Origin of the sequence: Flavobacterium luteolum, assembly GCF_027111275.1 — a bacterium.
Lineage (GTDB): Bacteria > Bacteroidota > Bacteroidia > Flavobacteriales > Flavobacteriaceae > Flavobacterium > Flavobacterium luteolum.
The window spans coordinates 4,887,299-4,944,783 of the sequence record NZ_CP114286.1; the positions used below are offsets into that span (position 1 = coordinate 4,887,299).

Annotated in this window: 59 protein-coding genes (1 of these 59 cut by a window edge); 41 read left to right on the forward strand and 18 right to left on the reverse strand. The window is 32.7% G+C overall.

Annotated features, from left to right (window positions below; genetic code table 11):
• From hisC to hisIE, 6 genes are all read left to right on the forward strand, one after another.
• Positions 1–713: the 3' portion of a histidinol-phosphate transaminase gene (hisC, locus tag OZP10_RS20770; RefSeq protein ID WP_281632576.1), read on the forward strand. The gene continues 334 nt to the left of window position 1, outside the view; 713 of the gene's 1,047 nt are visible here — the last part of the coding sequence; its start codon lies beyond the left edge, outside the window; the stop codon is at positions 711–713.
• 170 nt (positions 714–883) lie between these two features.
• Positions 884–2,020, forward strand: coding sequence for a bifunctional histidinol-phosphatase/imidazoleglycerol-phosphate dehydratase HisB (hisB, locus tag OZP10_RS20775; RefSeq protein ID WP_281632577.1), 1,137 nt, complete (start codon positions 884–886; stop codon positions 2,018–2,020).
• Between the two features lie 102 nt (positions 2,021–2,122).
• Positions 2,123–2,710 carry an imidazole glycerol phosphate synthase subunit HisH gene (gene hisH / locus OZP10_RS20780; RefSeq protein WP_281632578.1) on the forward strand — a complete coding sequence of 196 codons (588 nt, stop codon included), beginning with the start codon at positions 2,123–2,125 and terminating at the stop codon, positions 2,708–2,710.
• Positions 2,711–2,803: 93 nt separating this feature from the next.
• On the forward strand, positions 2,804–3,529 hold the full coding sequence (hisA, locus tag OZP10_RS20785; RefSeq protein WP_281632579.1) for a 1-(5-phosphoribosyl)-5-[(5-phosphoribosylamino)methylideneamino]imidazole-4-carboxamide isomerase: 726 nt from the start codon (positions 2,804–2,806) through the stop codon (positions 3,527–3,529).
• Between the two features lie 82 nt (positions 3,530–3,611).
• On the forward strand, positions 3,612–4,367 hold the full coding sequence (gene hisF / locus OZP10_RS20790; protein ID WP_281632580.1) for an imidazole glycerol phosphate synthase subunit HisF: 756 nt from the start codon (positions 3,612–3,614) through the stop codon (positions 4,365–4,367).
• 44 nt (positions 4,368–4,411) lie between these two features.
• Positions 4,412–5,008 carry a bifunctional phosphoribosyl-AMP cyclohydrolase/phosphoribosyl-ATP diphosphatase HisIE gene (hisIE, locus tag OZP10_RS20795; RefSeq protein ID WP_281632581.1) on the forward strand — a complete coding sequence of 199 codons (597 nt, stop codon included), beginning with the start codon at positions 4,412–4,414 and terminating at the stop codon, positions 5,006–5,008.
• A gap of 68 nt (positions 5,009–5,076) precedes the next feature.
• On the opposite strand, the gene OZP10_RS20800 is transcribed toward hisIE, so the two are convergent.
• Entirely contained in the window at positions 5,077–5,775 is a 699-nt protein-coding gene (locus tag OZP10_RS20800; RefSeq protein ID WP_281632582.1) for a carbohydrate-binding family 9-like protein, read from the reverse strand.
• A gap of 168 nt (positions 5,776–5,943) precedes the next feature.
• Here OZP10_RS20800 and OZP10_RS20805 point away from each other — a divergent pair, with 168 nt between their 5' ends.
• Positions 5,944–7,599: a M1 family metallopeptidase gene (locus OZP10_RS20805; RefSeq protein WP_281632583.1), complete on the forward strand. Its 1,656-nt coding sequence runs from the start codon at positions 5,944–5,946 to the stop codon at positions 7,597–7,599.
• A 287-nt stretch (positions 7,600–7,886) separates the two neighbouring features.
• Here OZP10_RS20805 and OZP10_RS20810 read toward each other — a convergent pair whose 3' ends face one another.
• On the reverse strand, positions 7,887–9,431 hold the full coding sequence (locus tag OZP10_RS20810) for a hypothetical protein (protein WP_281632584.1): 1,545 nt from the start codon (positions 9,429–9,431) through the stop codon (positions 7,887–7,889).
• Positions 9,432–9,586: 155 nt separating this feature from the next.
• Here OZP10_RS20810 and OZP10_RS20815 point away from each other — a divergent pair, with 155 nt between their 5' ends.
• The 9 genes from OZP10_RS20815 to acs all read left to right on the forward strand — a co-directional run bounded on the left by OZP10_RS20815 (position 9,587) and on the right by acs (position 23,003).
• Positions 9,587–10,753 carry a 2-isopropylmalate synthase gene (locus OZP10_RS20815; protein ID WP_111378209.1) on the forward strand — a complete coding sequence of 389 codons (1,167 nt, stop codon included), beginning with the start codon at positions 9,587–9,589 and terminating at the stop codon, positions 10,751–10,753.
• A gap of 50 nt (positions 10,754–10,803) precedes the next feature.
• Entirely contained in the window at positions 10,804–11,922 is a 1,119-nt protein-coding gene (gene leuB, locus OZP10_RS20820; protein ID WP_281632585.1) for a 3-isopropylmalate dehydrogenase, read from the forward strand.
• Positions 11,923–12,192: 270 nt separating this feature from the next.
• Positions 12,193–13,866 (forward strand): dihydroxy-acid dehydratase, encoded by a 1,674-nt coding sequence (gene ilvD / locus OZP10_RS20825; protein ID WP_281632586.1) that lies wholly within the window; start codon positions 12,193–12,195, stop codon positions 13,864–13,866.
• A 70-nt stretch (positions 13,867–13,936) separates the two neighbouring features.
• Positions 13,937–15,637, forward strand: coding sequence for a hypothetical protein (locus tag OZP10_RS20830; protein WP_281632587.1), 1,701 nt, complete (start codon positions 13,937–13,939; stop codon positions 15,635–15,637).
• Between the two features lie 5 nt (positions 15,638–15,642).
• Complete coding sequence (locus tag OZP10_RS20835) at positions 15,643–16,710, forward strand: hypothetical protein (protein WP_281632588.1); 1,068 nt, start codon at positions 15,643–15,645, stop codon at positions 16,708–16,710.
• A 54-nt stretch (positions 16,711–16,764) separates the two neighbouring features.
• Positions 16,765–18,453 carry a biosynthetic-type acetolactate synthase large subunit gene (gene ilvB, locus OZP10_RS20840; protein ID WP_281632589.1) on the forward strand — a complete coding sequence of 563 codons (1,689 nt, stop codon included), beginning with the start codon at positions 16,765–16,767 and terminating at the stop codon, positions 18,451–18,453.
• 94 nt (positions 18,454–18,547) lie between these two features.
• Positions 18,548–19,069: an acetolactate synthase small subunit gene (ilvN, locus tag OZP10_RS20845; RefSeq protein WP_008464099.1), complete on the forward strand. Its 522-nt coding sequence runs from the start codon at positions 18,548–18,550 to the stop codon at positions 19,067–19,069.
• Positions 19,070–19,129: 60 nt separating this feature from the next.
• Positions 19,130–20,599: a ketol-acid reductoisomerase gene (ilvC, locus tag OZP10_RS20850; protein WP_281632590.1), complete on the forward strand. Its 1,470-nt coding sequence runs from the start codon at positions 19,130–19,132 to the stop codon at positions 20,597–20,599.
• 493 nt (positions 20,600–21,092) lie between these two features.
• A complete protein-coding gene (acs, locus tag OZP10_RS20855) occupies positions 21,093–23,003 on the forward strand; it encodes an acetate--CoA ligase (RefSeq protein WP_281632591.1) in 1,911 nt (636 codons plus the stop codon).
• A 99-nt stretch (positions 23,004–23,102) separates the two neighbouring features.
• Here acs and OZP10_RS20860 read toward each other — a convergent pair whose 3' ends face one another.
• From OZP10_RS20860 to OZP10_RS20875, 4 genes are all read right to left on the reverse strand, one after another.
• Positions 23,103–23,495 (reverse strand): hypothetical protein, encoded by a 393-nt coding sequence (locus OZP10_RS20860; protein WP_281632592.1) that lies wholly within the window; start codon positions 23,493–23,495, stop codon positions 23,103–23,105.
• 159 nt (positions 23,496–23,654) lie between these two features.
• Positions 23,655–24,251, reverse strand: a complete 597-nt coding sequence (locus OZP10_RS20865) for a 3'-5' exonuclease (RefSeq protein ID WP_281632593.1) — start codon at positions 24,249–24,251, stop codon at positions 23,655–23,657.
• Between the two features lie 3 nt (positions 24,252–24,254).
• On the reverse strand, positions 24,255–26,171 hold the full coding sequence (locus tag OZP10_RS20870; RefSeq protein ID WP_281632594.1) for a DUF294 nucleotidyltransferase-like domain-containing protein: 1,917 nt from the start codon (positions 26,169–26,171) through the stop codon (positions 24,255–24,257).
• A 1,036-nt stretch (positions 26,172–27,207) separates the two neighbouring features.
• Positions 27,208–27,519 (reverse strand): hypothetical protein, encoded by a 312-nt coding sequence (locus OZP10_RS20875; protein WP_281632595.1) that lies wholly within the window; start codon positions 27,517–27,519, stop codon positions 27,208–27,210.
• A gap of 232 nt (positions 27,520–27,751) precedes the next feature.
• Between OZP10_RS20875 and OZP10_RS20880 the strand changes: the two genes are divergently transcribed.
• Entirely contained in the window at positions 27,752–28,159 is a 408-nt protein-coding gene (locus OZP10_RS20880; protein WP_281632596.1) for a helix-turn-helix transcriptional regulator, read from the forward strand.
• Between the two features lie 6 nt (positions 28,160–28,165).
• On the opposite strand, the gene OZP10_RS20885 is transcribed toward OZP10_RS20880, so the two are convergent.
• A complete protein-coding gene (locus OZP10_RS20885; RefSeq protein ID WP_281632597.1) occupies positions 28,166–28,549 on the reverse strand; it encodes a hypothetical protein in 384 nt (127 codons plus the stop codon).
• An 87-nt stretch (positions 28,550–28,636) separates the two neighbouring features.
• On the reverse strand, positions 28,637–29,053 hold the full coding sequence (locus OZP10_RS20890; protein WP_281632598.1) for a hypothetical protein: 417 nt from the start codon (positions 29,051–29,053) through the stop codon (positions 28,637–28,639).
• Positions 29,054–29,198: 145 nt separating this feature from the next.
• Here OZP10_RS20890 and OZP10_RS20895 point away from each other — a divergent pair, with 145 nt between their 5' ends.
• Positions 29,199–30,428 carry a multidrug effflux MFS transporter gene (locus tag OZP10_RS20895; protein WP_281632599.1) on the forward strand — a complete coding sequence of 410 codons (1,230 nt, stop codon included), beginning with the start codon at positions 29,199–29,201 and terminating at the stop codon, positions 30,426–30,428.
• A gap of 115 nt (positions 30,429–30,543) precedes the next feature.
• Here OZP10_RS20895 and OZP10_RS20900 read toward each other — a convergent pair whose 3' ends face one another.
• The 4 genes from OZP10_RS20900 to OZP10_RS20915 form a co-directional block, all read right to left on the reverse strand.
• Positions 30,544–31,809 carry an NAD(P)/FAD-dependent oxidoreductase gene (locus OZP10_RS20900; RefSeq protein ID WP_281632600.1) on the reverse strand — a complete coding sequence of 422 codons (1,266 nt, stop codon included), beginning with the start codon at positions 31,807–31,809 and terminating at the stop codon, positions 30,544–30,546.
• Positions 31,810–31,890: 81 nt separating this feature from the next.
• Complete coding sequence (locus tag OZP10_RS20905; protein ID WP_281632601.1) at positions 31,891–33,225, reverse strand: DEAD/DEAH box helicase; 1,335 nt, start codon at positions 33,223–33,225, stop codon at positions 31,891–31,893.
• 174 nt (positions 33,226–33,399) lie between these two features.
• The gene (locus OZP10_RS20910) at positions 33,400–34,938 is read right to left on the reverse strand and encodes a DEAD/DEAH box helicase (RefSeq protein WP_281632602.1); all 1,539 of its coding nucleotides are present in this window, start codon (positions 34,936–34,938) and stop codon (positions 33,400–33,402) included.
• A 109-nt stretch (positions 34,939–35,047) separates the two neighbouring features.
• Positions 35,048–35,581: a DUF6155 family protein gene (locus tag OZP10_RS20915; protein WP_281632603.1), complete on the reverse strand. Its 534-nt coding sequence runs from the start codon at positions 35,579–35,581 to the stop codon at positions 35,048–35,050.
• A 104-nt stretch (positions 35,582–35,685) separates the two neighbouring features.
• On the opposite strand from OZP10_RS20915, the gene OZP10_RS20920 reads away from it, so the two are divergent.
• Together OZP10_RS20920 and OZP10_RS20925 are read left to right on the forward strand one after the other, a co-directional pair.
• Entirely contained in the window at positions 35,686–35,979 is a 294-nt protein-coding gene (locus OZP10_RS20920; protein ID WP_263523121.1) for a DUF3817 domain-containing protein, read from the forward strand.
• The gene (locus tag OZP10_RS20925; RefSeq protein WP_281632604.1) at positions 35,972–37,219 is read left to right on the forward strand and encodes a mechanosensitive ion channel family protein; all 1,248 of its coding nucleotides are present in this window, start codon (positions 35,972–35,974) and stop codon (positions 37,217–37,219) included. Before OZP10_RS20920 ends, OZP10_RS20925 begins: the two co-directional genes overlap by 8 nt.
• 252 nt (positions 37,220–37,471) lie before the next feature.
• On the opposite strand, the gene OZP10_RS20930 is transcribed toward OZP10_RS20925, so the two are convergent.
• The gene (locus OZP10_RS20930; protein WP_281632605.1) at positions 37,472–37,891 is read right to left on the reverse strand and encodes a hypothetical protein; all 420 of its coding nucleotides are present in this window, start codon (positions 37,889–37,891) and stop codon (positions 37,472–37,474) included.
• An 82-nt stretch (positions 37,892–37,973) separates the two neighbouring features.
• Here OZP10_RS20930 and OZP10_RS20935 point away from each other — a divergent pair, with 82 nt between their 5' ends.
• The 4 genes from OZP10_RS20935 (at position 37,974) to OZP10_RS20950 (ending at position 40,585) form a co-directional block, all read left to right on the forward strand.
• The gene (locus OZP10_RS20935; protein WP_111369121.1) at positions 37,974–38,381 is read left to right on the forward strand and encodes a glyoxalase; all 408 of its coding nucleotides are present in this window, start codon (positions 37,974–37,976) and stop codon (positions 38,379–38,381) included.
• 8 nt (positions 38,382–38,389) lie between these two features.
• Positions 38,390–38,860, forward strand: a complete 471-nt coding sequence (locus tag OZP10_RS20940) for a hypothetical protein (RefSeq protein WP_281632606.1) — start codon at positions 38,390–38,392, stop codon at positions 38,858–38,860.
• Between the two features lie 47 nt (positions 38,861–38,907).
• A complete protein-coding gene (locus OZP10_RS20945; RefSeq protein WP_281632607.1) occupies positions 38,908–39,486 on the forward strand; it encodes a Crp/Fnr family transcriptional regulator in 579 nt (192 codons plus the stop codon).
• A gap of 127 nt (positions 39,487–39,613) precedes the next feature.
• The gene (locus OZP10_RS20950) at positions 39,614–40,585 is read left to right on the forward strand and encodes a quinone oxidoreductase family protein (protein ID WP_281632608.1); all 972 of its coding nucleotides are present in this window, start codon (positions 39,614–39,616) and stop codon (positions 40,583–40,585) included.
• A 53-nt stretch (positions 40,586–40,638) separates the two neighbouring features.
• Here OZP10_RS20950 and OZP10_RS20955 read toward each other — a convergent pair whose 3' ends face one another.
• Positions 40,639–42,615: an alpha-ketoacid dehydrogenase subunit alpha/beta gene (locus tag OZP10_RS20955; RefSeq protein ID WP_281632609.1), complete on the reverse strand. Its 1,977-nt coding sequence runs from the start codon at positions 42,613–42,615 to the stop codon at positions 40,639–40,641.
• A gap of 188 nt (positions 42,616–42,803) precedes the next feature.
• Here OZP10_RS20955 and OZP10_RS20960 point away from each other — a divergent pair, with 188 nt between their 5' ends.
• The 15 genes from OZP10_RS20960 (at position 42,804) to OZP10_RS21030 (ending at position 53,928) form a co-directional block, all read left to right on the forward strand.
• The gene (locus OZP10_RS20960; protein ID WP_281632610.1) at positions 42,804–43,754 is read left to right on the forward strand and encodes an isopenicillin N synthase family dioxygenase; all 951 of its coding nucleotides are present in this window, start codon (positions 42,804–42,806) and stop codon (positions 43,752–43,754) included.
• A 133-nt stretch (positions 43,755–43,887) separates the two neighbouring features.
• The gene (locus OZP10_RS20965) at positions 43,888–44,220 is read left to right on the forward strand and encodes a translation initiation factor (RefSeq protein ID WP_281632611.1); all 333 of its coding nucleotides are present in this window, start codon (positions 43,888–43,890) and stop codon (positions 44,218–44,220) included.
• Positions 44,221–44,330: 110 nt separating this feature from the next.
• Positions 44,331–45,200, forward strand: a complete 870-nt coding sequence (locus OZP10_RS20970) for a nucleoside phosphorylase (RefSeq protein ID WP_281632612.1) — start codon at positions 44,331–44,333, stop codon at positions 45,198–45,200.
• 11 nt (positions 45,201–45,211) lie between these two features.
• A complete protein-coding gene (locus OZP10_RS20975) occupies positions 45,212–45,652 on the forward strand; it encodes a DinB family protein (RefSeq protein ID WP_281632613.1) in 441 nt (146 codons plus the stop codon).
• Positions 45,653–45,655: 3 nt separating this feature from the next.
• Positions 45,656–46,048 carry a VOC family protein gene (locus OZP10_RS20980; RefSeq protein ID WP_281632614.1) on the forward strand — a complete coding sequence of 131 codons (393 nt, stop codon included), beginning with the start codon at positions 45,656–45,658 and terminating at the stop codon, positions 46,046–46,048.
• The gene (locus OZP10_RS20985; RefSeq protein ID WP_281632615.1) at positions 46,048–46,524 is read left to right on the forward strand and encodes a DUF4265 domain-containing protein; all 477 of its coding nucleotides are present in this window, start codon (positions 46,048–46,050) and stop codon (positions 46,522–46,524) included. Before OZP10_RS20980 ends, OZP10_RS20985 begins: the two co-directional genes overlap by 1 nt.
• A 58-nt stretch (positions 46,525–46,582) precedes the next feature.
• The gene (locus OZP10_RS20990; RefSeq protein WP_281632616.1) at positions 46,583–47,434 is read left to right on the forward strand and encodes a substrate-binding domain-containing protein; all 852 of its coding nucleotides are present in this window, start codon (positions 46,583–46,585) and stop codon (positions 47,432–47,434) included.
• 19 nt (positions 47,435–47,453) lie between these two features.
• A complete protein-coding gene (locus OZP10_RS20995; protein ID WP_281632617.1) occupies positions 47,454–48,386 on the forward strand; it encodes a transglutaminase-like domain-containing protein in 933 nt (310 codons plus the stop codon).
• 216 nt (positions 48,387–48,602) lie between these two features.
• Positions 48,603–48,974: a hypothetical protein gene (locus tag OZP10_RS21000; protein ID WP_281632618.1), complete on the forward strand. Its 372-nt coding sequence runs from the start codon at positions 48,603–48,605 to the stop codon at positions 48,972–48,974.
• A gap of 207 nt (positions 48,975–49,181) precedes the next feature.
• The gene (gene abc-f / locus OZP10_RS21005) at positions 49,182–50,768 is read left to right on the forward strand and encodes a ribosomal protection-like ABC-F family protein (RefSeq protein ID WP_281632619.1); all 1,587 of its coding nucleotides are present in this window, start codon (positions 49,182–49,184) and stop codon (positions 50,766–50,768) included.
• A 226-nt stretch (positions 50,769–50,994) separates the two neighbouring features.
• Positions 50,995–52,047, forward strand: coding sequence for a linear amide C-N hydrolase (locus OZP10_RS21010; RefSeq protein WP_281632620.1), 1,053 nt, complete (start codon positions 50,995–50,997; stop codon positions 52,045–52,047).
• A gap of 138 nt (positions 52,048–52,185) precedes the next feature.
• Positions 52,186–52,503 (forward strand): ArsR/SmtB family transcription factor, encoded by a 318-nt coding sequence (locus OZP10_RS21015; protein ID WP_111369098.1) that lies wholly within the window; start codon positions 52,186–52,188, stop codon positions 52,501–52,503.
• A gap of 3 nt (positions 52,504–52,506) precedes the next feature.
• Positions 52,507–52,974: an SRPBCC domain-containing protein gene (locus OZP10_RS21020; RefSeq protein ID WP_281632621.1), complete on the forward strand. Its 468-nt coding sequence runs from the start codon at positions 52,507–52,509 to the stop codon at positions 52,972–52,974.
• A gap of 5 nt (positions 52,975–52,979) precedes the next feature.
• Complete coding sequence (locus OZP10_RS21025) at positions 52,980–53,357, forward strand: DoxX family protein (RefSeq protein ID WP_281632622.1); 378 nt, start codon at positions 52,980–52,982, stop codon at positions 53,355–53,357.
• A 13-nt stretch (positions 53,358–53,370) separates the two neighbouring features.
• The gene (locus OZP10_RS21030) at positions 53,371–53,928 is read left to right on the forward strand and encodes a DUF4256 domain-containing protein (protein ID WP_281632623.1); all 558 of its coding nucleotides are present in this window, start codon (positions 53,371–53,373) and stop codon (positions 53,926–53,928) included.
• Positions 53,929–53,962: 34 nt separating this feature from the next.
• Here the strand turns inward: OZP10_RS21030 and OZP10_RS21035 are convergent, their stop codons facing one another.
• On the reverse strand, positions 53,963–54,313 hold the full coding sequence (locus tag OZP10_RS21035; protein WP_281632624.1) for a DUF2200 domain-containing protein: 351 nt from the start codon (positions 54,311–54,313) through the stop codon (positions 53,963–53,965).
• A 135-nt stretch (positions 54,314–54,448) separates the two neighbouring features.
• Here OZP10_RS21035 and OZP10_RS21040 point away from each other — a divergent pair, with 135 nt between their 5' ends.
• Both OZP10_RS21040 and OZP10_RS21045 read left to right on the forward strand, forming a co-directional pair.
• Positions 54,449–54,847, forward strand: a complete 399-nt coding sequence (locus OZP10_RS21040) for a VOC family protein (protein WP_281632625.1) — start codon at positions 54,449–54,451, stop codon at positions 54,845–54,847.
• Positions 54,848–55,007: 160 nt separating this feature from the next.
• The gene (locus OZP10_RS21045; protein ID WP_281632626.1) at positions 55,008–55,418 is read left to right on the forward strand and encodes a serine O-acetyltransferase; all 411 of its coding nucleotides are present in this window, start codon (positions 55,008–55,010) and stop codon (positions 55,416–55,418) included.
• Here the strand turns inward: OZP10_RS21045 and OZP10_RS21050 are convergent, their stop codons facing one another.
• The 3 genes from OZP10_RS21050 to OZP10_RS21060 form a co-directional block, all read right to left on the reverse strand.
• Positions 55,419–55,814 (reverse strand): VOC family protein, encoded by a 396-nt coding sequence (locus tag OZP10_RS21050; protein ID WP_281632627.1) that lies wholly within the window; start codon positions 55,812–55,814, stop codon positions 55,419–55,421.
• A gap of 102 nt (positions 55,815–55,916) precedes the next feature.
• Positions 55,917–56,411, reverse strand: a complete 495-nt coding sequence (locus tag OZP10_RS21055) for a hypothetical protein (protein ID WP_281632628.1) — start codon at positions 56,409–56,411, stop codon at positions 55,917–55,919.
• Between the two features lie 82 nt (positions 56,412–56,493).
• Positions 56,494–57,336 carry a chromate resistance protein ChrB domain-containing protein gene (locus tag OZP10_RS21060; protein WP_281632629.1) on the reverse strand — a complete coding sequence of 281 codons (843 nt, stop codon included), beginning with the start codon at positions 57,334–57,336 and terminating at the stop codon, positions 56,494–56,496.
• Positions 57,337–57,485: the final 149 nt, after the last annotated feature.

The following is a 57,485-nucleotide window of genomic DNA, read 5'->3' on the forward strand; positions in this document are numbered from 1 at the left end:
TAGCAAATATCAATGCTGTAGAAAACAGAGAAGTTCTGTTGGCAACGGATTTTCAGCCTCAAGTTGAAAAGATTTTAGAAGCGGTTGATGAAAATACAAAAATCATCTTTTTATGCTCGCCAAACAATCCAACTGGAAATTCATTCTCAGACGAAAGCGTAGTGAAATTACTTCAAAATTTCAAAGGTTTAGTCGTAATTGATGAAGCTTATATTGATTTCTCAAATAAAGAAAGCTGGCTGACAGAAATAGATGAATACCCAAATTTGGTGATTACACAAACACTTTCTAAAGCTTATGGTTTAGCTGGAATTCGTTTAGGAATCTGTTATGCTTCTGAAGCTGTTATTTCGGTTTTAAATAAAATTAAACCGCCTTATAACGTAAACGAATTAACGCAGCAAAGAGCGAAAGAGCGATTAAAAGATTCAGAAAAAATTAAGCAAGAAATAGCCTCTATTATTGAGCAAAGAGAAGAATTACTTAAAGTTTTACTTGAGGTAAGTTTTGTTGAAAAAGTATATCCAACAGAAGCTAATTTTATATTAGCAAAAGTGGATGATGCGGACAAAAGATACGATCAATTAATCGAAAAAGGAATTGTGATTAGAAACCGAACTACACAACCTTTATGCGAAAATTGTCTTCGTTTTACAATTGGAACAAAAGAAGAAAACGCTGTTGTAATTAGAGAATTAAAATTGTTGAATTAAAAAATATAGCCACAGATTATACAGATTAAAAGGATTTTTTATTCTGTTTGTGTTTGATTTTTTTGCCACGAATTACACGAATTTACACGAACTGAATTAGTGAAATTTGTGTAATTCGTGGCAAAAGGAAATTATTTTAATCCTTTTAATCTGTGGCAAAACAAAAAAATATGAAAAAAGTACTTTTTATCGATCGTGACGGGACGATCGTTTTAGAACCTGAAAATTACCAATTAGACAGCTTGAATAAACTGGAATTTTATCCAAAAGCATTTCAATATTTGGCTAAAATTGCAAGCGAATTAGATTACGAATTGGCAATGGTAACCAATCAGGACGGATTAGGAACTGATAGTTTTCCTGAAGATACATTTTGGCCAACACAGAATTTTATTCTAAAAGCTTTTGAAAATGAAGGAGTTGTTTTTGATGAAATTTTCGTAGATAGAACTTTTCCAGAGGAAAATGCGCCAACACGTAAGCCAAGAACAGGAATGCTAACTAAATACCTAAATAATCCAGAATACGATTTAGAGAATTCTTTTGTTTTAGGAGATCGTTTAACTGATGTAGAATTGGCTAAAAATCTGGGTGCAAAAGCCATTTTCATGAATGATACGGATGGTGCAGGAAGCAATGAAATTTCAGCTAAACGTGAAGAATTGAACGAAACAATTGCTCTACAAACGATGGATTGGAAGAAAATCTATGAGTTTTTGAAGTTAGAAGCTCGTTCAGCATCAATTACAAGAAAAACTAACGAAACGGATATTTATATCAATCTAAATCTTGATGGAACAGGAAAAAGCAAAATAGACACCGGAATTGCCTTTTTTGACCACATGTTAGACCAAATCTCACGTCATGGTCAAATGGATCTGGAAATCACTGTAAAAGGAGATTTAGAAGTAGATGAGCATCACACCATCGAAGATACTGCTATTGCTTTGGGAGAAGTTTTCGCGAAAGCACTAGGAAACAAATTAGGAATTGAGCGTTACGGATTCTGTCTTCCAATGGATGATTGTTTAGCGCAAGCAGCAATTGACTTTGGTGGAAGAAACTGGCTGATTTGGGAAACGGAATTCAAACGTGAAATGGTTGGTAAAATGCCAACAGAAATGTTTTATCACTTCTTCAAATCGTTTACAGACGGTGCAAAAGCCAACTTAAACATAAAAGCAGAAGGAATCAACGAGCATCATAAAATCGAGGCGATCTTTAAAGCTTTCGCAAAAGCGATAAAGGTAGCCGTAAAAAGAGATACCGAAAAAATGATTTTACCTTCGACGAAAGGAATGCTTTAATTGAGTCGAAAGTTAAAAGTCATAAAGTCGAAAGATTTCAAATTATGGATATCAAAGAGCGACTTTAAGACTTTAGACTTTAGACTTTAAGACTAAAATTAAATGAAAATAGTAATTATAAATTACGGAGCAGGAAATATTCAGAGCATTATGTTTGCTATTGAAAGATTGGGTTTTAAAGCCATTTTGAGTAATAATCCAGACGAAATAAAAGCTGCTGATAAAGTGATTTTTCCTGGCGTGGGCGAGGCGAGTTCGGCGATGGAAAAACTTCGTGAAAGTGGTTTGTATAGTTTGATTCCGCAATTGAAACAGCCAGTTTTGGGAATTTGCCTCGGAATGCAATTAATGTGTAATAAAACAGAAGAAGGAAATACAAAAGGTCTTGGGATTTTTGATGTGGATGTTTTGAAATTTTCAAGCAATGTAAAAGTGCCTCAAATGGGATGGAATCAAATTTATGATTTAAAAACCGATTTGTTTAAAGATATTTCTGAGAATGAATTTATGTATTTGGTTCATAGTTTTTATGCACCCAATTGCAAGGAATCTATCGCCACAACAAATTACGATGTTGAATACGCATCGGCTTTGCAAAAAGATAATTTTTACGGAACTCAGTTTCACCCAGAAAAAAGTGGCGATGTTGGAGAAAAGATTCTAGGTAATTTTTTAAAAATGCCAATTTAAATATCAAAAATCAATATCAATCAAAATACCAATTTTTAAGAATCAAAAAGACTTTAAGACTTTAGACTTTCAAACTTTAAGACTAAAAATAAAATGAGAATAATACCAGCCATAGATATCATTGAAGGAAAATGCGTTCGTTTGTCCAAAGGTGATTATGATACTAAGATAATTTACAATGAAAATCCGCTTGAAGTGGCGAAATCATTTGAAGCACATGGAATCGAATATCTGCACTTAGTAGATCTTGACGGTGCAAAATCAAGCAAAATTGTCAATTATAAGATATTAGAACAAATTGCAACTCAAACAAGCCTTAAAATTGATTTTGGTGGCGGATTAAAGTCTGATGACGATTTGAGAATTGCTTTTGAAAGTGGTGCAAATCAAATTACAGGCGGAAGTATTGCTGTAAAAAACAGAGCAATTTTCGAAAAATGGATTTCAGAATATGGTTCAGAGAAAATCATTTTGGGCGCTGATGCAAAAGATGAAAAAATTGCTGTTTCTGGTTGGTTAGAAGAATCTAATGAAGATTTAGTTCCTTTTATTCAAGATTATCAATCAAAAGGAATTCAGTATGTCATTTGTACTGATATTGCCAAAGATGGGATGCTTCAAGGGCCAAGTTTTGATCTTTACAGTAAAATTTTAGGAGAAGCAAAAGACGTAAAACTAATTGCTTCTGGCGGAATTTCAACTTTCGACGAATTACCAAAACTAGCCGAATTAGGTTGCGAAGGAACAATTATTGGTAAAGCAATTTACGAAGGAAGAATTAGTTTGAAACAATTAGAGAATTTTATAATTAGTAAATGAGAAAATTTGATAATTAGATAATGATTTAGCAAATGCAGAAAATTATCTAATTGACTAATTATCTAATTAACACATTAAATAAATGTTAGCAAAAAGAATAATACCTTGCTTGGATATAAAGAACGGAAGAACGGTAAAAGGCGTTAATTTCGTTGATTTGCGCGATGCTGGCGATCCTGTAGAATTGGCTGAAATTTATTCTGCTGAAGGTGCAGATGAATTGGTTTTCTTGGATATTTCGGCAACAGAAGAAAGACGCAAAACACTTGTGAATATGGTGCGAAGCGTAGCAGAAAAAATCAATATTCCGTTTACGGTTGGTGGTGGAATTTCATCTATAGAAGATGTTGATATCCTTCTGAATAATGGAGCTGATAAAGTCTCAATTAATTCATCGGCAGTAAAAAATCCGCAGTTAATCAATGATTTGGCTAAGAAGTTTGGAAGCCAATGTGTTGTAGTTGCAATCGATGCTAAACAAATCGACGGAAAATGGATTGTACATTTAGTTGGCGGAAAAGTACCAACTGAACTGAATTTATTCGACTGGGCTGTTGAAGTGGCAGAACGTGGTGCGGGAGAAATCCTTTTTACTTCAATGGATAATGACGGCACTAAAAATGGTTTTGCAAACGAAGCTTTGGCTAAACTTTCAGAATTGGTAAACATCCCGATTATTGCTTCTGGAGGAGCCGGAAATATCCAGCATTTTGTTGATTCGTTTAAAGAAGGAAAAGCAGACGCGGCTTTAGCAGCAAGTGTTTTTCACTTTAAAGAGATTGAAATCAAAGCATTGAAACAAGAATTAAGAAATAATAATATTGAAGTTCGATTATAGTTTTGACTTTAAGACTTTGGACTTTACAACTTTAGAATAAAATTATGGAAATCGATATCAAAAGCGCACATGGACTAATTCCCACGATAATTCAGGATTCAGAAACTAAAAATGTTCTGATGCTGGGCTATATGAATGAAGAATCGCTTCAAAAGACAATAGAAACACAAAAAGTAACTTTCTTCAGCCGTTCCAAGCAAAGACTTTGGACAAAAGGCGAAGAGAGTGGTAACTTTTTAAATTTAGTCAGCATTAAAAACGACTGTGATGGCGATACATTACTAATTCAGGCAAAACCTGTCGGACCAACATGCCACACAGGTGCAGATACGTGTTGGCAAGAACCAAATGATGCAAATTATGGGTTTATTTCACAATTAGAAAACACGATTAAAACCAGAAGAGAAAACGCTGATTCTGAGAAAAGTTATGTGGCTTCTTTATTTGAAAAGGGAATCAATAAAATTGCTCAGAAAGTAGGTGAAGAAGCGGTAGAAGTGGTAATTGAAGCTAAAGATGATAATGATGATTTATTCCTTAGCGAAAGCGCCGATTTATTGTTTCATTATTTAATTCTGCTTCAAGCAAAAGGATATCAATTGAATGATGTTGTGGAAGTTTTAAAAGGACGCCAGAAATAAAAATATTTGGTTTCAAGTTTCAAGTTCCATGGGATAACCTGAAACTTGAAACCTGAAACAAACTAAACTTACTCCATAAACTCAAAAGCAGTAAATTCTGTTGGTTGATGAAATCCAAAAATTGAAGTTTTATATGACTGTAAAGCAAGATATTCGGTTGTGTTACCGTAATCAATCCTAAAAGTATTTCCTTTCCATTTTGTTCCAATTTTTGGCTTCTGAAAGCCTCCATTTTTAATTTTTTCAAGACTCGAAAAAGGAATTTTAATTTCTACAGCATATCCTTCGGGAGTTATTTTACTTACAGATTCGAGGCCTTTAATGTCAAAATCCATTGCAGTATTCCAGCCTCCACATTCTGGCGAAATACATTTTAAAAGCAAATCGTAGTTTATAGAAAATGCATTTACGCCAATTTCTATATAATTTTGGCTATCTCCATCGGGATCTAGGAAAATTTCAACTAAATCATCGGTATTAAATATTTGAGAGTCTTTTGTTTGTTGTGTTCCAATAATTTTAGAATCAATAGAATTAAAAGCAACGTAAAGATTTTCATTATTCCACAAAAGAGAGACAAAGGTTTTCTGAGTGGCTTTTTCTTCTGTATTATGAATCACAAATGGGCCTAAAAAAGGTTTATCCCAATCAGATAAATTACCGTCAATTCTTATTTTATTGTTGGTTTTATAGACAGGAATGTTTTGTGAATTTGCAGCTATCGAAAACATCACAATTAAAAAGAAAACCAGCTTATTCAAACTCATACACATGAAATCTAAAATTTTGAGAGCACTAAAATAGAGAAGAATAATCAATTTCGACGCTGTTTATTGATATTGAAATGATAATTTTTCAAAAAAAATAATTCGAATGTTTACATTTGTTGAAGATTAAGCTGGTTTAATTGCCTAATTATTTCAAATTTATAAATAATGAAAAAATACTTTGGTGGCGTAGTTTTCGCCTTTTTGGTTGGTTTTAGTGCCAATGCTCAAGGACTTTTAAATAAGTCAGAAACTGTATTTACGCATCAGGATACTTTGCGTGGAAGCATCACAAAAGAGAGAGCATGGTGGGATTTAAAATATTATCACCTTGATATAAAAGTGAATCCGAAAGAAAAGTCAATTTCAGGTTCTAATACAGTTCGTTACACTGTTTTAACAGAAAACAACCGTATGCAGATCGATTTGCAGCAACCAATGAATATTACCAAAGTAACGCAGAACGGAAAAGAGTTAAAGTTTGAAAGAGACAGAAACGCATTTTTCATCACTTTAAACGAAAAACAAAAAGTTGGCGATACAAAAGAGATTGTAGTTTCATTTAGCGGAAAACCTAAAGAAGCTGTTAAAGCACCATGGGACGGTGGTTTTTCTTGGAAAAAAGATAAAAACGGAAAAGATTTTATTGCTACATCTTGTCAAGGTTTAGGCGCGAGCGTTTGGTGGCCTTGCAAGGATCATATGTATGATGAAGTAGAAAATATGTTAATCAGCGTGAATGTTCCTGGAGACTTAACGGAAGTTTCAAACGGAAGATTACAAAGTGTTAAAAAAGAAAAAGACGGAAGTAAAACTTTCAACTGGTACGTTTCAAATCCTATCAACAATTACGGAGTAAATATTAATATTGGCGATTACGTTAATTTCTCAGAAGTTTTTAAAGGCGAAAAAGGAAATTTAGATTGTAATTATTATGTATTAAAAGACAATTTAGCTCTGGCAAAAGAGCAGTTTAAAGATGCTCCTAGAATGTTGAAAGCTTTTGAAAACTGGTTTGGTTCTTATCCTTTCTACGAAGACAGTTATAAATTAGTTGAAGTTCCATATTTAGGAATGGAACACCAAAGCTCTGTAACTTATGGAAATCAATATAAAAATGGTTATTTAGGACGTGACTTAAGCGGAACAGGTTGGGGATTAAAGTTTGATTTTATCATCATTCACGAATCTGGGCACGAATGGTATGCTAATAATATCACGTACAAAGATATTGCAGATATGTGGGTTCATGAGAGTTTTACAAACTATTCTGAAAGTCTTTTTGTGGAGTATTATTACGGAAAAGATGCTGGTGCAGAATACGTAATTGGATGCAGAAAAAATATTCAGAATGATAAACCAATTATTGGTCATTACGATGTAAATAATGAAGGTTCTGGCGACATGTATCCAAAAGGAGCTTCAATGCTTCATATGATTCGTCAAGTAATCAATGATGATGCAAAATGGAAATCGATTTTGAGAGGTATGAATAAAACTTTTTATCATCAAACCGTTACAGGAAAGCAGATTCAGGATTATATTAACGAACAATCTGGAATTAATTTTAACAGAGTATTTGCTCAATATTTAACTACAACTCAAATTCCGGTTTTTGAATATATGTTTAAAAATGGAACTTTTGGCTACCATTGGACAAACTGTGTTGCTAAATTTGATATGCCAGTAAGAGTAAAATTAAATGGTGTTGAAACTTGGCTGAAACCAACCACAGAATGGCAATCAGTAAAAACAGATAATGAAGATAGAAAACTAGAAGTAGACAAAGATTTCTATGTGACAACTTCTAATATAGTCGAATAATTTTTTTTAATTTTCAATATAGAAAATCCCAAATTCCAAATTTCGTTGGAGTTTGGGATTTTTTTTGATTCTAAAACCCGACAGGTTTTAAAAACCTGTCGGGTTTGTTGTTTTTAGTATTTAGTATGTCATTTCGACGAAGGAGAAATCTTCGCAAGAAACTCCACAAATATTGGGCTTTCGTTATGGAGCTACTTATGAAGATTTCTCCTTTGTCGAAATGACAAAAACCTTGAATTTAAAGGCTTTTTTTATTAGAATTTGGAAGTTCTTTATGGGATTTAAACCTATCGATTATTCAATTTAGCTTTCTCCTTTATAATATCAGCAATTTTTCTGTTTTCGATTTTGCTTTCCAGCCACGAAATAATATCAAGATATAAGAAAGCTCTTTTTTCGTAAGTGTTTTTCTCAAGTTCTACGAAACGGGCGTGCATTTTTTTAAATTCCTTTTTAATATCAGCAGGATAGAAGTTGTTTAGATTTCTTAAAAACTTAATAATCTCCTTTTGGACTTCGTGCAAGTCGTTCATTTTTAATAAAAACTTATAGGTGCTCTTTAGGTGATTTTCTAAGTAATAATCTTTTCCAATTTCATAATGTGCAATCAGAGATAATAATCTTGCAAAACACATTAAATCTTCACGCATCGTCAAGTTTTTATTGTTGATGATCTTATCTAAATAATTAATGCATTCATTGTATTTTTCGTTACCAAAATAAATAGAAGCAATTTTATAGAAAAACAACATTTCGTGATGTTCGTCAAGATGTTCACTGTGTAATTTAAGTTTGCTTAAAATCTCTGGAATCAAATATTCGCTTTCTGCAAAAGTTCCTTCTAATATATGTAGGTTTAATTTGTTGTTGTATACATATAAAAAAGACAGTGAGGCAAGATTGTCATTTACTGGAAATTTAAGATCGGTAATCGTTTCTTCTAAAAGATTTAAATATCTTTTAAAATTTGATGTGTATTTCAACATGTAAAGCGATTCCAGAAAATAATGATTTCCTTTTAAGAAAAATACTGGATTCAGATAAATCATATTTGGATTATCATAAAAAAGCTGAACCCATTTATAGGCAAACTTGTAACTCGCCAAGAAATCTTGAACTAGAAAGCTTCGCCAAAGATTAGCGTTATAAAACCAGTATTTCTCGCGGAAACCAAATTTGCTTTCATCTAGTTTTGAGATATGTCTATTAAAATAGTCGTCTATATATTTGTACTCCTCGTCACTTTTTACGTAACCAGTTTTTAGCATGATTCCGTATAGCTGAAGCGATAAATTAGACAGTTTGCTTGAAATCGTATTTCTATAGTTTAATTCTTTGGCCTGAACAACCAATTCGTCAGCACGTCCTTGAATACTTCGTGTGATATATTGCGATTCAATAAGTTTTTCGAATTCAACAATTTCATACGCCATATATTTTTCGTCATTCTCTAAAGCTTGCTGTTTTGTTTTGTCTAGAATTTTCAAACTCTGCTTGTATAATCCTTTATTATAAAGAATAACAGCAAAATCCATTTGTTCGCGAAGCTGATAACGAATATTCTGGCTAGGAATATTTAATCTTATACTGACAAGAATTTGTTTGTATAAGTATGATTTTAAGTTAGATAGCTGCACTTTTTGGATTGTACCACTTTTCAGAATGAGTTTTTCATCGTAAACTTCAGATTTATCTAAAATATTGAATAATTCGATAAATTTTGTGTTTGAACTCGTTTCTAATCGGCTTGCAAAAATTTTAAACTGCCTTTTTTCTGATTTCGAAAGTGATTTGATTAGAACAAATAAGAAATCTTTTTGATGGTTAGCCATTGTAAAAAATAATAATATAACTTATTGATTATAAGTTAGTTAATAAGGTATAAAACGTTTTATAAATAGTATAATTTCATTAAAATGAATTTCATACTGTAATAGTACAATATATATTTGTTATCAAGATGTGAAATTACATTAAATAAATGAATATGAATAGAGAGAAAGTTCAAATTTTTGACACCACATTGCGAGATGGTGAACAAGTTCCAGGATGCAAGTTAGATACTAAACAGAAATTAGTTATCGCAGAACGACTAGACAAAATGGGAGTTGACATTATCGAAGCAGGCTTTCCTGTGTCAAGTCCAGGCGATTTTTTATCGGTCTCTGAGATTTGTAAAATTGTAGAAAATGCAACCGTCTGCGGACTAACAAGAGCCGTGAAAAATGACATTGATGTTGCAGCAGCTGCCTTAAAGCATGCTAAGAAACCTAGAATCCATACTGGAATCGGAACTTCAGAATCTCATATACTCCACAAATTACAAACTACGCCTGAAGATATTATTGCAAGAGCGAAATTTGCTGTATCACATGCTAAATCTTATGTAGAAGATGTAGAATTCTACGCAGAAGATGCTGGTAGAACAGACAATGCGTTCTTAGCTAAAGTTTGTGAAGAAGTTATTAAATCTGGAGCAACTGTATTGAATATTCCTGATACTACTGGATACTGTCTTCCAGAAGAATACGGGGCAAAAATTAAATATTTAAAAGAAAACGTAAAAGGAATCGAAAACGTAATTCTTTCATGCCACTGTCATAATGATTTAGGAATGGCAACTGCAAACTCAATCGCAGGAGCTATAAATGGAGCAAGACAAATAGAGTGTACTATTAATGGTATTGGTGAAAGAGCTGGAAACACTGCACTTGAAGAAGTGGTAATGATTTTTAAACAACATCCTTACTTAAATTTAGATACAAACATCAATACAAGAGAATTAAACGAAATGAGCCGTTTGGTTTCTGAAAGTATGGGAATGATTGTACAGCCAAATAAGGCGATTGTTGGAGCAAATGCTTTTGCCCACAGTTCTGGAATTCACCAAGATGGTGTAATCAAAAACAGAGCAACTTATGAAATCATGGATCCGTTAGACGTCGGAGTAAATGAATCTTCAATCATTTTGACAGCAAGAAGCGGAAGAGCTGCTTTGGCTTACCGTGCCAAAAAAGTAGGTTACGAATTGACAAAAGTACAGTTGGATATCGTTTACATCGAATTCTTGAAATTCGCTGACATTAAAAAAGAAGTTGTAGATGCAGATATTCATCAAATTATAGAAGCTTCTAAAATAGAAGTTAATATCTAAAAAATAAACTAGGAACAATAAGGATTTAAAGACATAAATAGCGAGAGATTATGAATTTAAAAATTGCAGTTTTACCAGGAGATGGAATTGGACCTGAAGTAATATTACAAGCTAAGAAAGCTATGTACGCCATTGGCGAAGTGTATAATCATGAATTTGTTTTTGAAGAAGCGCTGATGGGAGCGGTTGCTATCGATAAAACAGGAAATCCGTTACCGGAACAAACTTTAAATCTGTGTTTAAACACTGATGCAGTTTTACTTGGTGCGATTGGAGATCCTAAATATGATAACAACCCAAATGCAAAGGTTCGTCCGGAACAAGGATTGTTGAAACTGCGAAAAGAATTAGGATTGTTTGCTAATATTCGTCCTATAAAACCTTATAAAGCCTTAATTGAATCTTCTCCTTTAAAAAGAGAAATTATTGAAGGAGCTGATTTTACCATTTTTAGAGAATTAACTGGTGGAGCTTATTTTGGTGAAAAAACACTTAATGAAGAAGGAACACATGCTTCAGATTTATGTGCATATTCAGAAGAAGAAATTACCAGAATTGCTCATTTAGCTTTTCAATCAGCACAAAAGCGACGCAAAAAGCTAACAATGGTGGATAAAGCAAATGTTTTGGAGACTTCAAGATTATGGAGAAAAGTAGTTCAGAAAGTGAGCGAAGAGTATTCAGATGTTAAGCTTGATTTCTTATTTGTAGATAATGCAGCAATGCAGTTAATCTTAAATCCGAAACAGTTTGATGTGATTTTAACTGAAAACTTGTTTGGAGATATTTTATCTGATGAAGCCAGTGTAATTACAGGTTCAATTGGTTTATTGCCATCTGTGTCTTTAGGAGAAAAAAATGCTTTGTTTGAGCCAATTCACGGATCATATCCGCAGGCAAAAGGAAAAAATATTGCCAATCCGATTGCTTCGATTTTAGCGGCAGCGCTTTTGTTAGAGCATTTTGGATTAACTAAAGAAGCTCATGTAATTTATAAAGCGGTAGAAAAAGCAATTGAATACAAAGTAGTTACAGTTGATTTGAAACCAGATTCAAAGTTTGGAACTAACGAAGTAGGAGAGTTTGTTTCTAATTTTATTTTCAGCAAAGATGATTTGCTGTATTTCAATAATGACAATGTTAGTATTGGGCAATCTACAATTGTTTAATATTTTTTGTTAAAATGTGAATATAATAACAAGAAGTATTTGAAATGTTGAGATTTTATTTTTTTACTTCCAGAAGTTTGCTTACTTTTGTGACACTAAAAAAAATAAATGATGCAAATCTCAATTATTATTACTTCTGTCGTTGTTGTCAATGTGATTCACACATCTGCATCGGGAATGTTATAAATATAATTGAAAGACTATATTACAAACCTTCCAAATACTGGAAGGTTTTTTTTTGAATTAAAATAAAAAATAAATAAAACAATAATGGAATTAAATAAGTACAGCAAGACCATCACACAAGATCAAACACAGCCAGCGGCACAAGCGATGTTGTACGGAATTGGTTTAACTGAAGAAGATTTAAAGAAAGCACAAGTTGGTATTGTGAGCATGGGTTACGATGGTAACACTTGCAACATGCACTTGAACGATTTAGCAAAAGATGTTAAAAAAGGTGTTTGGGATGCAGATCTTGTCGGACTTATTTTTAATACCATTGGTGTTAGTGACGGAATTTCTAACGGAACTGAAGGTATGCGTTATTCACTAGTTTCTCGTGATGTAATTGCAGACTCTATCGAAACAGTTGCGGGTGCACAATGGTACGACAGTATTATTGCAATTCCTGGATGTGATAAAAATATGCCTGGAGCTTTAATCGCAATGGGAAGATTAAATCGTCCGTCTCTTATGGTTTATGGAGGATCTATTCATTCAGGAAAATGGAAAGGAGAATCACTAAATATTGTTTCTGCTTTTGAAGCTTTAGGAAAAAAAGTAAAAGGAGAAATTACTCCAGAAGATTTTAAAGGTGTTATCCAGAATGCTTGCCCAGGAGCTGGTGCTTGTGGTGGTATGTATACTGCAAACACAATGTCATCTGCAATTGAAGCATTAGGAATGAGTTTACCATACAGCTCTTCGAACCCTGCTTTAAGTCAAGAAAAAAGAGATGAATGTCTTGTTGCTGGAGCTGCTATTAAAATATTATTAGAAAAAGATATTAAGCCAAGAGACATTATGACTCGTAAGGCTTTTGAAAATGCTATTACAATTGTAGCCGTTTTAGGAGGTTCTACAAATGCTGTTATGCACTTAATTGCAATGGCACATTCTGTTGGTATAAAAATAACTTTGGATGATTTTCAGGCTATTAATGACAGAACTCCTGTTTTGGCCGACATGAAACCAAGTGGTAAATACATGATGGAAGATGTTCATGAAGTTGGTGGTATTCCTGCTGTAATGAAATACTTGCTGAAAGTGGGGCTTATTCATGGAGACTGTTTAACTGTAACAGGAAAAACAGTAGCCGAAAATTTAGCTTCAACTCCAGATTTACAAGACGGACAAGAAGTAATTCATGAAATTCAAAAAGCATTAAAACCAACAGGAAATATTCAGGTTTTATACGGAAATCTTGCTTCTGAAGGTGCTGTTGCAAAAATCAGCGGAAAAGAAGGAGAGTATTTTGAAGGGCCGGCGGTTGTATTTGAAGGCGAATTTGAAGTAATTCCAGGTCTTCAAGCCGGGAAAATTAAACCAGGTAATGTAGTTGTAATTAGAGGTTGTGGACCAAAAGGAGGTCCAGGAATGCCAGAAATGTTAAAACCAACATCTGCTATTATCGGAGCGGGATTAGGAAGTACTTGTGCTCTAATCACAGACGGTAGATTTTCTGGAGGCTCACACGGGTTCGTAGTAGGACACGTTACACCAGAAGCTTATGATGGTGGTGGTATTGCACTAGTAAAAGATGGAGATATAATCGCTATTGATGCTGTAAAAAACACAATTGACTTAAAAATTTCTGACGAAGAATTTGCAGCTCGTAAAGCGGCTTGGGTTCAACCAGCGTTAAAAGTTGACAGAGGGGTTTTGCTTAAATATGCAAGATCAGTATCAAGCGCTTCTACAGGTTGCGTTACCGATAATTAATTTAGAATTAAAATTAAACAGTAAAATACCAAAAGCCAAAATCTAATCCAAAACCAACTTATTCAATAAAATGATAAAAACAATTTACAAATCATTTTTGTTTCTATTGCCTTTAGTTTCATTTTCTCAAAATGCAAAAATTGAGAATCTAAAAAAAGAGTATAATCTGCAAGTCAAAAAAAGTGGTTTCATTCTTTTGGAAGATAAGAATAATTCCGAAAATATTAAAATTGCAAATGCTAACGGAGATATTGTTTATTCTTACAAGAAGAATAATAAAACTGGATTTGTAAGCGGATTAAACTGCGGGAAATTTTTCACATCAACAGTGAAAGGAAGCGGTAATGATGGTGGTGGTTATATGATTTTTGAAGGTATGAATGTTGAAATACATGATGCTAAAAATCCAGATGTTGGAACCAAAACCAATTTTAATTTCACAAATGGAGTATGGAATCAGCCTTTTGAGTTTTATAGCTTTTTTGACAGTACGGATAAGGTTGGTATAATTAATTCATGTGGCGAAATAATAGTACCGGCTACATATAAACGTATTGGAAATTTCAACAAAGTTGGACAAGCATTAGCATATACTGATACAGATTTTACAGTTTTGGATACATTAGGTAAATCTTTGCTGAAACAGCCATTTAAGCATGGATTGGAAAGAGTCTTTAAGCATGATTATAACGTTTATGTAAAAGACAACCGTGTGAGATCAAGTTTAGATGGTAAACAGTTTGGAATATTTGATTTTAAAGAAAACAAACAGTTAATACCAAACAACTATGATGAGATTTCACCTATAGATAAAATGTATTATAGAGTTAAAGAAGAGAAGGATGCCTTTGCTTATTTAGCAAAAAAGAATGATATAATTGAGGTTATTGATTATTCAAATTTCAAAAATATTCTTCCTATTTCAGTAGGAGCCAATGGTATTTCTTCGATATCTGAATTAGGCAATAAATATGTGACTATTTTCTATAAAACAAAAAAAATAATTAGACAAGTAAGTCAAACCGTAAGTAACGACGAATCAAAGTATTGCAAGAATGTCTACTACGATGGAAAAGTGCTTTTTGATGCTAAACTAGAAATCGAAGACATTAAGATTTATAAGGATCGTTTGCTTGTGCTTCAGTTATATAATGGAGGATCAATGATTTATGATTTGCAAAAATCAAGTTTTATTGCAACATTTCCAGAGAATTTAATAACTGTATACGATTATGAAATGCCAAGATCAATGGTTTTTAAAAAAGAGTATATGTATGATGCAAGAGACACTTTTTTTAATGTAAGTATTCCATGCAAAGGTCCAGGTTGTCAGACAAGTAATTCAAGTAAAGGAGCTCTTTGCGATTTTAATGGAAAGTTAAGAACAGATTTTTTACAAGATGTTAGTTATATAGTTGTGAAGCTAGATAAAACGCAAGATAAGTTTCTTTTTTTAACGCATAAAAGACCTGCAGATTTTACTTTGAATTTTAACCTTTACGACAATGACGGAAAGTTAAAACTAGAAAACTTTAGAATAGAGGATAATCAAAAAGAATATGCTCTGCTTACAAAAGAGAATACTTTGGTTCTTAATGAAGTTATAGAAAAAACTTCTGTCTATGGCAAAACTGCTTTTGATGTAAGTGGAAATATTATCGGAGAGCGTTATATGTATTTAAGTGATCCAGCTAAAAAAGAAGTAATAAAAACCGAATACACAAAAGAACAAGTCGAGTCTCAGAAAAACAATAGATTCTTAAAAAAATAATTTTTATGAAAATAAAAAATACCATAAAATATTTGCCATTAATTTTTATTTCAATCAATGCTTTTTCACAGTTAAAACCTGAAAAAGTCGATTTAGATAAATTCTCATTCAATGTAAATTATCAAATTCTGCCTGCAAAGTTTGTTGCATTAGAAAAAAGAACTTTTAGTACAGAAACCGTCATTGGTCCAGATTTTACACCTTTTTATTCAAATAAAGAAACATTGAATAACAAATTAAATCTATACGGATGGAAAAGAAGCGTCAGATATTCAAACGTTGATATCGAGGTAAAGCTGAAAAGCTTTAAAATGGGAGAACCTAAACTGGAGTCAAAAGTTGATGAATCGAAAGATAAAAATGGAGTAGTCGTCAAGACCACAAACTATTTTGTAACTGCAGTAATTGAAGCGAAAGGAGTTGCAGTCGTCAAGATCAAAGGAGCATTAACTGAATCTGGAAGCGATGAAGAGATTGTTTATGATTTTAACAAAGATTTTGTCTATAAATCGCTTAATGACAACGCTAATTCTGAAGTTGTAAAAGAGGCTTTTAAGAAAGAAAAAACAGATTTTTATAATGAAAGCATTAAAAATTATGTTGATGGAGTTTTTAGCGATACAAATTATAAACTCAATAAAGTCTACGGATTGGAGCCTACAACTTATAGAGAGAATTTATGGATTATAGATTCTAAAGATGAAGAAGGAGGAATTCAGAAAGAAGCTTTAGAGGCAGTGAAAGTAATTTTTGCAAAAATGTCTGCAACTGCACCAATTGATGAAATTGTATCAGATATGAATCCATTAATTGAATATTTTGACTCTTTAAAAACAAAGTATACAGGAAGTGACAAATCAAGTAAAAAAATCAGATACTCAGCTTATTATAATCTAGGACGAATTTATATTCATTTAGATCAGCCTGAAAAAGCAATTAAAGAAGGAGAAGGATTAATTGCTAATGATTATGATAAAAAAGATGGAAAAAAAATTATAGAGGATGCAAACTATGACTTGGAAAATTTTAAAAAATCAACCTACAAGTCAAAACATAATCCCGTATTATATTAATAAGTATTTAAAATAGTATCTCATACTATATTAAGTGCCAAAAAATAAAAAAAAATGAGAATATCAGGGGCAGAAGCCGTTATAAGATGTTTATTAGCAGAAGGAGTAGATTTAATTTATGGTTACCCAGGCGGTGCTATAATGCCAGTTTACGACGAATTATATAAATTTCAAGATCAATTGCACCATGTTTTAGTACGTCACGAACAAGGTGCAACACATGCAGCGCAAGGTTATGCGAGAGCAACAGGAAAAGTAGGAGTGGCAATTGCTACTTCTGGTCCAGGAGCTACAAATTTAGTTACAGGTATTGCAGATGCTCAAATCGACTCAACTCCGTTAGTATGTATTACAGGGCAAGTTGGAAGACATTTATTAGGATCTGATGCGTTTCAGGAAACAGATATTATCGGAATTTCAACTCCGGTTACAAAATGGAATTTTCAGGTAACTGAAGCTTCTCAGATTCCTGGAATTATGGCAAAAGCATTTTATATTGCACGTTCTGGACGTCCAGGACCTGTATTGGTTGATATTACTAAAAATGCTCAGTTTGATGAGTTTGATTTTAGCTATGAGAAATGTACTGGAATTAGAAGTTATATTCCAGTACCAAAATTAAACTTAGATAAAGTTGCCGAAGCAGCAGCTTTGATCAATAGCGCTAAAAAACCTTTTATTGTTTTTGGACAAGGAATTATTCTTGGCGAGGCAGAAGCTGAGTTTAAAGCAGTTGTTGAAAAATCTGGAATTCCTGCGGCTTGGACAATTTTAGGATTATCAGCTTTACCAACAGATCATCCTTTAAATGTTGGTATGCTTGGAATGCACGGAAATTATGCGCCAAATTTACTAACAAACGAATGTGATGTTTTAATTGCTTTCGGAATGCGTTTTGATGATCGTGTTACAGGTAAATTAAGCACTTATGCAAAACAGGCAAAAGTAGTTCACTTTGAAATTGATCCAGCAGAGGTTGATAAAAACGTAAAAACAGAAATTGCTGTTTTAGGAGATGTAAAAGAATCTTTAGCTGCTTTATTACCATTGTTAGATGCAAAATCTCACGATGCTTGGCACAACGAGTTCAAAGAATTAAGCAAAGTTGAATTTGATTCAGTAATAAAAGAAGAATTAAATCCAACTAACGGTAAAGGAATTTCGATGGGAGAAACTATCGAAATGATAAACAAACACTCAAAAGGAGACGCAATCATTGTTTCAGATGTTGGTCAGCACCAAATGTTTGCTTGTCGTTATGCTAAATTCAATTCGACTAAAAGTAATATTACTTCGGGAGGTTTAGGAACTATGGGATTTGCATTGCCTGCTGCGATTGGAGCAAAAATGGGAAAACCCGAACGTGAAGTAGTAGCGATTATTGGTGATGGAGGCTTCCAAATGACAATTCAGGAACTTGGAACTATTTTCCAGACTCAGGTTCCAGTGAAGATTGTTATTCTAAACAATGAATTCTTAGGAATGGTTCGCCAATGGCAGGAATTATTCTTTGATAATAGATATGCTTCAACAAAAATGATTAATCCAAACTTCATTGCAATTGCTGAAGGTTATCATATCAAATCTAAAAAAGTTACACAGCGTGAAGATTTAGATGCAGCGGTCGCTGAGATGCTGGCTTCAAAAGATTCGTATTTCTTAGAAGTTGTAGTCGAAAAAGAAAATAATGTTTTCCCAATGATTCCAACAGGAGCTTGTGTATCAGAAATTAGATTAAGTTAAGAAAAAAGTTTCAGGTTTCCAGTTTCAGGTTTCAATCCCGATAGTCATCGGGGGTAAAACATGAAACTTGAAACAAATAAAACTAAAAAAACAAATGGAAGATAAAACATTTACCATATCGGTATACTCAGAAAATAATGTGGGTTTATTAAATAGAATATCAGGAATATTCTTAAAGCGTCACATTAATATATTAAGTCTAAATGTTTCAGAATCAGAAATTGAGAACGTTTCAAGATTTATCATCGTAGTAAATACGACAGAAAAATGGGTTCAGAATATTGTTGGACAAATTGAAAAACAAATTGAAGTTATAAAAGCATTTTATCATACAGATGAAGAGACTATTTTCTTAGAAAATGCTTTGTTTAAAATTGCTTCAAGTTTGTTGTTTGATGAGAAACAAATTCAGAATATTATTAAAGAGAGCCAGTCTACAATTGTGACAGTTTCTCGTGATTTCTTTGTGATTTCAAAATCAGGAAGACGTTCTGAAATTGAAGAATTATACCAAAAGTTCAAACCATACGGAATTATGCAGTTTGTACGTTCGGGAAGAATATCAGTTTCTAAACAAAAAATGGAGATTTCTTCTTTATTAGAAACCTTTAAATAATAAAATCTTAGTTATATATAATCAATATTAAATTTCATTTCATTAAATATTAAAACAAAAATGGCAAATTATTTCAATACATTACCACTTAGATTACAATTAGAACAATTAGGAGTTTGCGAATTTATGGAGCAATCAGAATTTGCAGACGGAATTGCAGCATTAGCTGGAAAAAAAGTTGTAATTGTTGGTTGTGGAGCACAAGGTTTGAATCAAGGTTTAAACATGAGAGACTCTGGTTTAGACATTTCTTATGCATTGCGTGCAGATGCAATTGCAGAAAAAAGAGCTTCTTATAAAAATGCAACTGAAAATGGTTTCAAAGTAGGAACTTATGAAGAATTGATTCCAACTGCAGATTTAGTTTGTAACCTTACACCAGACAAACAACATACAGCTGTGGTAACTGCTATTATGCCATTAATGAAACAGGGTTCTACTTTATCTTACTCTCACGGATTCAACATCGTAGAAGAAGGGATGCAGATTCGTAAAGACATCACTGTTATTATGTGTGCTCCTAAATGTCCAGGTTCTGAGGTACGTGAAGAGTATAAAAGAGGATTTGGTGTTCCAACTCTTATCGCAGTTCACCCAGAAAATGATCCAAACGGATTTGGTTTAGATCAAGCAAAAGCTTACGCTGTAGCAACTGGAGGACACAGAGCAGGAGTTTTAAGATCATCTTTCGTAGCTGAAGTAAAATCAGATTTAATGGGTGAGCAAACTATTCTTTGTGGTTTACTTCAAACTGGATCTATTTTATGTTTCGATAAAATGGTTGAAAAAGGAATCGATGCTGCTTACGCTTCTAAATTAATCCAATACGGATGGGAAACTATCACTGAAGCTTTGAAACACGGTGGTATTACAAATATGATGGATCGTTTAAACAATCCTTCAAAAATTGAAGCTTACGAATTAGCTGAAGAATTGAAAGATATCATGCGTCCGTTGTTCCAAAAACACCAAGACGATATCATTTCTGGAGAATTCTCTAGAACTATGATGATTGACTGGGCTAATGATGATGTTAACTTATTAAAATGGAGAGCTGTAACAGGAGAAACTAACTTCGAAAAAACAGCTCCGCAAGACGCTCCAATCTCAGAGCAAGAATATTTTGACAATGGAGTGTTAATGATTGCAATGGTAAAAGCTGGTGTTGAATTAGCTTTCGAAACAATGACTGAAGCTGGAATCATTGAAGAATCTGCTTACTATGAGTCATTACACGAATTGCCATTAATTGCAAATACAATTGCAAGAAAGAAATTATTCGAAATGAACCGTGTAATTTCTGATACTGCAGAGTACGGATGCTACTTATTTGATCATGCATGCAAGCCATTATTGACTGAATTCATGAAAAAAGTTGAAACTAACATTATTGGTAAACCATTTTCAACTTCAAACGGAGTAGATAATGCAGTATTGATCGCTGTTAACAAAGAAATTCGTCAACATCCTATCGAAGAAGTAGGAGCTTGGTTGAGAGAGTCTATGACGGCTATGAAAAAAATTGGATAATAAAAATTTGGGAACTTCCGCAGGATCCGATTCTGCGGAATTTGCACTGTATCAATGATTTGTAATATTTTGAATTAGTAAGCACTTATTAAGAAAAAAGATATAGATGCATATTGCATTCACTTAACTTCAGAGAGTGAGTAAGTTAAGTGAAGCGGATCCCTAAAATGGGGTATATTTTACAAAAATATACTTGTTTGAATTTCTGTTTTAATTAATAAAGATGCTTCTATTTTCAAAATAGAGAAAAATCACGCAGTGCGCATTACAAAATTAATTGTTATTGAAATTTGTTAAATTAAAAAAGGCATAATATCTATTTATTATGCCTTTTTTGCCTTCTATTTTTGATTTAAAAAGTAAAATTTTAAATCAAACACAAATAATTATCATATTTTATTAAATAAATGTTTTTATTTGATAAAATTTATGAATTAAATTATTTCACGGATACGTTCAGATTTAATACATTTATAAAAAAATTCAACAAACGATGAGCTATTACAAAATTGAAAATTTAGAACAATATTTTAAACATTACAATAAGTCAATAAGAGAGCCAAGAAAATTTTGGGGAAAAATAGCTGAGGAAAATTTCACATGGTACCAGCATTGGGAAAAGGTTGTTGATTTTAATATGGCGGAAGCAGAAGTAAAATGGTTTACAGATGCTAAAGTTAACATTACCAAAAATTGTATTGATAGACATTTAAGCAAAAGAGGAGAGAAGACAGCAATTATTTTTGAACCAAACGATCCTTCTGAAGAAGCTTTACATATAACGTATAATGAACTATACGAAAGAGTTTCAAAAATGGCAAACGTCCTTCGTGAGCAAGGTGTTCGTAAAGGAGATAGAGTTTGTATTTACTTGCCAATGATTCCAGAATTGGCTGTTTCTGTTTTAGCTTGTGCTAGAATTGGAGCTATTCACTCTGTTATTTTCGCTGGATTTTCTGCTTCGGCAGTTTCTGCGAGAATCAATGATTGTGAATGTAAAATGGTAATCACATCTGATGGAGGCTACAGAGGAAATAAAACAATTGATCTTAAGGGAATTGTAGACGAAGCTCTAGAAACTTGTCCTTCTGTTACAAAAGTTTTAGTTGCTAAAAGAACTAATACTAATGTTAAGATGAAAGATGGTCGTGATGTTTGGTTACAACCATTATTAGATGCAGCTTTAGATAATAGTGTTGCTGAAATTATGGATGCCGAAGATCCTTTGTTTATCTTATATACTTCAGGATCAACTGGGAAACCAAAAGGAATGGTTCATACTACTGCTGGTTATATGGTATACACTGCGTATACTTTCAAAAATGTATTCAACTACGAAGACAATGATATTTTCTGGTGTACTGCAGATATCGGATGGATTACAGGTCACTCTTATATATTATACGGACCATTATTGAATGGTGCTACAACTGTAATTTTTGAAGGAGTTCCTTCTTATCCAGATTTTAGCCGTTTTTGGGATATTATCGAAAAGCATAAAATTACACAATTCTATACTGCGCCAACTGCAATTCGTTCATTAGCAAAAGAAAGTTTAGATTACATTCAAAAATACCCTCTTAAATCACTTAAAGTTATCGGATCTGTTGGAGAGCCAATTAACGAAGAGGCTTGGCACTGGTTTAATGACCACGTAGGAGATAAGAGATGTCCGGTTGTAGATACTTGGTGGCAGACAGAAACAGGAGGAATCATGATTTCGCCAATTGCTTTTGTAACACCAACAAAACCTACTTACGCAACTTTGCCATTACCTGGGATTCAGCCTGTTTTGATGGATGAAAAACGTAATGAAATTGAAGGAAACCAAGTAGTTGGAAGTTTATGTATTAAATTCCCATGGCCGGGAATTGCCAGAACTATTTGGGGTAATCATGATCGTTACAAAGAAACTTATTTCTCTGCTTTCCCTGGAAAATATTTTACAGGAGACGGTGCCTTAAGAGACGAAGTTGGGTATTACAGAATTACAGGTAGGGTAGATGATGTTGTTATTGTTTCTGGACATAATTTAGGAACAGCTCCTATTGAAGATGCGATCAACGAACACCCAGCTGTTGCGGAATCTGCAATCGTTGGATTCCCTCACGATATTAAAGGAAATGCTTTATATGGTTTTGTTATTCTAAAAGAAACTGGAGAAGTTAGAGATAGAAATAACTTAACAAAAGAGATAAACCAATATATTTCTGATCACATTGGGCCAATTGCGAAATTAGATAAAATTCAATTCGTTTCTGGTTTGCCAAAAACTCGTTCTGGAAAAATTATGCGTAGAATTTTGCGTAAAATAGCCGAAGGAGATTCTTCTAATTTTGGAGATACTTCGACTTTATTAAATCCAGAAATAATAGAAGAAATTATGAAAGAAAGAATTTCTTAATTTAAAATGTAAATAAAAAAAAAGCCTCTTAATTTTAAGAGGCTTTTTTTTACTTTTAATTGAAACTTGGTATTTTGAAATTGATATTTTAATCTGTCTTTATGGAGCAATTTTTAAACTTAAATCGTTTACAAAAACGAGAGGCTGCATGTTGCTCAAGTTAGTAAGCGATAGAACACCTTTTTTATTTTCGTTTACTGCATTTATTCTAAAACAAAACTCATTGCCATCTTTATCTCTTAACGTTATAAATTCGGTAGTATCATCAGAAAAGTTCTGACAGCTGTTCGAGATTGTATATTTGTACATCACGCTCATTCTGTCGTTATTGTAATTGTATACTTTCCCGTCTGGGGTAAAAGTCCATTTTATATTACGGTTGGTGTTAGAGTACCAGCTTCCTAGAATGCGTTTAGACGAAGGATCTTGATTTTGTGCAAAAATTGCTGAAGCAAAAAACAGCAATGGCGCTATAAATAGTAGTTTTTTCATAGATTTTCAATGATAAAAAAGGTTTTATATTAATGTACTATAAAAATACAATTTTACTTAATTTGAAAAATAAGTGAGTTTGTAAATTTCTGTTAATAAAAAAACGCCTCTTAAAATTAAGAGGCGTTTTTATATAGTATTGATTAGAATTTTAAGGATTTATTTAATTCCTAGTCTAGATTTTAGTTTCAAGAACAAAAGTCCAATTCTGTATGCATCTTCTGCAGAAGAATTTCTATCACTTTTTGGAATTTTATAAATTCCGCATAAATCATCCAGAGAAAATTGTTTGTCGTTTATATCAGTCAATTTTCTGTACATTACATCAACATCTAAAGCTTCATTTTTAAGACGTCCACAATTTAAACGTTCTAGTGCGGCATTTAGCATTTCAATATCAAAATTGATATGATGTCCAACCAAAATTGAGTTTCCTATAAAATTAACCAAAGCTTCAAGAGCATCAGGTTCAGGCATTTTCATCATCTTGCTTTCAATGATAAATTCATTTGAAAGTCCGTTGTCCTGAAGATATTTATATTGTAATAAAACTGTTTCGAAATTTTCTTTAATAACAATGCTGTCGTCAATAACTGAAAAGGCTCCAAGAGATAATATAACATCCTTATCCGGATTTAAGCCAGAAGTTTCAGTTGATATCACAACAAACTTATTAGGTTTAGTTTCGAATTTAGTTAAATAGTCTTTCCAGAAATCTGGATAGTCTTTATTGATATTTTTCAGCCAGTCTAGCATATTTTATGAGAATTGCGTCAATTGAAATTTACTCTTAATCAGTTCCTCCAGATCTTTCATTGGGGCTAATGCATTTTTTAATTTCTCTTTGTCAGATTTTGACATTTCTCTTAAATTAATATATTGGCCAGAGTCGTCATTTTTTAATCCTTCAACAGTTCTAAATTTAGAAAGCGTTAAGAAAGCTTCTGCGCAGCTTAAATAAATTTCGGCATTTTTAGAATCTGTAATGGCTAATTGTTTGAATCTAAGATAAGTATTTTGAATTCCTTTTATATTTGCATTTAGTATCAATAGACGAGCTCCGTCGATTAAAGGCATTAAAGCCCTTGTCTTGATATCAAATTTATCTTTATTTGGACCATCTTCTTCAGTTATAAATTTCTTGAAGAAACTCAATGGAGAGTTTCTCTTTAAAGCGTCATTTCCTAAGAAGTCGAAGAATAAAGTGTTGTTAACGGCATTTTTGAAAATTACATTTTCAATTGCTTCTTCAATTTTTGGTTCGCCAAAAACAATTTCATAATCAAAGAAAATACTGCTCAAATCATTACTGTTTTCACCTGGAGTATTCATCCAGCTATTGTATTGTTTTGTCCAGTCGCTCAATGATTTACACCAAAGCATGTTGCTTGCCATATGTCCGTTTGGGCAATAATCATAACCTACTTTTTCTAATATAGAAGTAGCACGTTTAGCTAATCTTAAGAAATAATCTTTTACTTCTCTGTACTTCTCAGGAGTTACATCTTCAAAAATTAAGATGCTGTCTTGATCTGTAAGTAATAATTGCTCCTTACGTCCTTGACTTCCAATACTTAACCAAGCAAAACGTGCAGGAGGGGAGCCCAAATCTAAAATTGCTAGTTCGACAGCTCGCTTTATAATCGCTAAATTAATCTCACTTGCAATATTACTAACATGCGAAATTGGAATATTTTTTTGAATCGAATTCTGAATCAAATCAGATAAACGATCACGTATTTGTTTTAAATCTTTTGGAAGCTGTGAACGTTTAATCTCTTTAATTAATACACCAGGGTTACTTGCTTGTGCTACAATAAGATCGTGTTCAGAAATAATTCCTTTTACTACAGATTTACTTGTGCCATCTTTGGTTACACATAAATGCGTAACATTGTGTTTCAGCATTAGTAATTGCGCTTCTGCCAAAGACACATTTTCTAGAACGGTAACAACTGGCGAAGACATAATTTTGTCTATAGTTGCAGTAATAGGATAGCGTCCAGTTGCAATCTTAGATGATAAATCGGCATTGGTTACAATACCAATTGGGTGATTTTTTTCGCCACAAATTATAATATTATCTAACATTGAATCTGTCATCAAATTTGCGACATCTTTAATTATAGAATCTGCTTTCGTTGTTAATGGCGAATTGTTATAGTTAAGAGACTGAATATATTGCATTTCTGTCTGTTGGTCAATGTAGTCACTATCAGAAACTAATTTACCATTAGAGCTCATGCTGTCCTTTGTGTGACGTGAATTTACAGCAAAACTTTCCAACAGAAAGTTTAAAACGTCTGAATTATTGGCTACAAAAGGTCTAAAAACAGCGATCGGAATAGCATAAATAATACTTTCTTCACGTGCTTTAGCCGTCATCATATAGTTATTTTTTGCAAAAAATGGGCGTAAACCAAAAATATCGCCTTCATGGCATTTATTTATAATAGTTTCCTCAGCGTCCGCAATAGTTGTAAGATTGATGACACCAGAAGCTACAACATAAAAGCTGTCATGAAGCGGATCGTTATTTTGAAATAATACCGCATGTTTTTCTAAATTAATGACACGAATATTCGTGGCTATATCTGATAATTCCTGAAAGGTTAAATTATCAAACGGTTTGTATTCTTTTAAAAAATCTGCAATATGCTCAGCAACTGTATTCATATATGTGATAATTTATTTTTAAAGTATCGAATGTAAAAATAGTAAAATAAAGTCTTACAACGAAAGGTTCTTTAGCAGAAACTAATTATTTTAAAGAAATGTTAAAAGATAATGGCAATAAGACTTAAAAAAGTTTTAATGTTTTGAAATTTTAAATATTTCTAATTCAAAAAAAGATTTTTTATTTAATGAAAAATGACTGTCTAAAGTACGTTTGATGATTTTTTAATATTTGAAAATATTTTGGTTTTAAAATCATACACTGCAATTATAGACGATTTCAATATACGAAAAATGTTTTACTTAAAATCAAACTGTAGATAAATCCAGTAAATGAAATTTCTAATATTTGAGAATTTTTTAAAATAAAAATCATACAGCGTATTTATGGTGATTTGAATTTAAGTAAAATGTTTGAATTGAAATACTAACTTAAATACGGTATGCTAAATTTTTAATATTTGAGATTTTTTTAAAATGAAAATCATATAACGCATTTATAGCGATTTGAATTTAGAATAACAAACTGTATAATCTAGCAGATCAAATTTTCAATATTTGAGAATTTTTTAAAATGAAAATCATATAAGGAATTTTGAGAGATTTCAGTTTAAAAAAAAATGTAAAAGTTTTAATCTAAAAAGAACTAGAAGCAAGGATGATAAATTTTCCATAAAACGAAAACACTGCGTCTAAAAGTTATAGAGCGCGTTGTAGGCAGGTTTCTAAAATATTCTATTTTACATAATATAAATTATAGGTCAAAACAGGATAGTAGCGCTTGAGGCTCAAGGGATTTTGTATAAATCAAGGGTTTTAAAAGCTTTACATATTCTTTACTTTAAATTATCATCCCTATGAATTAAAATAACTTTACTCTCTTCTTTTATATTAATTACACTATTTTATGCTCTGCTTGGTACCGATTTATACATTATAACTTTTTGGGACAATCGTCAAAAACCATTAAAATACTTAGACATTTCATTTGATACGTAAAATATTAGCCCATTACTCAGGTTATACTATTTTTAAATTACTTATCTCTTTTTCTTTTGATTTCTTCTAACATTTCTTCATGTGTAATTACACGACCCTCTACGATGTCTCTTTTGCCTTCTTCAATTGACGCTGTTAGTTCCATCATATAATGTTCTTCTGGAGAAAGAATTTTTGCAATTTCAAGCATTTCATCTGGTGTAAATGAATTGGTTTTTAGTTTTCTGTAGAATGTTGGTCCCGCTATTCCAATCTTATCAATAATATAATTTTTTTTGTACGGCGATTTGTTTATTAATTCGTCGATTTCGCTAACTATTTTTTTATAAGTGAGAATTTCTTGTATCATATTTGATATTTTTTTATTTCGTTTATGTTACAAATATAGTAATAAAAATGATAATTTAGGAGACTTCTTAAGCATCTGGCGTAGCATTAAATGTTTGATGGTTTTAATAAAGTCTTATAAATTGAGTTTTGAATTATTTGAGAAGTCAGATAATTTAGAATTAACATTTCTAAATATCTCATAAATAATTTAAGTAAAAATCCTATATTTGACATTTACGATACACATCAATATGACAGAGAAAAAAGTACATCAAGGTAGAAATATAAAGCGTTTCCGTGAAATGTTGGGCATTAAACAAGAAGCCCTTGCCTATGAATTGGGCGAAGATTGGAATCAAAAGAAAATCTCTATGTTAGAGCAAAAAGAATTGATTGAAAATGATATTCTAAATCAAGTTGCTAAAATTCTAAAAGTACCTGTTCAAGCGATCGAGAATTTTGATGAAGATTCTGCAATTAATATCATAGCAAATACTTTTCATGATAGTGCTGTTGCGAATACTTTTAGAGATGGTTCACAGGTAAACTTCAACTGTACATTCAACCCTCTTGATAAAATGGTAGAACTATACGAGCGTATGCTTGAACAACAAAAGGAAATGATTGAGAAATTGGAAAAGATTATAAATAAAGAATAAAAAGTTCTATTCATATAATTTATTCAAAATCATCTCTTTTGGCACAACATCGCCTCCGCCATTTTTTGTAAACTGAATTACATCATCTTTTACAAATAAAACTGCGCTGGACGAAATACCGTCTTTATCTTTTAATTTTATTTGAGCCTTATCGCCATGCGGATAAACATGTCCGGTAACTTCCAAAATTCCTGAATTTAAATCTTTGTGTTCGCTTGTAACTTCGGCGGTTCCAAAAATCTTATAATTTGATTGTGCAATCGTAATTCTAAAAATATATTCTTTCTTGCAGTCTTTGCATTTTTGGTTTCCCCAAGTTCCTGAGAATTTGTTTTGCTGTGAGAATGCTTGCAAGGAAATTAAAAATGCCAGGAAAAGAAATTTTTTCATTGTAGTTTGTTTTATTAAAATCTGAGCCAAATATAAATTAAAAAAGCATCACAAATTTGCGATGCTTTTTCCAAATTGTTTTAAAATCTATAATTTTTTCAAATAAACCGATTTACCATTTAACGATACGTCAACTTGATTCGTTTTCTCGTTAAATGATGTTCGCAAGGCATTTCCGTTAAAAATGGTAACGTCGCCGTACACATGGCCAGTTTCAGTTGATGTATAATCAAATTTTACTTTTTTGTTTCCTGGCTCAATGCCTAATTTGTAACTTGAAAATTTTGTTCCTCTTAAATCAAAATCTTGCTGCGAATCGATAATTTTTCCGTCAGCATAAAAATTGGTAACCGATTTGCTTAATGTAATGTCCGGATAATACTGATTAACTTTTTTTAGAAGCTCATATTGCTCAACACTAGCATCTTCGAGTTTTGAGGTAATAGTTTGAGCAAATGAAATTGATGTAAATAAAACTGCTAATAATAAAAGGTACTTTTTCATGCTGTCTTAATTTAAAGATTAATAGATAGTTACGCTAAATAATTTTCGCGATTACTTTAATTTATTGTTATAAACTTCTTCAAGTTCTATAACAAGGTATGAAATCTTTACCTTTGCAGAAAATTATAAGCCCTTTTTTAAGATAATGACAACAAAAAAATATATCCAGCTCATTCTGATCTTAGGTTCTTTAACCGCTCTTGGACCTTTTTCGATCGATATGTATCTGCCTGGTTTCTCTGGAATTGCAAAGGATTTAAATACCACTGTCGCTAAAGTTTCTATGAGTTTATCTAGTTACTTTATCGGAATTTCTGCTGGACAATTGCTTTATGGGCCTTTATTGGATCGTTTTGGACGCAAAAAACCTTTATTTGTTGGACTCCTAGTGTATATTCTAGCTTCTCTAGGCTGTATTTATGTGGCTGATATTGATTCTTTTATATTTCTTCGTTTTGTTCAGGCTATTGGAAGCTGCGCCGCAACAGTTGCTTCTGTGGCAATGGTTCGTGATTTATTTCCTGTAAAAGATATACCAAAAGTATTTTCGCTTTTAATGCTTGTTGTTGGTCTTTCTCCAATGCTTGCGCCAACGATTGGCGGTTATGTTACAGAAGATTTAGGTTGGCATGCCGTATTTTTCATTTTGATGTGTATGGGAATCGTGATTTTAGTCGCTTCACAATTTGGACTTCCAAATACCTATCAGCCAGATGCTTCAATTTCGCTGAAACCAAAACCAATTATAACTAATTTCATTTCTGTTTTAAAAGAACCTCAATTTTATACGTACGCGTTTACAGGTGCAGTTGCATTTTCTGGATTGTTTTCTTACGTAGCCGCTTCTCCACTTGTTTTTATGGATATTTATAAGGTTGATGCTAAAACTTATGGATGGATTTTTGCACTAATGTCAGTTAGTTTTATCGGATCTAGTCAGTTGAATTCTATGCTGTTAAAAAGATTTTCAAGCGAACAGATGATTTTTGGCGCTTTAATTTCGCAGTCTGTTATAAGTATAATATTTTTGATTTTGGCTTTAAATAATCTTCTCGGACTTTATCAGACAATCGGAATGTTGTTCTTGTTTTTAGCTTGTCTAGGAATTTCAAACCCAAATACAGCAGGATTAACGCTTGCTCCTTTTGCCAAAAACACAGGAAGTGCTTCCGCGTTAATGGGAGCTATTCAGTTGGGAATTGGTGCTTTGGCTTCTTTTGCAATTGGTGTTTTTGTAAAAGATTCGGTAACGCCAATGGTTGCCATTATGACTACTACAACAATTACAGCATTTATTATTTTAAATATCGGAAAACGCTTTGTTAAAAATAAGGTAGAATTGTCTGAAAGTGATGATATTATGGTTGGACACTAAAAGTATTGAAATCCGACAAAAGAAAATCGAATATTTTAAATCCTAAAAACTACAAAAGCCAAAATCAAAATGATTTTGGCTTTTTATATTTCGTGATATTAGAATTTAGAACCTCTTAACTTTGTTGTCTTTTTTCAGGTCTAATAATCATTCTAAGCGATTGATCTTTTGCAAAATAAGCAACCATCCAATTCCAGAATGTGTTTAGTCTATTTCTATACGTGATTAAAGAAATTAAGTGAACGAACAGCCAGATAAACCAAGCGAAAAATCCTTTAAAATGCCATTTCGGACTTGGTAAATCTACTACAGCTTTGTTTTTTCCTATAATTGCCATAGAACCTTTGTCTTTATAAGCAAACGGTTTTAGCGGTTTGTTGGCTACCATCGCTTTAAAATTCTTAGCAAGATTTAATCCTTGCTGAATTGCAACTTGCGCCACTTGCGGATGTCCATCAGGAAAATTCGCATCACCAGCCAAGATTGCGGTATCGCCAATAGCGTAAATATTATCTACAGCGTTGACTTTATTGTAAACATCTGTAGCCATTCGACGTCCGCGACCGTAACTTTCCTTTGGCATTCCTTCGAAAATTTTGGCAGAAACTCCCGCGGCCCAAATTAAGTTTTTGGTTTTAATGGTTTCTCCGTTTTCAAAATGTACCGTATCATCAACATAATCGACAACACGAGTATGAAGCTTAACTACAACACCAAGTTTAGTAAGTGCGTCAAGAGTATCTTCTTGGGATTCTTTGCTCATTGGAGCCAATAGAGCATCTCCTCCATCAACTAAATAAACATTACTTGCAGATGTTTCTAATTCTGGGTATTCTTTTAATAGAATATTTTTTCTCATTTCGGCAAACATTCCAGAAACTTCAACTCCTGTTGGTCCACCGCCGGCCACAACGATCGTTAATAATTTACGGCGTTTGCGAATATCTTTGCAGATTGCTGCTTTTTCAAGGTTTTTAAGCAATGCATTTCGCATTTCGATGGCATCATTTAATGTCTTCATCGGAATGGCGTTTTTCATCACATTTTCCATTCCGAAATAGCTAGTTTCTGCTCCAGTAGCAAAAACGAGATAATCATAATCTAATTCTCCGTTGCTCAAAGTAATTTTCTTTTCAGCTGGTGAAACAGATAATAATTCGCCTAAACGAAAACTAAGATTCTTTTTGCCTGCAAAAAATTTCCTAAACGGATAACTAATGCTCGAAGGCTCTAAAAATGCAGTTGCAACCTGATATATAAGTGGTGGAAAAAAGTTATAATTATTCTTGTCGACAAGTGTTACTTGTATTTGAGGCTGATTTACAAGTTCTTTTGCTAGATTAATTCCTGCAAATCCCCCTCCAATAATGACTATTTTCATATATGTTGTAATTAAGTAGGATTATAAAATAATTCCTTATAAATATACAACTTTAATATACAATGACAATTGTCATATTTATTACTTTTTGAATTTTTTAACAGGTTTTTCAACTATATCGATTTTGTTCTGTAGGACATAACTCGCCATTAATTTCTCGATTAGTTCGTCTTTTGTAAGATGATGAAAAACAGTTTTCACTTTTGTTTTTAAATCCTGTGAAAGCTCATGATTTGGTTTTGTTTTGAAAATTTGTTTGGCCCATAAAAGCATATTGTTTTCTTCAAGACTTGCAGCAGAAGGTTTTTTAAACTCAGAAAATTTAATTCCTAATTCTCTTTCGAAATCAGCAATTTCAAAAACTTCTTCTTGCTGTAAAACAGTCAAAGAAAGTCCTTTTGCTCCTGCCCTTGCGGTTCTTCCACTTCGGTGAACGTAATTTTCGTAAGTGTCAGGCAAATGATAATTAATCACATACGAGATTTCTTTTACATCAATTCCTCTCGCAGCCAAATCGGTTGCAACCAGAATATTAATATGTCCTTCACGAAACTGTTCCATAATTCTATCACGAATTCCCTGCGTCAGACTTCCATGAAGCGCTCCCGAAGAGAATTTATTGATTGCTAGATTTTTGGCTAATTTATTAACGGCAGCTTTCGTTTTACAGAAAATAATTCCTCTTTCGCCATCTCTAGAATTTAAGAAATGCATTAAAACTTCCAATTTTTCAATAGGATCTACCACAATATACTCATGGTCTATTCCTTCATTTCCAACAGTTTCCATATTGGCGCTTATCTGAACTACATTTTTGTTCAAATAATTCTGAATCAGTTGTTTTATGGTTCCAGGAAGTGTTGCCGAAAATAATAAAGTACGATGTTTTTTAGGCAATTCTGCAACAATTTCGTCTAAACTTTCTTTTAGAATAGCCACCATTTCGTCGGCTTCATCCAAAACTAAGTATTCTGTTTGTTTTAAATCAATTGCTTTTCGCTGAATCAAATCGATTAAACGTCCTGGAGTTGCCACAACGATTTGAGCGCCTTCTTTTAATCTTTCGATTTGTGGTTTTATTGGAGTTCCTCCGCAAATGGAAGCAATAGATATATTAGGAATATATTTTGAAAAATCTTCTAAGTTTCTAAAAATCTGCTGACCCAATTCTCTAGTTGGAACTAAAATCACAGCTTGAACTGTTGTCGATTCTGTATTTACCAATTGCAATAAAGGCAAACCAAATGCGGCTGTTTTTCCTGTTCCTGTTTTTGCTAAACCTACAATATCGTGAGTTTCGCCCAAAAATAGCGGAATTGTTTTTTGTTGAATTTCTGTTGGTTCAACAATGTTTAATTCGCTTAAAGCTTTTAAAATTGGAGCCGAAATTCCTAATGTTGAGAATGGTTTAGACATGTTCTTTAATTTGTTTAAAGTTTCAGGTTTCAAGTTACACCAAAAACTTAATAAGTTGAAAGGAGAAATCACATTTACTTTGAAATGCTATTTCTCCTTTTTATAAATTATGATACTATTTTAGATTCCAATAACTTGAAACATGAAACCTGAAATAATTTAACTTTTAAATTATCAATCTGGTTCGTTCATGATTTTTTCACGATACTTTTTACCAATTAATAAAGTTAATCTTTGTTTGTAATCGTCAACCAGCCATTCGCGGTAGTTTTTACTGCATTGGCTCAAACATTTAGAATAACGTTTAATACGATCTTCGATATCATCTTCTAGTTCTTTAGCCAGCATTTTTGCTTCCTGAAGCGTTTCTGTATTATCTACACACATTCCTGCATGCTGATCTAGAGATTTATCTAAAACTACTTTAGAACGAAGGTTTTGTTTGATGATTAATTTATGTTCTTCGTCAACATCAAAACTAACATCGGCCGTTTTACTGAATTTTGCACGCAATTCTGGTGGCATGCTATATTTAAAGAACATCTCGATTTCGTGGTCATCACGAAGATTCTCCAAATAAAACTCTGGCGATTTAAAAATATGCTGCCAGTTTACAGGATCGCTCCATAAACCAAAACGAGCGGCATTGTTACCTAAATCGATAACTGTAAATTCGTCTTTTCCAGGCAATTTACGAGAACCACGACCAATCATCTGGAAATACAGAGTCAGAGATTTCGTTGCTCTGTTCAAGATAATCGTTTCTACAGTTGGTTCATCAAAACCAGTTGTTAAGATTCCAACAGAAGTCAAAATTGCATCTGGAGTCTTCTTAAACCATTGCAGAATGTCTTTACGCTCTTCAGAACTGCTTGTGTTGTCTAAGTGGCGAATATCATATCCTGCTTCTCTAAACGTTTCATATACATATAAAGAAGTATGAATACCGTTATTAAAAATCAAGGTTTTCTTTCCTAAAGAACGTTCTGTATATGCGTGAAGCAGTTTTTCCTGCATCAAAGTATTGGTATACAAATCGTCTGATGATTTTACAGTATAATCACCATTAATACCTACTTTAAGCGAAGTTAAACCAACATCATAGCTATAAGTTGTTGCTTTTGCTAAGAAGCCTTTCTCAATCAATGAACCAATTGTATCACCAACGATAAGTTCGTGGTAACTTTGGTGCATTGGTAATTTTATGTTAGAACTCAAAGGCGTTGCTGTTACTCCAAGAATAAAAGCATTTTTAAATGAGTTTAATAGTTTTCTAAACGAGTTGTAATGTGCCTCATCAATAATCACCAAACCAATATTGTCTAGATGAAGTTTTTCATCATTAATACGGTTTTTTAAAGTTTCAACCATTGCCACGAAACAAGAAAAATCATTCTGATCTGGCAATTCTTTTACTTTACTATTGATTATTTTGTTTGTTACACCAAAACCTGTAAGCATTTTTGAGGTTTGCTTGCAAAGTTCGATACGGTGCGTTAAAACCACCACTTTTTTATCGTTATGAGATAAATAGCGGCGAACGATTTCAGAAAATATCACTGTTTTACCTCCACCTGTCGGAAGCTGATACAGTAAATGATGCTTGGGAGGAGCATTGTCTAAACGGTCAAAAATAGCGTCAATATCGCCTTTTTGGTATGCATACAGTTCTTTTTTCTCTTCTCTTTGTATTTCTAAAGTGTTTTGAGACATTGTTTATTTTTGGATTTTTGCAAAAATACACCGAAAAAACAGTTATTCATCTTCTTTTAACTTAAAATAAATGTTTTTTTTAAATAAAGATTTTTTATGAGAAAGGGTTTTAATAGTCGATTTTTTCCAAAATTGCTTCAAAATCGTACTTATTTCTCCATTTTTGCTCCGAAGTTTCGTTCTGAATTGCGTTAATTCGCAATTTAAAATCGTTAAAAATTCCATTTGAAACAATAAAATTGACTGCTTGCTCAAAAGAATTTAAGATGCTTTTGTAAAATAATTCCTGCTTGATTAAATTTTGAGAAGAAAACGTTTGCGCAATTTCGATATTGTAAAGCATAATATCGGCTACAATATAGGAATCTACACCAAGCATCATAAAATGTTTTATGAGTTTTTGAGCAACCGATCTTCGCATTTTGGCTTTCGGACGCCATTTTGCTCCCGGTTTTTTAATTGGGAAATATTCGTGTGAGATTTTAACCTTTGCCTCCTGAAGCAATTTATCTTCTTTCGGATTAAAAACAAAGTCGTAATACACCTTTACAGGAGCAAATTTCTCGTACAATTCGATCAATTGTTCCTCTAATTGGTCTTTGCTTAATTCGCCTAAATATTTTTTTAAATCTCTTTTACTCATTCTCAAAACTTAAGATTACAAAAGTAAATTACTTTCTTTATAAATACCTCAAAAACCAACGATAATACTTAATTTTGCCGATATTAAACTTAAAAAATACATACATGCTCAAGATTTTCAAAGTTACTGCCATTTTAGAGGGAATCTCTTATTTAGTATTATTTGCTAATATGCTTATTATCAAAAACAATAATCCTGAACTTTACCATACATTATTACGTCCGTTAGGAATGACACATGGTGTTTTATTTATCGGATATATTCTTTTAGCTTTTTTATTGAAAAAATCAATGAATTGGGACTTAAAAACTTTCGGAATTATTTTGGTTGCCTCTCTTATTCCGTTTGGAACTTTTTATATCGAGAAAAAATATTTAGAAACTAAAGCAAATGCATAAGCTTTTGGAGAAAATATTTAATTTTTTATATCCTGTTTTCAGAGACTGGGGAATGAGCCGTAATGTTGCGTCTTATACCAGTCTGATTTTTAATATTCTTATTCTAATAGCGCTGGCATATGTTATTTATTATGCTGCTAAATTTCTTTTGGTTACACTGACAGCCGTTTTTGCACAGCGTACCAAAACAAAGTTTGACGATTATTTAATTCAAAACAAAACAACAAGATATACCGCTTATTTAATTCCGTTTTTCTTTATTTATAAAGCAGTTCCAGTAATTCTCGACAAATATGAATATTGGGAATCGATTTTCGGGAAAATTGTCGGAATCTATATTGTATTGCTTGGATTGTGGATCGTTAGAACTGTTTTTAATTCGTTACGCGATTATTTAAAACAAAAGCCTGAATACAGCGACAAGCCAATTGACAGTTTTGTTCAGGTTATCATGATTGTGCTTTGGATTTTTGGAGTTGCGATGATTATTTCGACTTTATTTGGAATTAAAAAAGGCGAACTGTTAACCATTCTAGGAACACTTTCGGCAATTATTATCTTAATTTTTAGAGATACAATTCTTGGATTTGTTTCAAGTGTTCAGGTTGCGATAAACGATATGGTTCGTATTGGCGATTGGATTACAATGGATAAGTTTGGTGCCGATGGAGATGTTATCGAAATCAATTTGACAACAGTAAAAGTTCGAAACTTCGATAATACAATCACAACTATTCCAACATACGCTTTAAGTTCAGATTCGTTTCAGAACTGGCGCGGAATGCAGAAATCTGATGGAAGACGTATCAAAAGACATGTTTTAATAAAAAGCAGTACAATCCGTTTTTTGAATGATGAAGATTTGCATCAGCTAAAAAAAGTACAGTTGATAACTTCTTACATAGACAGCCGTCAAGCAGAAATCGATAAATACAATGATCTTAGAGGAATTGATAAAACGCTTTCGCTAAATGGCCGAAACATTACCAATTTAGGATTGTTTAGAAAATATATTATGCAATATTTAAATGACCATCCAGGATTGAATAAAAATATGCATATCATGTGCCGACAGCTACAATCTACCGCGCATGGAGTTCCGTTGGAAATTTATGTCTTTTCAAGTGACAAACGCTGGGCAAATTACGAATACATCATGGCCGATATTTTCGACCACGTAATGGCATCAGTTAGATATTTTGATCTTGAAATTTTTGAATTGCCTTCTACGTTAAGTTAGATTTTGTTTCAAGTTTCAAGTTTCAAGTTGATATAGCATGCGCATATTTAACCGCTAAGTTCGCTATCCCGATAGCTATCGGGAACGCAAGGTTCGCAAAGTTTTTATACAAAGCTTTGCGAACTTTGCGTTTTTATTAAACTCCAATACAAAAATAACTTTGCTCCCGATAGCTATCGGGATTGCGGTAAAACACACAAGCCAATCAACTTGAAACCTGAAACTTGAAACTTGAAACTTGAAACAAAAAAACTACTCCTTCTCTATCCTTTCAAAAAGAAACTCAGGATTGTTATATTCAATAGGAACTTCTGGAACGTAACACGGAAGATTAAAATAAGTTCCGATTACTCCCTTTCCTAGATAAAGTTTATTGTCTTTCTTTAAAAGCGCAAGTGGAACTCTTTTCCAAGCGCCACCAAAAGAAATATAATGATAATCGCCCCGAAGCGTATTACCTCTTAAATCGCCTCTTACGTCGCCAGAATCTTTTCCGGTTCCATAATGCGAAATTTCGTAACGGCCATAAAAACGTTTGTCATTTATATGAATATCAAAAATAGCCGTGTCTTTGTTGTTTACAGCGCGGTATAATTGATGATTGTATTTTTCTTTATCTTCTTTGGAATTGCAAGAAGCTAGTAATAAGCAGAGAAACAGAAATAATCGCATAATTTATTTTTAGAAAAACAAAAATAGGTTTTTACAATGGGATTATTTCTTTAACTTTAAGGAAAACTTAAAACAAAACCCCATGGAAGATAGAGACACTTTTTTAAAAGAATTCAGAGGCGAAACTTTAGGAACTGTAAGTGCTCAATCTTCAGCAGATGAGATCTTTCAAAACCAGACCATCAGGCCCATTTTAAAACTTCAAAATGACTTGTTCATTGCTGTTTTTATCAATTATGTAAACAAAAATAAACCCGATTTCTATTCTTACTCGGTTGAAAAGAAGCTTCAGACAATCGAAAATTCCATTCAAAAAGATATTAAATTTAGAAATTCATTAAAAGGAATTGTGATGGCGCTTTTTACAGTAGACGAATACAATACTTACATTCAAAATTCTTCTGATTTGAATAAGCGAATGATGAATTTACTTATTGACCGATTGAAAAATCAGGTTCAATTGTTTGAAGTGGAATCGGATTCTAAGTAATTTTTGAAGTGGAAATCGAAATTAATAGTTCAAATGGAGATTTAAAGGCTTTTAAAGGCAATTCTTTATTATTTTATTCTACAGTTAAGATTAATATTTTTAACAGAATTATAAAAGTATTTAACTATGCTGATATTTTAGTTTTAGAATTAAAAATAACAGACTTAATTTTCAAAAGCAGCTATAAGATCTTGTTTCAAAATAATGATTTGATTAGTCATGTTGCTCGAATTAGCTATGATGATATTTTTTTTGATGAAAATGAAAGCCTAAAAAAACGGTTTGATAATAGGATAATATCTTTCAATTGGAATTATTCTTATTTTCATAAAAATATTAAAATTGCTCAAGTAAAGCATAATACAAAAAAATATCCATGCATAATGGAGTTAAATATAGAGGAGAAAAATTTAAACTTTCTTGATCAAATTTTAATCCATATTCTGTCAACGAGAATTGCTGATCCAAATGATAATTGATCTTCGGCTTAAATATGCTTTAATTTTAAATAACCATTAATAAACAAATGTTCGACCAATTCCGAAACAAATTCTCTTTAACTGATGAAAAATGGAACGAATACATCGGTTATTTCAATCGAATTGAAGTTCCTGCGAAAACTACCCTTTTAGAAGAAGGTGAAGTTTCAAAAAAACTTTATATCATAGAAAAAGGCTGTATTCGGGTTTGGTTTAACAATAACGGAAAAGATCTTACTACGCAATTCTTTTTTGAAAATGAGAGCGTTGCTTCTATCGAAAGTTTCATGAAGAAACTTCCGAGTCCGACAAATATAGAAACGATTGAGCCTTCGGTTTTGTGGTGGATTCATAAAAATGATTTGGATAAAATTCTCGAAGAAATCAAAGAAATACCAGCATTGAGGGATAGTCTCATTAATAAGCTTTTTGAGCGTACTTTTGATTATATGAAATATTTTGTTTCATTTATAAAAGATTCCCCTGTAGAGCGCTATGTTAATTTAATTCAACAAAGACCTCAAATCATATTGCGTGTTCCGCAACATTATATCGCTTCTTATTTAGGCATAACAACTGTACATTTAAGCAGATTAAAAAGCAAATTAGTAAATAAGAATAATTGACATATTAATATCAGCCAAACTTAAACTAGCTTATATAACTTATATGGTTTAAGAAGAAATTTGATAACAAATGTTATCGTCTGCCCATAAACGGCTCTGTAATTTCGCTTCATAAAATTTAATAATTATGAAAGCAGCAGTAGTTTATAAAAAAGGCGAATTGCCTAAATATGCAGAATTTGAAGAGCCAATTGCATCAAATGAAAATGAAGTTTTGGTTTCGGTAAAAGCCGTAGCCATTACAAATCTGGATAAAGGAATTGCAAGCGGAGATCATTATTCTTCGGAAAAAGAAAATCAAAACGGATTTGTAGTTGGAAGCGACGGAATTGGAGTTCTAGAAAACGGAACGAGAGTTTACGCCCGCGGAATCTCAGGAACAATCGCAGAAAAAGCTTTAGTAGAGAAAAATCGAATGGTTGTTTTACCAAATGGAATTGATGATGCAACAGCCGCAGCGATGCCAAACGCAGTTGCAGGTTCGGCAATGGCACTTCGTTTTAGAGCTAGCATCAAATCAGGTGAAACGGTTTTGATAAATGGAGCAACTGGTTTTACGGGACAAATGGCGGTTCAAATTGCAAAACATTATGGAGCTAAAAAGATTATTGTTACAGGAAGAAATGAAAAAGCGCTTGAAAGCCTTTTAGAATTAGGCGCCGATGAAATTGTTTCTTTAAAAAAAGATGATGAATCTATTCTTTCTCAGTTAAAAGAAATCCATAAAAATACTCCGATAGATATTGTAATTGATTATTTATGGGGACATTCGGCAGAACTTATTTTTTCTGTTTTAAAAGGAAATGGAAATTTTACGCATAAAACGAGATATATTTCTGTTGGTTCTATGTCTGGAGATACCATTCAATTATCAGCTCAGATTTTGAGAAGCGTTGATCTTCAATTGTCTGGTTCAGGTTTGGGAAGCTGGACAAAAGAAGAAGTGAAATTGTTATTTTCTGAAATCCTTCCCGAAATGTTTCTTTTAGCATCTAAAAATATACTAAAAGTAAATATTGAAACCGTTCATTTATCAGATATTGACAGAATGTGGAATGCGGAAGTTCCTGACGGAAAACGTTTAGTGGTTCTTGTTTAGAGGTTCTAAGGTTCTGAGTTTTTTCAGACTCAGAACCTTAGCATCTTAGCAACTTAGTATCTTAGGATCTCAAGTAAAACTTCCTCAAATCTATTTCTTGGTAAAAACTGATCTTCTAGTGCTTTAGTAAAAGGAATTGGTGAATCTAAACTCGCTACACGTTTTACAGGAGCATCTAGATATTCGAAGCAATTTTCCATAATTAAAGCCGAAATATCACTTGCGATTCCGCCAAACATGGTGTCTTCTTGGTAGATTATGGCTTTTCCTGTTTTCTTAACCGAAGCAAAAATAGTTTCGGTGTCTAAAGGCTGTAGAGTTCTTAAGTCAATTAAATCGGCATCAATTTCTGGATGTTGCGCTAAAGTTTCTAAAGCCCAATGAACAGTAGCACCAAATGCGATAATGGTTACTGATTTTCCTTCTTTAACCAAAGCGGCTTTACCTAAAGGAATGGTATAATAGTCTTTAGGAACATCTTGATAAATACTGCGGTATAATAATTTATGTTCGAAGAATAAAACAGGATTTGGGTCGTTAATTGCAGTATTTAAAAGTCCTTTTGCATCGTATGGAAATGCTGGATAAACTACTTTTAAACCTGGAGTTTTTGTAAACCAAGCCTCATTGGTTTGCGAGTGAAAAGGTCCAGCCTGAGTTCCTCCGCCACAAGGCATACGAACGACAACATCGGCTTTTTCGCCCCAGCGATAATGAGATTTAGCCAAAAGGTTCACAATCGGATTAAATCCAGTTGAAACGAAATCAGCAAATTGCATTTCTACAATCGCTTTATAGCCGTTTATAGAAAGTCCCATTGCTGCAGAAATTACAGCGCTTTCGCATATTGGTGTATTGCGTATTCGGTCTTTTCCAAAAGCATCGACAAAACCTTCTGTGATTTTAAATGCTCCACCATATTCAGCGATATCTTGCCCCATAATTACAAGGTTTTTATGGCGCCACATGGACTGCTCTAAACTATTTCTAATAGCGTCTATAAAACGAATATTTTCTGAATCTGAATTATGGCTATATTCCTCATATTGATATTCTTTATAAACATCACTTAATTCTCCGCTATAAGTTGGTTCTATCTCTGGTTCGGCATTCGCAATTGCCCAATTTTCATCAATTTCATGCTTTATTTCGGTATGAAATTGTTCGTCTAATTCAGCGGTTAGAATTCCGTTTTCAGTCAAATATTTCCTGAAATTCGTAACAGGATCTCTCAATTCCCATTGATCCATTAAATCTTGAGGAACATATTTTGTACCGCTCGCCTCTTCGTGCCCGCGCATTCTGAAAGTTTTAAATTCCAATAAAACAGGACGCGGATCTTCCTGCATTTCTTTCTTTAGTTGCGATAGTTTATTGTAAATTTCTATAATATTATTTCCGTCAATAATCCAGCTTTCAATTCCGTAACCAATTCCTTTGTCTGCCAAGTTTTCGCAAGCGTATTGTTCGTTAGTTGGCGTTGAAAGTCCATAACCATTGTTTTCTATAACAAACATTACAGGTAGTTTCCAAACAGCAGCAATATTCAACGCTTCGTGAAAATCGCCTTCACTTGTTGCGCCTTCTCCAGTAAAAACAGCGGTAATTTTTTTATTGTCTTGAAGTTTATTCGCAAGGGCAATTCCGTCAGCAATTCCTAGCTGTGGACCCAAATGCGAAATCATTCCAATAATATTGTATTCTTGGGTTCCAAAATGGAAACTTCTATCGCGTCCTTTTGTAAAACCATTTGCTTTTCCTTGCCATTGCGAGAATAAACGGTGAAGCGGAATTTCTCGTGTGGTAAAAACACCCAGATTTCGGTGCATTGGAAGCACATATTCAGATTGATCCAAAACAGCCGTAACTCCAACTGCAATAGCTTCTTGCCCTATTCCAGAAAACCATTTAGAGACTTTTCCTTGCCGAATCAAGATGAGCATCTTTTCTTCGATCAATCGTGGTTTTAATATTTTTTTGTATAAATCTAATAATTGCGCGTCAGTCAGGTTTTGGCGGTAAAAGATCATGTAGTTTTTTGTTTTTTAGTGTTTCAAATATAACAAATTGCTATTGTTTTATTAGATTTTGAAATAAATTTTTAATCAGAAATCTGCTTTTAATGGCTGAGCTTAAGATAATTTTCTAAATATTATATACCTTTGTTAGCGAAAGGTGGTTATGACACCTTTTTTCTTTAAAACAAAAAATGTAAAGTATGCAAAACATTCCTAGTGTAGACTTACGTGATTTCCTTTCGGACGACCCGAAACGTAAACAAAAATTTGTAAATGAAATCGGCAGTGCATTTGAAAACATTGGCTTCGTAGCCTTAAAAGGTCATTTTCTTGATGATCAGTTGGTAGACGAACTTTATGGCGAAATTAGAAACTTTTTCGCCTTGCCAATAGAAACTAAGCATAAATATGAAATTCCTGGAATTGGTGGACAAAGAGGGTATGTTTCTTTTGGAAAAGAACATGCTAAAGGCCGCAAAGAAGGAGATTTAAAAGAGTTTTGGCATTTTGGGCAGTACGTTGACGCATCTTCAAGATGGGCTTCTGAATACCCAGACAATGTTGAAGTTACCGAATTACCTCATTTTAATGTAGTTGGTAAAGAAGCTTATCAGAAATTGGAAAAAACAGGTGTTTATGTTTTAAGAGCTTTGGCTTTACATTTAGGACTTGATGAGTTTTATTTTGATAATTATGCAAAAGAAGGAAACTCAATTTTGAGACCAATTCACTACCCTCCTATTACTTCTGAACCAGAAAACGCGATTCGTGCAGCTGCTCATGGAGACATCAATTTAATTACTTTGTTGATGGGAGCTCAAGGAAGAGGATTACAAGTTCAAAATCATGATGGTGAATGGATCGATGCCATTGCAGAAGATGACGAATTGGTAATCAATGTGGGAGATATGTTATCTAGACATACCAACAATAAATTAAAATCTACAATTCACCAAGTGGTAAATCCGCCAAGAGAATTATGGGGAACTTCACGTTATTCTATTCCGTTTTTCATGCACCCAGTAAGCGATATGCGTTTGGATTGTCTTGAAAACTGTATTGATGAAAAAAATCCAAAGAAATACGAAGATATTTCGGCTGGAGAGTTTTTACACGAGCGTTTAGTAGAGTTAGGTTTAATTAAAAAATAAACTTAAATAAATTTCTCCAGATTCCGAAATTTCGGGATCAGGATAAAAATTCCAAATTCCAAGTTTTTCTTGGGGTTTGGAATTTAATTTTTAGATATCTTTATGCTTGGAATTTATTTTAGAATAAAAAAATATGGACTTTAAAGATCAATTAAAAAATCTGTTTCCAGATCATGTAGAATCAAACGAACCCGAACAAGTTGAGGAACAGGATCATGTGCTTTACGTACAGAAGGAACCAATGATTTGTAAATTTGAAAAAAGAAAAGGAAAACCAACTACTATAATTGAAGGTTATGAAGGCTCAGACGAAGATTTTAAAGTTTTAGCCAAAGAAATTAAAACCAAATTAAGCGTTGGCGGAACTTTTAAAGACGATTCGATCATAATTCAAGGCGATTACCGCGACAAAATTATGGCAATCTTAAAAGAAAAAGGATTTAAAACCAAACGTGTAGGTGGATAAAAAGTTTCAAGTTTAACGTTAAAAGTTTCAAGTTATTTGACTAACCTGAAACTTGAAACAAAAAAAACTCAGAACCTTAGTACCTCAGAACCTTAGCAACTTAAAAAAACATGATTCAATCATCAGAATTAATACTAAACCCTGACGGAAGCGTTTATCACTTAAACCTTCGTCCGGAACATATAGCACACGACATTATTTTTGTCGGTGACCAAAACAGAGTAGAAAAAATCACTCAATTTTTCGATTCAATCGAACATTCTGCTCAAAAAAGAGAATTTAAAACTCAGACAGGAATTTATAAAGGCAAAAGAATTTCGGTAGTTTCTACAGGAATCGGACCTGATAATATTGATATTGTACTAAACGAATTAGATGCTTTGGTAAATATTGATTTAAAAACGCGTCAGCCAAAAGAAAAATTAACCTCTTTAAACATTATCAGAATTGGAACTTCGGGTTCTTTGCAGGAAGATATTCCGGTTGACAGTTTCGTAATGTCTAAATTTGGTTTAGGATTAGACAATATGCTTCGCTCCTATTTGATTGACGATGTTTCTATTACAGAAATGGAAGATGCATTTGTAGCGCATACAAATTGGGATTCAAAAAAAGGAAAACCTTATGTGACGCAATGTTCTGAAAAATTAGAAAAACTAATAGAATCAGATCGAATTTTCAAAGGAATCACGGCAACTGCTGGAGGATTTTATGGTCCACAAGGAAGAGTTTTGCGTCTAAATATTCAAGACGAAGAATTAAATAATAAAATGGATAATTTTAGTTTTAATGGAACTAAAATTACTAATTTAGAAATGGAAACAGCAGCAATTTACGGGCTTTCGGCTCTTTTGGGGCATAATGCTTTATCGTTAAATGCAATTATTGCCAATCGTGCTTCTGGAACTTTTAGCGCAGATCCGTACAAAGCTGTCGATGAATTGATTGCATATACACTGAATAAATTGGCAGGTAATTAATTGATTAATTTATGCAAAATTCTATTCTTAAATTTGAACAGTTATTGAGCGAGAATGTCAATTATATTCCGACAATACAGAATGAAATTTTAGAAGCAAAAAATCCTGGCAAGTGGTCTAAAAAAGAGATTTTAGGTCATTTAGTGGATTCTGCAATTCATAATTTGGTACGCATTACAGAAATTAATTATTCGGAAAAACCATATCGTCATAGACCGTATAATCAGATGGATTTAGTAAATTTAAATCAGTATCAGAAAACAGATATTAAGGAGCTAACTCAGTTGTGGTTTTCGATAAACAAGCAGATTGTGAGAATCATGAAGGCTGTAGATGAGAAGGCTTTAGATTATAAAATCATTTTGAGCGATGAATCTGTAATTGATTTGAGGTTTTTAATGACCGATTATGTTGAACATTTAGAACATCATATTAATCAAATAAGAGCATAAATTATGTTTTTGAGAGTAGCCAGACATACAAATGATCTAGAAAAAATTGAAAATTTTTATGTTGATGTGCTCGGATTTGAACGATTGGGCGGATTTGAACATCACAATAATTATAATGGTGTTTTTATCGGAAAACCTGGTTTAGACTGGCATTTTGAATTTACTCAATCTGATATTAAAGCCAAACATACTTTTGATGAAGACGATGTTATGGTGTTATATCCAAAAACTATTGCAGATTACGATAAATTAGTACATAAATTAACGCAGCACAATATTGCAGTTATTCCATCGCTGAACCCTTTTTGGAATGAAAACGGAAAGATGATTCAGGATCCAGATGGTTATAGAATCGTAATATCTCCTTTAAAAGCTGTAATTAGTGAAATTGAATAATGGAACAAGAAACTCATAAAAAAATATTATTTAAATACTATAGTGATTATCTAGACGAAGTCGTGTCTGAAACAATGTGGGCAGAAATTATTGATCTAGAAAAAGGTCTTTTCAAACTGGATAATATTCCGTTTTTCGGCCCTTTAATTGCTACAGACGACATTTTTTACGCCGAATATGATGAAACAGAAGAACGTTTTATGCATAGAAAAACGATTCAGAATTCTGGAAATTCGATTATTCAGGTGGCAGTTTTAGAAAAAGGATTCGACAAGGAAATCATCAGAGAAAAATTGAAAGCAATTAATTGTTTGTCTGAAGGATTGAATGAAACCTTTTTCGCAGCAGAAATTACTAAAGATGTAGATTACTCTTTGGTAAGAAGCCTTTTGAACGAATATGAATCTAAAGAAATTATAGAATTTGCAGAACCTTGCCTTTCAGAGAAACACAGGGCAGATTTATTAAAAAACTAAACTTAACAATACGATTACGCATACGCATACCAAGCAACTTAACTTAAACTTAAAATAAATGAAAACTGTCAAAATTGCGGGTGTTCCAGAACACTTCAATTTGCCGTGGCATCTATGTATTGAAAACGGCGAATTTGAAGAAGAGAACATCGACTTACAATGGACAAATGTTCCCGAAGGTACTGGGAAAATGTGTCAAATGCTTCGTGATGGAGAAACAGATTTGGCTGTTATTCTAACCGAAGGAATTTTAAAAGATATAGCAGCGGGAAATCCGAGTAAAATTGTTCAGATATATGTGCAGTCACCATTAATTTGGGGAATTCACGTTGATGCAAAATCTGATTTTCAAACGCTAAAAGATCTTAAAAATAAAAAAGCTGCGATTTCGAGATTGGGTTCAGGATCACAATTAATGGCTTATGTAAATGCAAATGAGCAAGGCTGGGAAATGGATGATCTCGAATTTGAAATTGTAAATACAATTGATGGTGCCGTTGATGCTTTGACTAACAAAAAAGCAGATTATTTTATGTGGGAACGTTTTATGACTAAGCCTCTTGTTGATAAAGGTGTTTTCAGACGTATTGACGACTGCCCTACTCCTTGGCCTTCATTTATCATTGTGGTTCGCGATGAGTTCTTAAAAAAGAATGGTAAAACAGTTGAAACGATTCTTAAAATAATCAACAAAACAACTGTTGATTTTAAAGAGATTCCAGAGATAGATAAGAAATTATCTAAACTGTTCAATCAAAAATCTGAAGATATTAAAGAATGGCTGAAATTGACCCAGTGGTCACAAAAAAACTTGACAGAAAAATCTTTTAATAAAATTCAAAATCAGTTATTTGATCTGGGAATTATTGATAAAAAAAGTATTTTTGTAGAAACAGTAAAAGCATTGTAATACTTGCTTTTTGATTCGTATGATGAAATTCCCTAAAATTGACTTACCGCGATTAAAATCTAAACTACAGGTGAAATCACCGTGGGACAGGATTATTATCTCGATTCTAAGTCTTTTAATTACAATTCCGATTTTCATCATACTGCATCAAAATTTAATCGATCTGGAATGGGCATTCAATTTAGATCGCATATTCATCTTTATTTTTGTTTTTGCAGCCATATTTTTTCTTCTGATGTATCTCAGAACAATTATTATTTTGTGTGTTGCAGTTTATTTGTTAATTCTGTTTTATGGATCTGTAATAGGAAATTATGGTTTTAACGAAATCTCAGAAGATTATAATTCTATGATTTATACCATGTCCGACAATCCATATCCGCAAGATATTATTGTGGCAAAACTGCTTCCGTTTCCAAATAAAACAAAGATTATCAATGCTATAGAATACCAAAATCCTAAAGTGCGAAATTTTGCTGTTATGGCAACCACAAAGCATTTTAAAGGCATAAGAGGGTATTCAGATTATCGAACCATAATTCAATGTTTTGCTGTTTTTAAAGAAATAAATGGCAGATGGAATTATGTAAACGATCCAAAAGACGGTGATTATATTGCAACCGCCAGCGAATCTTTAGAATATTTTTCTGGCGATTGCGATGATCACTCTATTTTAATGGCTGCTGCTGTGCGCTCCATTGGCGGAACTCCACGCCTTATTCATACAAAAGGACATATTTATCCTGAAATTTTAATTGGTTCTATGATTGATTTGGAAAAAGTCAATTACCTAATTAAAAATGTTCTTTTTGCAAAAGAAAGTTATGGCAAAAAACTGCACTATCATATAGACGAACGAGGTCAAGTCTGGATGAACTTAGACTATACAGCAACTTACCCTGGAGGGCCTTTCATGTATGAGGAAATTTTGGGAGCTTTAACCTTAAATTAATACGCCTCAAAAAGCCACTTAGACTAATTTTGACTTCAGTTAGAGTTAATTTGTAAACGATTGGTTATCAGTAAAGGCTCCGAAAATAAAGGCTTTCTGCATTAAAAGCAATTCATTTTTATAAGTAAAAAAAATCTTCATAAATATTTGATTTCGAATATTTTAATGTCGTTTTTTTTTGTAACTTTTTCCTGTTTAACTTTTAATCACAAAATCATGAAAAACTCTAAATTATTTACCCTCGTAATTGCCATTGCTGTCGTTGTATTAATTGTTTCATGCCATATGAAAAGAGACAAGCTTGTGAATTCATGGAAAGTTACTGCCGTAGAACCAAAAGAAGCTGTTTCTGATTCTACAAAAAACGCAATATTAGCCAACGGTATGCTTACTTTTACTGAAGATGGGCATGTAACAGGATATTTGCTTCGTGAAATCACGGACGGAACTTATGCGCTAACACAAAAAGGAAAAAAACTTGTTATTAAAGATGAAGTTGGTACGCCTTATGTTTGCGAAAGCACTATAACAGACGATAAATTAATTCTAGATACCAAAGAAGCCAAACTAACATTTGATAAAATTTAAACAGAGAATTATCTCTTAATTAGATACAAAAAACCATTCACTACAATTGTAAAGAATGGTTTTTTGATTTTTAAGACTAAAATAAATATCTTTGCACTTCTTAAAATAAGCAACGCTTTATGTGAAAAATAATTTCTTTCAGGAAAATTTAGTACGCAACCACTTTTTAGTGGCTGCTAAATTATTTATCTATAAAAGAAAGGAATTATGCTTATTCTTCAAAATATCTCCTATCAGCATGAGAATAAAGACATGCTGTTTCAAAACATTAGTTTTGCACTCAACAATCATGATAAAACCGCTTTAGTCGGAAATAATGGTGTTGGAAAATCTACATTATTAAAAATTATTGCTGGCGAATTAAGGCCTTTTTCAGGACAAATTGTACAGCAATCAAAACCCTACTTTGTTCCGCAGTTATTTGGTCAGTTTAATGATTTGACTATTGCTGAAGCTTTACAGATAAAGGAAAAAATAACTTCACTTAAAGAAATACTTGAAGGTATTGTTACCGAAGAAAATCTTCAGCTTCTCAATGACGATTGGACGATTGAAGAGCGCTGTAACGAAGCTCTCTCCTATTGGCAACTCTATGATTTAGATTTAAATCAGAAAATGGAAACTTTAAGTGGCGGACAGAAAACGAAAGTCTTTTTGGCCGGAATTATAATTCATGAACCCGACTTGGTTTTCTTGGATGAGCCTAGTAATCATCTTGATTTTGTCAGCAGAACGTTATTATATGATTTTATAAAATCTACCTCTAGCAAATTGCTTATCGTTAGCCACGATAGAACATTGCTCAATCTTTTGAATAAGACTTTGGAAATGACCAAAAATGAGATTTCTGTCTATGGAGGGAATTATGATTTTTATAGCGAACAGAAAAAAGTTGAAAACAATGCCTTAGAACAAGATGTTCAGAGTAAAGAAAAGGCACTGAAAAAAGCAAAAGAAAAAGAACGAGAAACAATTGAACGGCAGAACAAATTAGATTCTAAAGGAAAGAAGAAGCAAGAAAAATCGGGTGTTGCTAGGATTATGATGAATACGCTTCGAAATAAAGCCGAAAATAGCAGTTCGAAACTTAAAGATGTTCACGCCGAAAAAATCAGTGGTATTTCTGAGGATTTGAGACAGCTGCGTTCATCGCTTCCCGCTATAGATCAAATGAAATTTGGTTTTAATACTGCTTCATTTATTAAAGGAAAAACACTTTTTAAGGCTGCGGATCTTAATTATACTTATGGAAAAAAAGATCTTTGGCATGAGAATCTCAATTTTGAAATTCTTTCTGGCGATCGTTTTGTTATAAAAGGTGCCAATGGTTCTGGAAAAACGACTTTGATTAAAATTATTCTCAGAGAACTAAAACCAACAAAGGGGAATGTTAGTTCATTGGCAAAAAAAACAATTTATATCGATCAGGATTATTCATTATTGAATCAAAATCTTAAAATTTACGATCAGGCTCAGGTTTTTAACGACTGCGGTTTAGAAGAACATGAAATAAAAATGAGATTGAATCGCTTCTTGTTTTCTAGAAATGATTGGGATAAACCTTGCAATGCGTTGAGCGGTGGCGAAAGAATGCGCTTAATGTTATGCTGTTTAACTATTAGCAATGAATCGCCTGAAATTATAATTCTAGATGAGCCGACAAATAATTTAGATATTCAGAATATTGAAATTCTTACTGCGGCAATTAATGAATATCAGGGAACGTTGCTTGTAATTTCGCACGATCAAACGTTTTTGGAACAAATTAATATTGAAAAAACAATCTCACTTTAAAAGCAAAAAAAGGCGTCAGAATTATTCTGGCGCTTTTTTTAGTTGCAAATAAAACTCGTAAAACATCACGTAATGATTACTTTTTAAGGGTGAAAAAACTATTGTTTTATGGCAAATTTTTTACGAAATAATCTGTAAATTGCAGAGAAGCTTATCTTTAAGCTATTTATTCTACAAGTATACTTTTGAAAATCAGAACTTAACGTTTAATTAAATGTCTTAAATTATGAAATCCAAAAACAGAATTCTTCCTGCCCTACTTGCTTTTACATTATTGATTACTGAAACTGTATTGCCATGTACAAGAATAGTTTACGAAGGTCTAAACGGAACAATTATTACCGCCCGTTCAATGGATTGGCGAGGAGAAATTCCGGCTAATCTGTGGATTTTTCCGCGTGGAATAGAAAGATCTGGAGAAGTTGGTACAAGTTCAATAAAATGGAAATCAAAATATGGAAGCGTTATTACGAGCTCTTGGGACATTGCTTCTTCTGACGGAATGAATGAAAAAGGTCTTGTAGGCAATCTTTTATGGCTTGTAGAATCGCAATATCCAGCATTTGAGAAAAATGGAAAAGTAAAAGGTCTGGCAGTTTCTTTATGGCTTCAATATGTTTTGGATAATTATTCAACAGTTGCAGAAACGGTTTCTGTATTAGAAAAGAACGAATTTGTTATTACTTCATCACACATTCCGGGAACTAATATTTTTGCAACTGTACATTTATCGATATCGGATTCTACTGGTGATAATGCTATTTTTGAATATATAAATGGAAAATTGGTTATTCACCATGACAGAAAATATGTAGCCATGACCAATTCTCCTATTTTTGACCAGCAATTGGCTATCAATGCGTACTGGAAAGGTATTCCTGGTACAATTATGCTTCCTGGAACCAATCGTGCCGCAGATCGCTTTGTAAGAGCTTCTTATTATATTGATGCTATTCCGAAAACAGATAACACTAGAACGGCTTTGGCAAGTGTTTTTGGTGTTATTAGAAACTGTTCTGTTCCTTTAGGCATTTCATCAGAAACAGAACCCAACATCTCCTCTACCCGCTGGAGAACTGTTGCCGATCAAAAGAATTTGGTTTATTATTTTGATAATGTTTTGAATCCGAATGTAATTTGGGTAGAATTCAGTAAAATTGATTTTAGCGAAAAAGGAAAAATCAAAAAATTGAGCTTGGCCAATAATGAAAATTATTCAGGTGAATCTTTGATCAATTTCAAAGAAACAAAGCCTTTTCAGTTCGCCGGACTGGATTGATTAGTCTCTTTTTGTTACTAGAAATACAGTTAAAACCTTCAAATTGAAAAGTTTGAAGGTTTTATTTTTGAAAAAAAGTAGAAAAAAATATTGCGCAGTCAAATGACTTCATTATATTTGCAGTCAAATAACTGCGTAATGGAAATTAGAAGAGATGTTTTTCAAGCAATAGCCGATCCTACTCGAAGAGCTATTTTAAGTTTAGTTGCCATTCAGGCTATGACACCTGGGGCGATTGCGGAGAATTTTAACTCGTCTAGACAGACGATTTCAAAACATATTCAGATTTTAAACGAATGTGAACTGTTACATCAAACACAAAACGGAAGAGAAATTTATTATCATTTAAACCCTGAAAAAATGAAAGAAATTGACAAATTCATCGAACCATTTAGAAAAATGTGGGACGATCGTTTTAATAAGTTAGAAGCAATTATGAAAAACTATAAAAAATAAACCATGGAAAAGAAAACAAAAATTCACGCCGAAGATGACAGACTGGATCTTGTGATTACGAGAGAGTTTAATCTGCCAGTTAAATTATTATTTAAAGCTCACACCGAATCTGAAATTGTTGCTCAATGGATGGGCACAAAAGTTTTGAAATTGGAAAGCAAGAAATACGGTGGTTGGGAGTTTGAAACCAGTGATCCTAATGGAAATGTAGTTTTTAAGGCTAATGGTGTTTTTCATGATTTTGTTCTAAATGAAAAAATAGTTAGAACCTTTGAAATGGATAATATCAATTTTGCGCCACAATTAGAATTTTTAGAATTTGAAAAGCTAACAGATGATACTAGCAAATTGACTATGCAGATTATCTACAAATCTATTGAACATAGAATGACGCAGTTAAAATTGCCGTTTGCGCAAGGCTTAAATATGGCACACAACCGATTGGAAGAAATTGTAACTAAAATAAAATAAAAATCATGAGCAAAAAGAATAAAATTATTTATTGGATTGCCACTTTATGGCTGGCTTTAGGAATGACAGCAACAGGAATTGTACAGCTGATTCCTGTAAAAGAAGAAGCAGAAATGATTCAACATTTAGGATATCCGCTTTACTTTTTAACCCTTTTGGGTGTTTGGAAATTATTGGGAGTTATAGCAATTTTAATTCCGAAATTCGGTTTATTAAAAGAATGGGCATATGCAGGTTTCTTTTTTGCAATGTCTGGCGCTGTGATTTCACATTTAGCTGTCAAAGATGATGCATCGGCACTTTTTGGACCAATATTATTAATTGTTTTAACTATTGTTTCTTGGTATTTCAGACCAGAAACTAGAAGATGCTGTTCAAATTAAAAAACATAAGAAGATGAAAAAGCAACTGACAATAAACGAACAAGAAGAATTATTAAGCATTCTAGAAAAACGTTTTGAGAAGAATGCCAACCGCCATAAAGGTTTGGATTGGTCAAAAATAGAAGCTAAACTAAAAGCCAATCCATCAAAATTATGGTCTCTTGATGAAATGGAAAGGACTGAAGGCGAGCCAGACGTAATTGGATATGACGCTAAAACTGATGAATATCTTTTTGTAGATTGTTCTGCTGAAAGTCCGAAAGGACGTAGAAGCATCTGCTACGATCACGAAGCATTAGAAAAAAGAAAAGAGCACAAACCTGCTGATAGCGCTATTAATATGGCTCAAGAAATGGGAATTGAAATCTTAAATGAAGAGCAATACCAAGAATTGCAAAAATTGGGAAAATTTGATGCTAAAACTTCAAGTTGGATTTTAACTCCGCCAGAAATAAGAAAATTAGGAGGTGCTATTTTCTCAGATTTTAGATACAATACAGTTTTTGTGTATCATAATGGTGCAGAATCGTATTATGCTGCGAGAGGATTTCGCGGTTTGTTAAGAGTTTAAAGAAGATTAAAAACCTCCATTATTGGAGGTTTTTTTATTCTCTTAAAATCTTCTCCATTTTTTTGCCTTTGGCTATTTCGTCTACTAGTTTATCAAGATAACGTACTTTCTGCATCAAAGGATCTTCTATTTCCTCTACGCGATAACCACAGATAATTCCAGTAATTTTAGAAACATTTGGGTTTAATTCGGGAGCTTCTGCAAAGAAAGTTTCAAAGTCAACTTTCTTCTCAATTTGTTCTTGAAGCTGCTTATCGTTATATCCTGTAAGCCATTTCATTACGATATCTAATTCTTCTTTGGTTCTCCCCTTCTTTTCCACCTTTTGAATATATAAAGGATAAACACTGGAGAATAGTAATTTATATACTCTTTCGTTTTTCATTAGAACTCTTTTTTAGCAATAATTTGGTTTTTATGTAAATATAATTCAAAACTTAAAAAAAACTCAAATACAAGAATTATTTATACCTTAGATTCTGCAAAAGAATATCTTTTAACAATCTAAAAAACTATTTCTATGGAAAATAATTCAAATGACGAGACACCAAAAGTGACAGGACTTGGCGGAATTTTCTTTTTTATGGATAATCCGAAAGAAACCAAAGAATGGTATGCCAAAAATTTAGGATTAGAAATCAATGATTGGGGATCTGCAAGTTTTGAATCTAGAAACCTCGAAAACCCAGAACAGATTGAATCTACGCAGTGGTGTCCATTTAAGAAAGGCGATGAATATTTTTCTCCATCAAAAAAGGATTTTATGGTGAATTACCGTGTTCAGAATATTGAGGGACTTTTAGAAAAATTAAAAGCAAACGGAGTTACTGTTCTCGACGATATCGAAACTTACGAGTATGGCAAGTTTGTACATATTATGGACACAGAAGGCAATAAAATTGAGCTTTGGGAACCTTGATTTAGTTTTGAGTTATGAATTATGAGTTATGAATTTTTGAAAAAACAGTATGTTTAATACATTAATTAAGATCAATTGTCATTCGAAAAATAAGTTTTTAAAACTGATCGCGGGCAATTTATTAGAGAAATTATATTGCTGCGAAATAAACTGTGCAGAGATGGATAAAAGCGTCTTGTTTGCACACCATGCCCGCGGATGTACGATTGTAGCTTCTAAAATCTGTGAAAATGTTGTCATATTTCAAAATGTATCAATTGGAGCCAATTTAAAATACAATAAAACAAGTAAAGAATGGGAAAACGTGGGAAATCCTATCATTGCTAAAAATGTAATTATTGCTGACGGCGCCAAAATTTTAGGCCCAATCTTGATTGGAGAAAACTCGGTTATTGGTGCTGGGGCTATTATAACAAAAAATATTCCCGCAAATAGTGTGGCGTATGGCGTAAATCAATTTAAACCCAAGGATGAAAATTACGATTTGATCTTCAATTCCAATATGATTGATTCTCAGAAAATGATAGAGGCAAATAAAAAATTGGTAGCCGATTTTAATCAAGGAAATTAATCACATTCCTGGCCAATACAAGAAATTGAATTTATGTCCATCTGGATCTGCAAAACCAAAAGTATAACCTTGCTCAAAATTCTCAGGCTCAGAAAAAATAGTTCCGCCAATTTCTTTCACTTTTTTGTACCAAAGGTCAACTTCTTCCCTACTTTCGGCAGAAAGCGAAAAGATAATTTCATTTTCGTTTTTGGCATTTACTAAATCACCCTTTAAAGCAGTTTTGAATCTATCGGTTGTAAAAAAGTTGATGATAAAATTATTCTCCGCAATAGAAAAACTCACGATTTCGTCTGTGTTTTGTCCGTTTTGTTTGAAGCCTAAATTGGTATAAAATTGAATTGTCTGCTGTAAATCATGAGTAACCAAGTTAGCCCATATCATTTTCGTTTTCATAAACTTTAGTTTTAATTGATCGAGACTAAGTTACTGATTTTATTATTTAAAGAGTTGTAAAATAATGGCAAAGATTTTCAGAATTCTTATTTTTTGAGCGCCTTAAAAAGCAATTCCAAACTGAAAAGCTACTGTAAAACTAGCGGGATGATCATTTCCAAAACGAACTGGCAACGGCACGGCAATATAATAACTGCAACTGCTACTTTGTATAATGGTTTTATTAAAAACGGGAGTAAATCCGTATCTTCCGCTGGTTTCAAAAGCTGCTCTTCCTGCAAATGTGTAGCCTTTTCCTAAAGCAACCAAAACGCCAGGATGAAATAATAAATTGGTCACTTTGCTTGTTCCCTGATCGTCTTTTATATTAGGAACCATTTCAAAAGAAAATCCGATTTTCTCATTTTTCCAGATATTTATTCCCGTTGGAAAACCAACCGCGTAATAATCTCTAAAGTTTACAGTAGTCTCATCTTCATTTATGGTGACAATGGGATGCATGATGCCAAAATATCCCGTAATTTTTGGATAAGTAGTTTGCGAGAAAGCTGTAAAACCAGCAAATAATACAATAATAAAAGTTAGCTTAAAAGACATTGTTTTTAATTTTGGTTATAAAAACAAAGCTAGAAGCATCTGTTGTCAAAAAATAGAACTCAATTTACCTTTTGTATCTGGTTTACTTTTTTGACTTTTTTCTATAAGCAGAAGGATTTTTTCCGGTATGGAGTTTAAAAATTCTAGTAAAATGGCTTTGGTCTGAAAAGCCTGTTATGTAAGCAATTTCAGTTAAAGTATGAGTCGAATTTTCAATAAGATTAATTGCTTTTTCGATACGGAGTTTTCTAACGTATTCGCCAAAATTTAAATCTTCAAAATGTTTTGAAAATTCTCGTGATAAATAGGACGGATTTAAATCTAATTCGTTCGAAATTTTCTTTAAATCAAAAGTAAATTGAGCATCAATCTGATCTTGAATTATGTTTTTCAAATCCTTTACCCATGAAGGTGTTTTCCCTGATGTTTTTTTGTCTTTTAGAAACTTGTTATAAACTTCATGCAGCAATTTTTCGAACGGACTGTTCTGTAGATGGTTTTGCTGATATAAATGTGTAGCCCAGCTGTATAAGGCATCATACAATATCATACCTTTTTCTAGCAATTCCTGATCATCTTTGACATTATAACCCATTCCAGCGGAAATAGCCCAAAGACCAGCCGATTCTTTTGCGATTTCGTGCCTGTCGGTATCTGCCCCGCGAACGATTCCTGCAATAATTTTAACTGCGGGATCTTTTATATCATATTTCTTAACGATATAATCAAAAGTGCATTCTTCATTGTAATGCGTAAATTCAACGTTTGGGATATCAAACGGAATGGCATTCAGCTCTTTTGCTTTCGTGATAACATTATCAAAAGGAACATAAATAAACTCAGATTGAGGATCAACAAACTTTCGAATTAACCACGGACAGGCAATTCGATCTATTTTGGGTCTTTCTCTGGTTATCCATTTCATTTCGAAATACTTTTATATCTTTAAAACTTTAGCTAAACTACATCTATTTATTATTTTTTCAAACGCTTGAATTTTAAAGTTTTGTGATTTTTTGAATGATGATAGATTAGAAATAAAAAAAACTTCTAAACTAATTGTCTTCAGCAATG

Bases quoted from the DNA above. Each gene is read 5' to 3' on its own strand.
- hisB (WP_281632577.1), top strand. From the start codon at position 884: ATGAAAAAAGTACTTTTTATCGATCGTGACGGGACGATCGTTTTAGAA.
- hisH (WP_281632578.1), top strand. From the start codon at position 2,123: ATGAAAATAGTAATTATAAATTACGGAGCAGGAAATATTCAGAGCATT.
- hisA (WP_281632579.1), top strand. From the start codon at position 2,804: ATGAGAATAATACCAGCCATAGATATCATTGAAGGAAAATGCGTTCGT.
- hisF (WP_281632580.1), top strand. From the start codon at position 3,612: ATGTTAGCAAAAAGAATAATACCTTGCTTGGATATAAAGAACGGAAGA.
- hisIE (WP_281632581.1), top strand. From the start codon at position 4,412: ATGGAAATCGATATCAAAAGCGCACATGGACTAATTCCCACGATAATT.
- OZP10_RS20800 (WP_281632582.1), bottom strand. From the start codon at position 5,775: ATGAGTTTGAATAAGCTGGTTTTCTTTTTAATTGTGATGTTTTCGATA.
- OZP10_RS20805 (WP_281632583.1), top strand. From the start codon at position 5,944: ATGAAAAAATACTTTGGTGGCGTAGTTTTCGCCTTTTTGGTTGGTTTT.
- OZP10_RS20810 (WP_281632584.1), bottom strand. From the start codon at position 9,431: ATGGCTAACCATCAAAAAGATTTCTTATTTGTTCTAATCAAATCACTT.
- OZP10_RS20815 (WP_111378209.1), top strand. From the start codon at position 9,587: ATGAATAGAGAGAAAGTTCAAATTTTTGACACCACATTGCGAGATGGT.
- leuB (WP_281632585.1), top strand. From the start codon at position 10,804: ATGAATTTAAAAATTGCAGTTTTACCAGGAGATGGAATTGGACCTGAA.
- ilvD (WP_281632586.1), top strand. From the start codon at position 12,193: ATGGAATTAAATAAGTACAGCAAGACCATCACACAAGATCAAACACAG.
- OZP10_RS20830 (WP_281632587.1), top strand. From the start codon at position 13,937: ATGATAAAAACAATTTACAAATCATTTTTGTTTCTATTGCCTTTAGTT.
- OZP10_RS20835 (WP_281632588.1), top strand. From the start codon at position 15,643: ATGAAAATAAAAAATACCATAAAATATTTGCCATTAATTTTTATTTCA.
- ilvB (WP_281632589.1), top strand. From the start codon at position 16,765: ATGAGAATATCAGGGGCAGAAGCCGTTATAAGATGTTTATTAGCAGAA.
- ilvN (WP_008464099.1), top strand. From the start codon at position 18,548: ATGGAAGATAAAACATTTACCATATCGGTATACTCAGAAAATAATGTG.
- ilvC (WP_281632590.1), top strand. From the start codon at position 19,130: ATGGCAAATTATTTCAATACATTACCACTTAGATTACAATTAGAACAA.
- acs (WP_281632591.1), top strand. From the start codon at position 21,093: ATGAGCTATTACAAAATTGAAAATTTAGAACAATATTTTAAACATTAC.
- OZP10_RS20860 (WP_281632592.1), bottom strand. From the start codon at position 23,495: ATGAAAAAACTACTATTTATAGCGCCATTGCTGTTTTTTGCTTCAGCA.
- OZP10_RS20865 (WP_281632593.1), bottom strand. From the start codon at position 24,251: ATGCTAGACTGGCTGAAAAATATCAATAAAGACTATCCAGATTTCTGG.
- OZP10_RS20870 (WP_281632594.1), bottom strand. From the start codon at position 26,171: ATGAATACAGTTGCTGAGCATATTGCAGATTTTTTAAAAGAATACAAA.
- OZP10_RS20875 (WP_281632595.1), bottom strand. From the start codon at position 27,519: ATGATACAAGAAATTCTCACTTATAAAAAAATAGTTAGCGAAATCGAC.
- OZP10_RS20880 (WP_281632596.1), top strand. From the start codon at position 27,752: ATGACAGAGAAAAAAGTACATCAAGGTAGAAATATAAAGCGTTTCCGT.
- OZP10_RS20885 (WP_281632597.1), bottom strand. From the start codon at position 28,549: ATGAAAAAATTTCTTTTCCTGGCATTTTTAATTTCCTTGCAAGCATTC.
- OZP10_RS20890 (WP_281632598.1), bottom strand. From the start codon at position 29,053: ATGAAAAAGTACCTTTTATTATTAGCAGTTTTATTTACATCAATTTCA.
- OZP10_RS20895 (WP_281632599.1), top strand. From the start codon at position 29,199: ATGACAACAAAAAAATATATCCAGCTCATTCTGATCTTAGGTTCTTTA.
- OZP10_RS20900 (WP_281632600.1), bottom strand. From the start codon at position 31,809: ATGAAAATAGTCATTATTGGAGGGGGATTTGCAGGAATTAATCTAGCA.
- OZP10_RS20905 (WP_281632601.1), bottom strand. From the start codon at position 33,225: ATGTCTAAACCATTCTCAACATTAGGAATTTCGGCTCCAATTTTAAAA.
- OZP10_RS20910 (WP_281632602.1), bottom strand. From the start codon at position 34,938: ATGTCTCAAAACACTTTAGAAATACAAAGAGAAGAGAAAAAAGAACTG.
- OZP10_RS20915 (WP_281632603.1), bottom strand. From the start codon at position 35,581: ATGAGTAAAAGAGATTTAAAAAAATATTTAGGCGAATTAAGCAAAGAC.
- OZP10_RS20920 (WP_263523121.1), top strand. From the start codon at position 35,686: ATGCTCAAGATTTTCAAAGTTACTGCCATTTTAGAGGGAATCTCTTAT.
- OZP10_RS20925 (WP_281632604.1), top strand. From the start codon at position 35,972: ATGCATAAGCTTTTGGAGAAAATATTTAATTTTTTATATCCTGTTTTC.
- OZP10_RS20930 (WP_281632605.1), bottom strand. From the start codon at position 37,891: ATGCGATTATTTCTGTTTCTCTGCTTATTACTAGCTTCTTGCAATTCC.
- OZP10_RS20935 (WP_111369121.1), top strand. From the start codon at position 37,974: ATGGAAGATAGAGACACTTTTTTAAAAGAATTCAGAGGCGAAACTTTA.
- OZP10_RS20945 (WP_281632607.1), top strand. From the start codon at position 38,908: ATGTTCGACCAATTCCGAAACAAATTCTCTTTAACTGATGAAAAATGG.
- OZP10_RS20950 (WP_281632608.1), top strand. From the start codon at position 39,614: ATGAAAGCAGCAGTAGTTTATAAAAAAGGCGAATTGCCTAAATATGCA.
- OZP10_RS20955 (WP_281632609.1), bottom strand. From the start codon at position 42,615: ATGATCTTTTACCGCCAAAACCTGACTGACGCGCAATTATTAGATTTA.
- OZP10_RS20960 (WP_281632610.1), top strand. From the start codon at position 42,804: ATGCAAAACATTCCTAGTGTAGACTTACGTGATTTCCTTTCGGACGAC.
- OZP10_RS20965 (WP_281632611.1), top strand. From the start codon at position 43,888: ATGGACTTTAAAGATCAATTAAAAAATCTGTTTCCAGATCATGTAGAA.
- OZP10_RS20970 (WP_281632612.1), top strand. From the start codon at position 44,331: ATGATTCAATCATCAGAATTAATACTAAACCCTGACGGAAGCGTTTAT.
- OZP10_RS20975 (WP_281632613.1), top strand. From the start codon at position 45,212: ATGCAAAATTCTATTCTTAAATTTGAACAGTTATTGAGCGAGAATGTC.
- OZP10_RS20980 (WP_281632614.1), top strand. From the start codon at position 45,656: ATGTTTTTGAGAGTAGCCAGACATACAAATGATCTAGAAAAAATTGAA.
- OZP10_RS20985 (WP_281632615.1), top strand. From the start codon at position 46,048: ATGGAACAAGAAACTCATAAAAAAATATTATTTAAATACTATAGTGAT.
- OZP10_RS20990 (WP_281632616.1), top strand. From the start codon at position 46,583: ATGAAAACTGTCAAAATTGCGGGTGTTCCAGAACACTTCAATTTGCCG.
- OZP10_RS20995 (WP_281632617.1), top strand. From the start codon at position 47,454: ATGATGAAATTCCCTAAAATTGACTTACCGCGATTAAAATCTAAACTA.
- OZP10_RS21000 (WP_281632618.1), top strand. From the start codon at position 48,603: ATGAAAAACTCTAAATTATTTACCCTCGTAATTGCCATTGCTGTCGTT.
- abc-f (WP_281632619.1), top strand. From the start codon at position 49,182: ATGCTTATTCTTCAAAATATCTCCTATCAGCATGAGAATAAAGACATG.
- OZP10_RS21010 (WP_281632620.1), top strand. From the start codon at position 50,995: ATGAAATCCAAAAACAGAATTCTTCCTGCCCTACTTGCTTTTACATTA.
- OZP10_RS21015 (WP_111369098.1), top strand. From the start codon at position 52,186: ATGGAAATTAGAAGAGATGTTTTTCAAGCAATAGCCGATCCTACTCGA.
- OZP10_RS21020 (WP_281632621.1), top strand. From the start codon at position 52,507: ATGGAAAAGAAAACAAAAATTCACGCCGAAGATGACAGACTGGATCTT.
- OZP10_RS21025 (WP_281632622.1), top strand. From the start codon at position 52,980: ATGAGCAAAAAGAATAAAATTATTTATTGGATTGCCACTTTATGGCTG.
- OZP10_RS21030 (WP_281632623.1), top strand. From the start codon at position 53,371: ATGAAAAAGCAACTGACAATAAACGAACAAGAAGAATTATTAAGCATT.
- OZP10_RS21035 (WP_281632624.1), bottom strand. From the start codon at position 54,313: ATGAAAAACGAAAGAGTATATAAATTACTATTCTCCAGTGTTTATCCT.
- OZP10_RS21040 (WP_281632625.1), top strand. From the start codon at position 54,449: ATGGAAAATAATTCAAATGACGAGACACCAAAAGTGACAGGACTTGGC.
- OZP10_RS21045 (WP_281632626.1), top strand. From the start codon at position 55,008: ATGGATAAAAGCGTCTTGTTTGCACACCATGCCCGCGGATGTACGATT.
- OZP10_RS21050 (WP_281632627.1), bottom strand. From the start codon at position 55,814: ATGAAAACGAAAATGATATGGGCTAACTTGGTTACTCATGATTTACAG.
- OZP10_RS21055 (WP_281632628.1), bottom strand. From the start codon at position 56,411: ATGTCTTTTAAGCTAACTTTTATTATTGTATTATTTGCTGGTTTTACA.
- OZP10_RS21060 (WP_281632629.1), bottom strand. From the start codon at position 57,336: ATGAAATGGATAACCAGAGAAAGACCCAAAATAGATCGAATTGCCTGT.